At 68.8% G+C, this 57,116-nt stretch carries 51 protein-coding genes (2 of these 51 running past the window's edge); 27 read left to right on the top strand and 24 right to left on the bottom strand.

Features of this window, described 5'->3' with window-relative positions:
- From AC069I_RS28550 to AC069I_RS28510, 9 genes are all read left to right on the top strand, one after another.
- On the top strand, nucleotides 1–1,209 hold the 3' portion of the coding sequence (locus AC069I_RS28550) for a sugar ABC transporter substrate-binding protein (RefSeq protein WP_340682361.1). It extends 120 nt beyond the left edge of the window; 1,209 of the gene's 1,329 nt are visible here — the last part of the coding sequence; its start codon lies off the left edge, out of view; the stop codon is at nucleotides 1,207–1,209.
- The gene (locus tag AC069I_RS28545; RefSeq protein WP_478229900.1) at nucleotides 1,206–2,162 is read left to right on the top strand and encodes a carbohydrate ABC transporter permease; all 957 of its coding nucleotides are present in this window, start codon (nucleotides 1,206–1,208) and stop codon (nucleotides 2,160–2,162) included. The genes AC069I_RS28550 and AC069I_RS28545 overlap by 4 nt, the downstream gene beginning before the upstream one ends.
- Complete coding sequence (locus AC069I_RS28540) at nucleotides 2,159–3,025, top strand: carbohydrate ABC transporter permease (protein ID WP_125690702.1); 867 nt, start codon at nucleotides 2,159–2,161, stop codon at nucleotides 3,023–3,025. Before AC069I_RS28545 ends, AC069I_RS28540 begins: the two co-directional genes overlap by 4 nt.
- Nucleotides 3,026–3,057: 32 nt before the next feature.
- Nucleotides 3,058–4,359: an alpha-L-fucosidase gene (locus tag AC069I_RS28535; RefSeq protein ID WP_478266797.1), complete on the top strand. Its 1,302-nt coding sequence runs from the start codon at nucleotides 3,058–3,060 to the stop codon at nucleotides 4,357–4,359.
- Between the two features lie 13 nt (nucleotides 4,360–4,372).
- The gene (locus AC069I_RS28530) at nucleotides 4,373–5,815 is read left to right on the top strand and encodes a chondroitinase-B domain-containing protein (RefSeq protein ID WP_478229902.1); all 1,443 of its coding nucleotides are present in this window, start codon (nucleotides 4,373–4,375) and stop codon (nucleotides 5,813–5,815) included.
- A 258-nt stretch (nucleotides 5,816–6,073) separates the two neighbouring features.
- Entirely contained in the window at nucleotides 6,074–7,111 is a 1,038-nt protein-coding gene (locus AC069I_RS28525; protein WP_478229903.1) for a LacI family DNA-binding transcriptional regulator, read from the top strand.
- Nucleotides 7,108–7,869, top strand: coding sequence for a sugar phosphate isomerase/epimerase family protein (locus tag AC069I_RS28520; RefSeq protein WP_478229904.1), 762 nt, complete (start codon nucleotides 7,108–7,110; stop codon nucleotides 7,867–7,869). Before AC069I_RS28525 ends, AC069I_RS28520 begins: the two co-directional genes overlap by 4 nt.
- Entirely contained in the window at nucleotides 7,866–8,498 is a 633-nt protein-coding gene (locus tag AC069I_RS28515) for an SGNH/GDSL hydrolase family protein (RefSeq protein ID WP_478266796.1), read from the top strand. The genes AC069I_RS28520 and AC069I_RS28515 overlap by 4 nt, the downstream gene beginning before the upstream one ends.
- A 36-nt stretch (nucleotides 8,499–8,534) precedes the next feature.
- A complete protein-coding gene (locus AC069I_RS28510) occupies nucleotides 8,535–9,836 on the top strand; it encodes a serine/threonine-protein kinase (protein ID WP_478229906.1) in 1,302 nt (433 codons plus the stop codon).
- Here the strand turns inward: AC069I_RS28510 and AC069I_RS28505 are convergent.
- The 3 genes from AC069I_RS28505 to AC069I_RS28495 all read right to left on the bottom strand — a co-directional run bounded on the left by AC069I_RS28505 (nucleotide 9,833) and on the right by AC069I_RS28495 (nucleotide 12,266).
- The gene (locus AC069I_RS28505) at nucleotides 9,833–10,852 is read right to left on the bottom strand and encodes a LacI family DNA-binding transcriptional regulator (RefSeq protein ID WP_478229907.1); all 1,020 of its coding nucleotides are present in this window, start codon (nucleotides 10,850–10,852) and stop codon (nucleotides 9,833–9,835) included. The genes AC069I_RS28510 and AC069I_RS28505 overlap by 4 nt on opposite strands.
- A complete protein-coding gene (locus tag AC069I_RS28500; protein WP_478229908.1) occupies nucleotides 10,853–11,497 on the bottom strand; it encodes a flavodoxin family protein in 645 nt (214 codons plus the stop codon).
- 64 nt (nucleotides 11,498–11,561) lie between these two features.
- A complete protein-coding gene (locus AC069I_RS28495; protein ID WP_478229909.1) occupies nucleotides 11,562–12,266 on the bottom strand; it encodes an alpha/beta fold hydrolase in 705 nt (234 codons plus the stop codon).
- Between the two features lie 125 nt (nucleotides 12,267–12,391).
- On the opposite strand from AC069I_RS28495, the gene AC069I_RS28490 reads away from it, so the two are divergent.
- From AC069I_RS28490 to AC069I_RS28480, 3 genes are all read left to right on the top strand, one after another.
- The gene (locus tag AC069I_RS28490) at nucleotides 12,392–12,952 is read left to right on the top strand and encodes a TetR/AcrR family transcriptional regulator (RefSeq protein ID WP_478229910.1); all 561 of its coding nucleotides are present in this window, start codon (nucleotides 12,392–12,394) and stop codon (nucleotides 12,950–12,952) included.
- An 80-nt stretch (nucleotides 12,953–13,032) separates the two neighbouring features.
- Entirely contained in the window at nucleotides 13,033–14,616 is a 1,584-nt protein-coding gene (locus AC069I_RS28485) for an AMP-binding protein (RefSeq protein ID WP_478266795.1), read from the top strand.
- Between the two features lie 274 nt (nucleotides 14,617–14,890).
- The gene (locus AC069I_RS28480) at nucleotides 14,891–16,135 is read left to right on the top strand and encodes an HNH endonuclease signature motif containing protein (protein ID WP_478266794.1); all 1,245 of its coding nucleotides are present in this window, start codon (nucleotides 14,891–14,893) and stop codon (nucleotides 16,133–16,135) included.
- A gap of 500 nt (nucleotides 16,136–16,635) precedes the next feature.
- Here AC069I_RS28480 and AC069I_RS28475 read toward each other — a convergent pair whose 3' ends face one another.
- Together AC069I_RS28475 and AC069I_RS28470 are read right to left on the bottom strand one after the other, a co-directional pair.
- The gene (locus tag AC069I_RS28475; protein WP_478266793.1) at nucleotides 16,636–17,910 is read right to left on the bottom strand and encodes an MFS transporter; all 1,275 of its coding nucleotides are present in this window, start codon (nucleotides 17,908–17,910) and stop codon (nucleotides 16,636–16,638) included.
- Nucleotides 17,910–19,292 (bottom strand): M20 family metallopeptidase, encoded by a 1,383-nt coding sequence (locus AC069I_RS28470; protein WP_478266792.1) that lies wholly within the window; start codon nucleotides 19,290–19,292, stop codon nucleotides 17,910–17,912. The genes AC069I_RS28475 and AC069I_RS28470 overlap by 1 nt, the downstream gene beginning before the upstream one ends.
- 120 nt (nucleotides 19,293–19,412) lie before the next feature.
- On the opposite strand from AC069I_RS28470, the gene AC069I_RS28465 reads away from it, so the two are divergent.
- Nucleotides 19,413–20,336, top strand: a complete 924-nt coding sequence (locus AC069I_RS28465) for a LysR family transcriptional regulator (RefSeq protein ID WP_478266791.1) — start codon at nucleotides 19,413–19,415, stop codon at nucleotides 20,334–20,336.
- Here the strand turns inward: AC069I_RS28465 and AC069I_RS28460 are convergent.
- The gene (locus AC069I_RS28460) at nucleotides 20,311–21,891 is read right to left on the bottom strand and encodes an FAD-binding oxidoreductase (protein ID WP_478266790.1); all 1,581 of its coding nucleotides are present in this window, start codon (nucleotides 21,889–21,891) and stop codon (nucleotides 20,311–20,313) included. The two genes, AC069I_RS28465 and AC069I_RS28460, sit on opposite strands and share 26 nt — an antisense overlap.
- A 74-nt stretch (nucleotides 21,892–21,965) precedes the next feature.
- Here AC069I_RS28460 and AC069I_RS28455 point away from each other — a divergent pair, with 74 nt between their 5' ends.
- Together AC069I_RS28455 and AC069I_RS28450 are read left to right on the top strand one after the other, a co-directional pair.
- Complete coding sequence (locus AC069I_RS28455) at nucleotides 21,966–22,370, top strand: HAD domain-containing protein (RefSeq protein WP_478266789.1); 405 nt, start codon at nucleotides 21,966–21,968, stop codon at nucleotides 22,368–22,370.
- Between the two features lie 212 nt (nucleotides 22,371–22,582).
- Entirely contained in the window at nucleotides 22,583–25,108 is a 2,526-nt protein-coding gene (locus tag AC069I_RS28450) for a LamG-like jellyroll fold domain-containing protein (protein ID WP_478266788.1), read from the top strand.
- Between the two features lie 22 nt (nucleotides 25,109–25,130).
- Here the strand turns inward: AC069I_RS28450 and AC069I_RS28445 are convergent, their stop codons facing one another.
- Nucleotides 25,131–26,786: a DUF885 domain-containing protein gene (locus tag AC069I_RS28445; RefSeq protein WP_478266787.1), complete on the bottom strand. Its 1,656-nt coding sequence runs from the start codon at nucleotides 26,784–26,786 to the stop codon at nucleotides 25,131–25,133.
- 85 nt (nucleotides 26,787–26,871) lie between these two features.
- On the opposite strand from AC069I_RS28445, the gene AC069I_RS28440 reads away from it, so the two are divergent.
- A complete protein-coding gene (locus AC069I_RS28440) occupies nucleotides 26,872–27,870 on the top strand; it encodes an enoyl-CoA hydratase/isomerase family protein (protein WP_478266786.1) in 999 nt (332 codons plus the stop codon).
- On the opposite strand, the gene AC069I_RS28435 is transcribed toward AC069I_RS28440, so the two are convergent.
- A complete protein-coding gene (locus tag AC069I_RS28435; protein ID WP_478266785.1) occupies nucleotides 27,858–28,562 on the bottom strand; it encodes an SWIM zinc finger family protein in 705 nt (234 codons plus the stop codon). The genes AC069I_RS28440 and AC069I_RS28435 overlap by 13 nt on opposite strands.
- A complete protein-coding gene (locus tag AC069I_RS28430) occupies nucleotides 28,555–31,551 on the bottom strand; it encodes a DEAD/DEAH box helicase (protein WP_478266784.1) in 2,997 nt (998 codons plus the stop codon). The genes AC069I_RS28435 and AC069I_RS28430 overlap by 8 nt, the downstream gene beginning before the upstream one ends.
- A 146-nt stretch (nucleotides 31,552–31,697) precedes the next feature.
- On the opposite strand from AC069I_RS28430, the gene AC069I_RS28425 reads away from it, so the two are divergent.
- Both AC069I_RS28425 and AC069I_RS28420 read left to right on the top strand, forming a co-directional pair.
- Nucleotides 31,698–32,813, top strand: a complete 1,116-nt coding sequence (locus AC069I_RS28425; protein WP_478234397.1) for a sensor domain-containing diguanylate cyclase — start codon at nucleotides 31,698–31,700, stop codon at nucleotides 32,811–32,813.
- Between the two features lie 13 nt (nucleotides 32,814–32,826).
- A complete protein-coding gene (locus tag AC069I_RS28420; protein WP_478234396.1) occupies nucleotides 32,827–33,450 on the top strand; it encodes a YaaA family protein in 624 nt (207 codons plus the stop codon).
- A 6-nt stretch (nucleotides 33,451–33,456) separates the two neighbouring features.
- Here AC069I_RS28420 and AC069I_RS28415 read toward each other — a convergent pair whose 3' ends face one another.
- A complete protein-coding gene (locus tag AC069I_RS28415; RefSeq protein WP_478266783.1) occupies nucleotides 33,457–33,885 on the bottom strand; it encodes a MarR family winged helix-turn-helix transcriptional regulator in 429 nt (142 codons plus the stop codon).
- 70 nt (nucleotides 33,886–33,955) lie between these two features.
- Here AC069I_RS28415 and AC069I_RS28410 point away from each other — a divergent pair, with 70 nt between their 5' ends.
- Complete coding sequence (locus AC069I_RS28410) at nucleotides 33,956–34,564, top strand: TIGR03086 family metal-binding protein (RefSeq protein ID WP_478227102.1); 609 nt, start codon at nucleotides 33,956–33,958, stop codon at nucleotides 34,562–34,564.
- On the opposite strand, the gene AC069I_RS28405 is transcribed toward AC069I_RS28410, so the two are convergent.
- On the bottom strand, nucleotides 34,546–35,418 hold the full coding sequence (locus AC069I_RS28405; protein WP_478227101.1) for an alpha/beta fold hydrolase: 873 nt from the start codon (nucleotides 35,416–35,418) through the stop codon (nucleotides 34,546–34,548). The genes AC069I_RS28410 and AC069I_RS28405 overlap by 19 nt on opposite strands.
- A gap of 90 nt (nucleotides 35,419–35,508) precedes the next feature.
- Between AC069I_RS28405 and AC069I_RS28400 the strand changes: the two genes are divergently transcribed.
- Nucleotides 35,509–36,114 (top strand): TetR/AcrR family transcriptional regulator, encoded by a 606-nt coding sequence (locus tag AC069I_RS28400; protein ID WP_478227100.1) that lies wholly within the window; start codon nucleotides 35,509–35,511, stop codon nucleotides 36,112–36,114.
- Here AC069I_RS28400 and AC069I_RS28395 read toward each other — a convergent pair.
- On the bottom strand, nucleotides 36,098–36,817 hold the full coding sequence (locus AC069I_RS28395; protein ID WP_478266782.1) for a TetR/AcrR family transcriptional regulator: 720 nt from the start codon (nucleotides 36,815–36,817) through the stop codon (nucleotides 36,098–36,100). The genes AC069I_RS28400 and AC069I_RS28395 overlap by 17 nt on opposite strands.
- Nucleotides 36,818–36,900: 83 nt before the next feature.
- Here AC069I_RS28395 and AC069I_RS28390 point away from each other — a divergent pair, with 83 nt between their 5' ends.
- Nucleotides 36,901–38,358: a carotenoid oxygenase family protein gene (locus tag AC069I_RS28390; protein WP_478266781.1), complete on the top strand. Its 1,458-nt coding sequence runs from the start codon at nucleotides 36,901–36,903 to the stop codon at nucleotides 38,356–38,358.
- Nucleotides 38,359–38,402: 44 nt separating this feature from the next.
- Here AC069I_RS28390 and AC069I_RS28385 read toward each other — a convergent pair whose 3' ends face one another.
- From AC069I_RS28385 to AC069I_RS28360, 6 genes are all read right to left on the bottom strand, one after another.
- Entirely contained in the window at nucleotides 38,403–41,156 is a 2,754-nt protein-coding gene (locus AC069I_RS28385) for a DUF5682 family protein (protein ID WP_478266780.1), read from the bottom strand.
- Nucleotides 41,153–42,265, bottom strand: a complete 1,113-nt coding sequence (locus tag AC069I_RS28380; RefSeq protein ID WP_192744695.1) for an ATP-binding protein — start codon at nucleotides 42,263–42,265, stop codon at nucleotides 41,153–41,155. Before AC069I_RS28380 ends, AC069I_RS28385 begins: the two co-directional genes overlap by 4 nt.
- A 19-nt stretch (nucleotides 42,266–42,284) precedes the next feature.
- A complete protein-coding gene (locus AC069I_RS28375; protein ID WP_478227095.1) occupies nucleotides 42,285–43,655 on the bottom strand; it encodes a VWA domain-containing protein in 1,371 nt (456 codons plus the stop codon).
- The gene (locus AC069I_RS28370) at nucleotides 43,652–45,031 is read right to left on the bottom strand and encodes a hypothetical protein (protein ID WP_478227094.1); all 1,380 of its coding nucleotides are present in this window, start codon (nucleotides 45,029–45,031) and stop codon (nucleotides 43,652–43,654) included. The genes AC069I_RS28375 and AC069I_RS28370 overlap by 4 nt, the downstream gene beginning before the upstream one ends.
- Nucleotides 45,031–45,528, bottom strand: coding sequence for a hypothetical protein (locus AC069I_RS28365; RefSeq protein ID WP_051071892.1), 498 nt, complete (start codon nucleotides 45,526–45,528; stop codon nucleotides 45,031–45,033). The genes AC069I_RS28370 and AC069I_RS28365 overlap by 1 nt, the downstream gene beginning before the upstream one ends.
- 71 nt (nucleotides 45,529–45,599) lie before the next feature.
- Nucleotides 45,600–46,238, bottom strand: a complete 639-nt coding sequence (locus AC069I_RS28360; RefSeq protein ID WP_478266779.1) for a haloacid dehalogenase type II — start codon at nucleotides 46,236–46,238, stop codon at nucleotides 45,600–45,602.
- A gap of 64 nt (nucleotides 46,239–46,302) precedes the next feature.
- Between AC069I_RS28360 and AC069I_RS28355 the strand changes: the two genes are divergently transcribed.
- Together AC069I_RS28355 and AC069I_RS28350 are read left to right on the top strand one after the other, a co-directional pair.
- Nucleotides 46,303–46,878: a CGNR zinc finger domain-containing protein gene (locus AC069I_RS28355; RefSeq protein WP_478266778.1), complete on the top strand. Its 576-nt coding sequence runs from the start codon at nucleotides 46,303–46,305 to the stop codon at nucleotides 46,876–46,878.
- 162 nt (nucleotides 46,879–47,040) lie between these two features.
- Nucleotides 47,041–47,826, top strand: a complete 786-nt coding sequence (locus tag AC069I_RS28350) for a dioxygenase family protein (protein ID WP_478234386.1) — start codon at nucleotides 47,041–47,043, stop codon at nucleotides 47,824–47,826.
- 322 nt (nucleotides 47,827–48,148) lie between these two features.
- Here the strand turns inward: AC069I_RS28350 and AC069I_RS28345 are convergent, their stop codons facing one another.
- Nucleotides 48,149–48,868 (bottom strand): S1 family peptidase, encoded by a 720-nt coding sequence (locus tag AC069I_RS28345; RefSeq protein WP_478227090.1) that lies wholly within the window; start codon nucleotides 48,866–48,868, stop codon nucleotides 48,149–48,151.
- 279 nt (nucleotides 48,869–49,147) lie between these two features.
- On the opposite strand from AC069I_RS28345, the gene AC069I_RS28340 reads away from it, so the two are divergent.
- On the top strand, nucleotides 49,148–49,843 hold the full coding sequence (locus AC069I_RS28340) for a nitroreductase family protein (RefSeq protein ID WP_478227089.1): 696 nt from the start codon (nucleotides 49,148–49,150) through the stop codon (nucleotides 49,841–49,843).
- A 174-nt stretch (nucleotides 49,844–50,017) separates the two neighbouring features.
- The gene (locus AC069I_RS28335; RefSeq protein ID WP_478227088.1) at nucleotides 50,018–51,406 is read left to right on the top strand and encodes a Gfo/Idh/MocA family protein; all 1,389 of its coding nucleotides are present in this window, start codon (nucleotides 50,018–50,020) and stop codon (nucleotides 51,404–51,406) included.
- A gap of 245 nt (nucleotides 51,407–51,651) precedes the next feature.
- Here the strand turns inward: AC069I_RS28335 and AC069I_RS28330 are convergent, their stop codons facing one another.
- Entirely contained in the window at nucleotides 51,652–52,434 is a 783-nt protein-coding gene (locus tag AC069I_RS28330) for an adenylate/guanylate cyclase domain-containing protein (RefSeq protein WP_478227087.1), read from the bottom strand.
- Nucleotides 52,435–52,662: 228 nt separating this feature from the next.
- Here AC069I_RS28330 and AC069I_RS28325 point away from each other — a divergent pair, with 228 nt between their 5' ends.
- Nucleotides 52,663–53,259, top strand: a complete 597-nt coding sequence (locus AC069I_RS28325) for a DUF6801 domain-containing protein (protein WP_478227086.1) — start codon at nucleotides 52,663–52,665, stop codon at nucleotides 53,257–53,259.
- A gap of 82 nt (nucleotides 53,260–53,341) precedes the next feature.
- Nucleotides 53,342–54,157 carry an MBL fold metallo-hydrolase gene (locus AC069I_RS28320; RefSeq protein WP_478266777.1) on the top strand — a complete coding sequence of 272 codons (816 nt, stop codon included), beginning with the start codon at nucleotides 53,342–53,344 and terminating at the stop codon, nucleotides 54,155–54,157.
- On the opposite strand, the gene AC069I_RS28315 is transcribed toward AC069I_RS28320, so the two are convergent.
- The 4 genes from AC069I_RS28315 to AC069I_RS28300 all read right to left on the bottom strand — a co-directional run.
- Entirely contained in the window at nucleotides 54,150–55,463 is a 1,314-nt protein-coding gene (locus AC069I_RS28315; protein ID WP_478227084.1) for an MFS transporter, read from the bottom strand. The two genes, AC069I_RS28320 and AC069I_RS28315, sit on opposite strands and share 8 nt — an antisense overlap.
- A 21-nt stretch (nucleotides 55,464–55,484) precedes the next feature.
- Nucleotides 55,485–56,330 (bottom strand): DUF3592 domain-containing protein, encoded by an 846-nt coding sequence (locus tag AC069I_RS28310; RefSeq protein WP_478227083.1) that lies wholly within the window; start codon nucleotides 56,328–56,330, stop codon nucleotides 55,485–55,487.
- A 182-nt stretch (nucleotides 56,331–56,512) separates the two neighbouring features.
- Nucleotides 56,513–57,040 carry a DUF3592 domain-containing protein gene (locus AC069I_RS28305; RefSeq protein ID WP_478227082.1) on the bottom strand — a complete coding sequence of 176 codons (528 nt, stop codon included), beginning with the start codon at nucleotides 57,038–57,040 and terminating at the stop codon, nucleotides 56,513–56,515.
- A 58-nt stretch (nucleotides 57,041–57,098) separates the two neighbouring features.
- Nucleotides 57,099–57,116: the 3' end of a hypothetical protein gene (locus AC069I_RS28300; protein WP_478266776.1), read on the bottom strand. Its footprint extends 3,024 nt past the window's final position; only the last 18 of its 3,042 coding nucleotides appear in the window; its start codon lies off the right edge, out of view — the gene reads right to left on this strand; its stop codon occupies nucleotides 57,099–57,101.

The raw sequence follows: 57,116 nt of genomic DNA, 5'->3' as shown, positions 1-57,116 counted from the left end.
TGGACCCGGACGACCCCCGGCGGCCCCGGTGAACAGGCCACCAAGCGGCTCGCGGAAGCCTTCGAGAAGGCCACGGGATTCAAGGTGCAGGTCACCGCGATCTTCGACGACTTCGAGACGAAGCTCGCCCAGCGGGCCGCCCAGCGCGACCTGCCGGACATCGTGATGAACGACGTCACGCAGCTGGGCACGCTGAAGAGCCAGGGTCTCGTCCGCGAGGTCGAGCCGGGCAAGATCAAGCACACCTCGGAACTCACCGAGCAGGCCCTGAAGTCGAACCAGACCGCGGACGGCAAGCTGTACGGCCTGCCCTACAGCGCGCAGGCCTCGGCGCTGCTCATCCGCAAGGACTGGCGGGAGAAGCTCGGCAAGAGCGTCCCGCAGAGCTGGGCCGAGCTGGCGGACCTCGCCAAGGCCTTCACCACCGGCGACCCCGACGGCAACGGCAAGGCCGACACCGCGGGCCTGAACGCGACGCTGTCGACCAAGCGGGGCTACGCCTCCTGGTACTTCTCGAACTTCCTCTGGGCCGCCGGCGGCGACTTCATCTCCGAGACCGGTGGTGGCAAGTACAAGCCGGCGATGAGCACGCCCGAATCCGTGGCCGCGGTGCAGTGGTTCCGCGACCTCGGCTGCAAGGACAACGTCATCCAGCCCGGTTCGGTCACCATGCCGACCCCGGCGACCAACGAGACCTTCGAAGCGGGCAAGGCCGGGATGTACGTCGTCGGCCCGTACCTGCTGCCGCGGTTCGACAAGTCGCTCGGCAAGGACAAGTACGAGGTCGTCCCGATGCCGAAGGGCGCCAAGAACGCCGACGTCCTCGCCGAGGGGTTGTCGATCTACATGATGGCCGGTTCGCCGAACCAGGCCGGGCAGGACGCCTTCGGTGACTTCGCGATCTCGGTCGACGGCCAGAAGATCGGCATGGAGGGCGAATCGGCCTTCATCGTGCAGCTTCCGGTGAACAAGAACGTCGACATCACCCAGGTCCGCTCCGACCCGCGCTGGAAGACCTACGCCGAGATCTACACCAAGTCCGGTCACTACGCGCCGTCCATCCCGAACTGGACGCCGGTCCGCCAGGACACCGCCGACACGATCAGCGCGCTCGTCGCCGACTGCAAGCTCGATCTCAAGGCAGAACTGTCCAAACTCGACACCAAGCTCACGGCGACCTTGCAGCAACAGGGGATCAGCGCCTCATGACCGTAGATCACGCCAAGCCGGCGGCCGTCGGCGCGGACCGTCCCGCCGTCAAGCGGGCACCCGCGCCGAAGGCCCGCAGGCGCAGCGACCGCGACGGGAAGTGGTGGACGCCGTGGCTGTTCCTGGCCCCCGCCCTGATCCTGTTCGTGTACTTCAAGTTCATCCCGATGTTCACCGCGGTGACGATGTCCTTCCAGGACGTCCAGCCGTACCTGGGCAACCAGTGGGTCGGCGGGCAGAACTACAGCACCGTCCTCGGTGACGAGGCGTTCCACTCCGCGATCTGGCACACCATCGTGATCGCGGTCGGGCAGACCGCGGGGTCGATGATCATCGGCCTCGCGCTCGCCCTGCTGATGGAGGGCCAGAGCAAGCGGCTGAAGTTCCTGCGGTCGGCGGCGTTCCTGCCGGTGGTCGTGCCGATCGCGGTGGTCGCCGAACTGTGGCGCATCATGTACCACCCGACCGAGGACGGGATGCTGAACTCCATCCTCGGCCTGGTCGGGATGGGCCCGTCGGGCTTCATCAACGATCCCGACAGCTCGATGATCTCGGTCATCATCACCGGGATCTGGCGCGGTGCCCCGTACGACATGATGATCTTCCTCGCGGGCCTCGCCGGAATCGACAGGGGACTCTACGAAGCGGCCACTGTGGACGGTGCCTCCCGCTGGCGCAAGATCCTCCACGTGACGCTGCCGGGCCTGCGATCGGTGTTCTCGATCCTGTTCGTACTCGCCGCGATCCGCGGCCTGCGGGTGTTCACCGAGGTGTTCCTGCTGACCAACGGCGGGCCGAACGGCTCGACCGAAGTGGCGATGACCCTGATCTACAAACTCGGCCTGGAACAGAACCGGCTGGGCGTGGGCGCGGCGGGCGCGGTCCTGCTGTTCCTCGCGACGCTCGTGCTGACCCTGTTCGTCCAGGTGCTCCGACGGAGGCGAGACGCATGACCGCGGCCAACGATTCCGCACTCGGCCTCGACGCCGTCAAGTCACCGGCCGGGCGGATCCTCAAGTTCGTCCTGTACGCCCTGTTGCTCCTCGTGTTCGCCGGACCGCTGCTGGCACTGCTGGTCAGCGCGTTCAACGACGTCTCGGATCCGACGGCGCTGAGCGTCGTCCCGTCCAGCCCGACGCTGGACAACTTCGGCATCGCCTTCGACCTTGGCGTGGGGATGTACCTCCTCAACTCGTTCCTGGTGGTGGGCTTCGGCCTGCTGCTCCAGGTCGTGATCTCGGTGCTGGCCGGATACGCGCTGGCGCGCAAGAAATTCCGGTTCATGACCTTCGTGCTGGTCGCGATCCTGGCGACGCTGATGCTCCCGGAGGAGATCCTCGCGATCCCGCTGTCGCTGATCCTGTCGGATCTGCCGGTGGTGCATCTGAACCTGATCGGCAGCCTCGCCGGGATGATCGTGCCGCTGGGCGCGTGGGCCTTCTCGATCCTGGTGATGACCGAGTTCATGAAGGACGTCCCTCGCGAGCTCGAAGAGGCCGCGCGGATCGACGGGGCCGGCGACCTGCGGATCTTCGCCCAGATCATCCTCCCGATGTGCAAGCCCGCGCTCGGCGTGATCGGCGTCTTCGGCTTCACGATGATCTGGGACCAGTACCTGCTGCCGTTGCTGGTGTCGACCGATGCTTCGACCTACACCCTGCCGCTGGCCCTGCGGACCCTGCGGATCGACACGAACGTCACGCCCGGCGTGATCATGGCCGCGTCGCTGCTGGCGCTGCTCCCGTCGGTCGCCGCGTTCCTGTTCTTCCAGCGTTCGTTCGTCCGCGGCCTCGCCTCGGGCGCGCTCAAGGGCTGAGTCACCAAAGACAATCAAGGAGCGATCCTGCAGTGAGTTCCACCGCCTGGTTCACCCACGACCGGTTCGGGATGTTCGTCCACTGGGGACTGTATTCCCTCGCCGCCCGGCACGAATGGGTGCAGAACCGCGAAAAGCTGACCGACGAGCAGTACCGGGTGTACTTCGACCACTTCGAACCGGACAAGTACGACCCGCGTTCCTGGGCGCGCGCCGCGAAGGCCGCGGGCATGACCTACGTCGTGCTGACCACCAAGCACCACGACGGTTTCTGCCTGTGGGACAGCGACCTCACCGACTTCAAGGTGACGAACACGCCGTACGGCAAGGATCTGCTCGGCCCGTTCGTCGACGCCTGCCGCGAAGAGGGCTTGAAGGTCGGCTTCTACCACTCGTTGATCGACTGGCATCACCCCGCGTTCCCCGTCGACGGCACCCATCCCCGCCGTGACGACGCGGAGTACATCGCGGCGCATCAGTACGCCGACATCGCCGAGTACCAGCTCTATCTGCACGGTCAGGTGCGCGAACTGCTCACCCGCTTCGGCACGATCGACTACCTGTTCTTCGACTTCTCCTACAAGGGCCGCAAGGAATGGTGGGGCGGCAAGGGGCCGGACGACTGGGACTCCCCCGGCCTGCTCGCGCTCGTCCGCGAACTCCAGCCCGGCATCCTGGTCAACGACCGCACCGGGATCCCGGGGGACTTCATCACCCCGGAGCAGTACCAGCCGTCCGGCCCGATGGCCCGCGACGGCGTCCCGGTGGTGTGGGAGGCGTGCCAGACGCTGAACGGCAGCTGGGGTTACGACCGCGACAACCTCGACTACAAGAGCCCGGAACTGCTCATCCGGATGCTGGTCGACGGCGTGTCCAAGGACGGCAACCTGCTGCTCAACGTCGGCCCGAACGGCCGGGGTGAGATCGACCCCCGTGCGCACGAAGTCCTCGCCGAGATCGGCCGCTGGATGGACCGGCACGAACGCTCCGTCCGCGGCTGCGGCCCGGCCGAGTTCACCGCGCCCGCCGACGGCCGCTACACCCAGCGCGGCGACCGGCTCTATCTGCACCTGTTCAGCTGGCCGATGAACCACGTCCACCTGCCCGGGCTCGCCGGACGGGTGCGCTACGCCCAGTTGCTCGACGACGCCTCGGAGATCCGGCAGGTGCACACGGATCCCGGGCAGACCGCGCAGAACACCCAGATGGGCGGGCAGCCGGAAGGCACGCTCACCCTGAAACTCCCCATCCGGAAACCGGACACCCCGGTCCCGGTGATCGAACTGTTCCTGAGCAAAGAAAGCCCCGCCGCCGAAACCCTCCCCACCGATTGAGCACGGAGGCATCATGGATCGCAGAAGGTTCCTCAGCGGCGCCACCCTCGGCGCCGCGCTGATCACCGTCCCCTGGGTCACCGCGGGCACGGCGTCGGCCAAACCGAAGGGGCTGTGCGCTCTGAACGTCAGTTCGCTGACCGAACTGCAGAACGCGATCAACCAGGCGGGCCCCGGTGACGTCATCACCGTGAACAACGGGACGTACACCGTGCCGTCGGGCAAGCCGATCAGCGTCAAGGGCAGGCGTGGAACGAAGGACCAGCCGATCACCATCGTCGCCCAGTCCCGAGGCGGGGTGACCCTCAACGGTGAGCAGAGCTTCGTCTTCGACGACTCCACCGGCGTCACGCTCAGCGGATTCAATTTCCGGCAGAGCACCACCCTGGAGATCCCGGCGAACTGTTCGCGGATCCGCCTGACCCGCAACGACTTCCAGCTGGCCGACCTCCCGGACCTGCACTGGGTGATGGTCCGCGCCGACTACAGCAAGATCGACCGCAACCACTTCCACCACAAGACGACGCTCGGCGTCATGCTCTGCATCGAGGGCGCGGACGACGACAAGATGGCGACAGGCGTCCACGTCGTGCGGAACTACTTCTCCGACCACACCTTCGCCGGCGAAAACGGCGGCGAGCCGATCCGGCTCGGCGTCAGCCCGCGCGCGCTGAGCACCGCCGGCGCCACGGTGGAGTACAACCTGTTCGAACGCGCGAACGGCGACCCGGAGGCGATCTCGGTCAAGTCGTCGGGCAACTTCATCCGCAACAACACCATCCGGAACAGCCTGGGCGGCATCGTGCTGCGTCACGGGAACAAGTCCGTCGTCGAATCCAACTTCATCCTCGGCGGCAAGGAAGGCATCCGGATCTACGGCAACGACCACAAGATCCTCAACAACTACATCGCCGGCGTGTCCAGCAGGGCACTGGTCATCGGCAGCGGCACCGTTCGGGACCACTTCCCCGGTGAATCAAAGGAATCACGGCGCAAGAACGACGCGGCGGACCGGGTGCTCATCGCGCACAACACGTTGCTGAACAACGGCAGCACGCTCTCCGGCGAGACCAACCGGACGGTCGAACCGCGCGACTGCACGATCTCGGACAACATCTTCGTCGGCGACAACGAAGACCTGGTCGCGATGAGCACCACGGGCAACTTCACCTGGTCCGGCAACATCCTGTGGGGTTCGGGCGGGAACGGCAACATCCCGGCGGGCACCTTCCGCCGGATCGACCCGAAGCTCGTGCAGGGCAGCGACGGCGTCTCGCGGCTCGCCGCGGGCAGCCCCGCGATCGACGCGGCGACCCTGTCGACCGCACCGGTCACGCTGGACATCGACGGTCAAGCCCGTGGCAGCCTGCGTGACGTCGGCGCCGACGAGTACTCGACGGCCGCCATCGCCAACCGGCCGCTCACCACCGCGGACGTCGGCCCCGGCGCTCCGTAGCCGGGCGGTCGGCATCAGAGCCGGGCTCACGCCGGTGTCAGCCCACACCGGCGTGAGCCCCCCGCACCACCGAGTGCTCGTTGGCGGAGCCGAATAAGTACCCGAGAAGCGACCAAACGCGTGAACCCGCCTCGGCCGAAGGCCCCGCCATGCGGTGGCAGGGCGCCCTGCACGTCCACCGCGACGTGGCAGACCAGCCGGCGGCCTGCCGACGTCGATCGCGGTCGCGGGTTCACCGCCAGACTCCGAGGAGGAACCATGGCGCAGCGCGCCGCGGGTTCGGCCACCCTGGCCGACGTCGCCCGCGAGGCCGGAGTGTCGCTCGCGACGGCGTCGAGGGCGCTCAACGGCGGGACCAGACAGGTCAGCGTGACGCTGCGCGAATCGGTGCTGCGGGCCGCGGAACGGCTGCAGTACACGGCGAACGTGCCCGCGCAGGCGATGGCCCGCGGCCGCGGCAACGTCGTCGGGCTGCTGGTGCACGACATCGTCGACCCGTACTTCTCCTCGATCGCGTCGGGTGTGATGCGCGTGGCGGCGCGACACGGGCTGACGGTCACCATCGCGAGCACCGAGAACCATCCGGAGAAGGAACTCGAGTACGTCACCACGTTGCGAGGGCAACGGGCACGAGCGGTCATCCTCGCCGGGTCGCGTAACGAAGACAGTGCCCTGCAACGGAATCTGACCAAGGAGCTCAAGGCGTTCGAGGCCGCCGACGGTCAGGTCGTGGTGATCGGCCAGCGGAAGCTGCCGTTCGACACCGTCATGCTGGAGAACCGGGCCGGAGCGGCGGATCTGGCGGAGAACCTCGCCGTGCTCGGGCATCGGGACTTCCTCGTGCTCGCCGGGCCGACCGGCCTGCTGACGTCGCGGGATCGTGTTCTCGGTTTCCGTGACGGGCTCGCCCGGCACGGTATCCCGCTGCCCGAGAACCACGTGCTGCGGGCGGAATTCACCCGCGACGGCGGCTACGCGGCGATGGTGCGCGCGATCGAGAACGGCTTCCGCGGCTGCGTTTTCGCGGTCAACGACGTGATGGCCGTCGGCGCGATGGCCGCCTGCCGCGACCGTGGGCTGCTGGTCCCCGCGCAGATCGCGATCGCCGGGTTCGACGACATTATTACGTTGCGCGACATAAGGCCTTCGCTGTCGACTGTGCGTGTGCCGATCGAGCGCATGGGAGAACAAGCACTCGATTTCATCCTCGACGACCGCGCGGCCGCTCCTCGGGTCAAGCCGATCACCGGTGAGGTCGTGCTGCGCGAAAGCACTCAACCGTTGGAGGGAAAATGATCCGCCCGGGACTGTGTTCGGTGACGCTGCGGCGGCTGGACGCCGACGAAGTCGCCAGCCGCGCCGAAAAGGCGGGCCTGCAAGTGATCGAGTGGGGCGCGGACGTCCATGTGCGCCCCGGTGACGACTGGGCGGCCGAGCGCGCGTTCGAGGCCATGGCACGGCACGGGCTGACCTGCGACTCCTACGGTTCCTACTTCCGCGCCACCCCGGTGGAGGCCGGGAAGTTCGGTGACATCGCCGCCACCGCGGTCCGGCTCGGCGCCTCGCGGATCCGGGTGTGGGCGGGCAAAGCGGGCTCCGAGGACGTCGACCCCGACGAACGCGAGCAGGTCGCCGCCGGTCTCCGCGAGGCCGCCGACGTCGCGAACGAACACGGTCTGGAGGTCGCGCTGGAGTTCCACGGCGGGACGCTGACCGACACCGCGGAATCGACCGTCCGGCTGCTCGAAGAGGTCGGCCGCGACAATCTCGGCACCTACTGGCAACCGCCGCAGGACCTGCCGGACGACCAGGCGCTGACCGGCCTGGAACTGGTGCTCGACCACGTGCGCGCGGTGCACGTCTTCTCGTGGTGGCCCAGCAACGAGCGGCATCCGCTGACCTTCCGGGCGGATCTGTGGACGCGGGCGTTCGGCCTGCTCGCCAGGACCGGACGGCCGCTCGACGCGCTGCTGGAGTTCGTCCCGGACAACGATCCGGACCTGCTCCCTGGCGAGGCCGACTCGCTGCGGAAGCTGATCGAGGCGGGCGCGTGAGGTTCACCGAAACCGACAGGTTGCTCTTCGCCGGCGACTCCATCACCGACTCCAGCCGCGATCGCGCCGATCCCGCGTCGCTGGGCAAGGGGTATGTCCGGCAGATCGCGGACTTCGTCGGTGACGGACCGGAGGTGATCAACAGAGGCGTCAACGGAAACCGGATCTACGACCTCGAAGCCCGGTGGGCCATCGACGTCCTCGCGGCGCGCCCGACGGTGCTGACGGTGAAGATCGGCATCAACGACACCTGGCGGACCTTCGATCGCGGCCTGTCGAGCCCGATCGGGAAGTTCCGTGCCGCCTACTCCCGGCTGCTGGCCGGTGCGCGGGAGCACCTCCCGGCCGAGTTGTACGTGATCACGCCGTTCCTGCTGCCGGTGGAGCCGGGACAGCGGGAGTGGCTCGGTGATCTGGCGCCCCGCGTCGAAGCGGCGATCGACGTGGCGACCGAGTTCGGCGCGCGGCTGGTGCGCGCGGACCTGTTCATGCCGCGCGCGGCGGCCGAGCACGGGGCGGCGACGCTCACCCCGGACGGCGTCCACCCCAGCCCGCTGGGTCACCGGTTACTCGCCGAAGCATGGCTCGCGGCGGCCGGTGCACCGGTCGAGGAGGCCAGGCTCACCTAGGCCGTGCCCGGCAAGCCTGGCCGATACAGTTGCCCCGTGAACCGGAACGCCATCATCGCCGGTCGTTACCGGCTGGAGCACAAGGTCGGCCGGGGCGCGATGGGCGTGGTGTGGCAGGCGCGGGACGAGCGGCTCGACCGCACGGTCGCGGTCAAGCAGTTGCTGCCGGACAACTCCCCGGGCGACGCGCCGTTCCGGTCGATCGTGCGCGCGATGCGGGAGGCCCGGGTCGCCGCGCGGATCAAGCATCCGCACGCCGTCACCGTCTACGACGTCGTCGAACAGGACGGAACCCCGTACCTGATCATGGAGTTCCTCTCATCGCGGCCGCTGACGGAACTCCTCGCGGACGGCGGCCCGCTCCCCGCGGGCCGCGTCGCTGAGCTCGGCGCGCAGATCGCCTCCGCGCTGGCCGCCGCCCACGAGGACGGCATCCTGCACCGGGACGTCACACCCAACAACATTCTGATCACCGAGGACGGGCAAGCGAAGATCGCCGACTTCGGCCTGTCCCACGCCACGGGCGAAGGGACGATGACCGGCGACGGTCTCGTCGTCGGCACACCGGCGTACCTCTCCCCCGAGGTCGCCGACGGTGACGAACCCGGGTACCCGTCGGACGTGTTCTCGCTCGGCTCCACGCTCTACACCGTGCTGGAAGGCGCGCCGCCGTTCGGCACCGACGGCAACCAGATCGCCCTCCTCAAACGGGTCGCCCGCGGCGAGATCATCGCACCGCGATCCACCGGCCCGCTCACGGACGTCGTGCTGCGGCTGCTCCGGCGCGATCCGCGGGAACGGCCGGACATGGCCGAAGCCGCGCGGATGTTCGCCGCCGTCGCCGACGGCCGTCCGGCGATCCTGTCCGGCACCAAACGGCTTCCCGCGCCCACCCGCCGTTCGCGGTTGCCGTTCGCCATCGCGGGCGGCGTGGTCGCGGCGGGTGGTGTCCTGGCGGGGATCCTGCTGTTCGACGGCGGTCCGCCCGACGCCGCCGCTCCAGTGGCGGCGCCGTTGCCTTCGGCTGCGAAACCGGTGTGCGAAGCGCGATACGAGGTCGCCAACCGCTGGCCCGGCGGTTCGGAGATCCGCGTCTCCGTCCGGAACGCCCAGGACACCCGGCTCACCGGCTGGGAGGTCAGCTGGACCCTGCCGCCCGGCACCCGCATCGCCAACCTGTGGAACGGTTCCCTGACGCAGGACGGCGATCGCGTACGAGTGTCCGAAGTGGACTGGAACGCGGTACTGCCCGTCGGCGGGACGACCACCTTCGGGTTCATCGCGACCACCGAGGGCGACGGCGGGGCCGCACCGGTCGCGGTGTGCCGGAGTTCTTAGCGAGCGGTCGATTCCCGCGCGTTCAAACGCACGGGGACTTCGATCCGGCGCGGCTCGCCGTCGGCCGTCTTCCCCTCGACGAGGTCCATCAACGCCGTGGCCGCACGGCCGCCCACCTCGCGTGGATGCACGAACATCCCGGTCACCTGCGGCGAAACGAGGCGGAGCGAACCGCTGTCCACCGCACTGCAGATCCCGAGCGCGCCGGGCACCGCGAGCCGTCGGCGGCGGGCCTCGTGGAGGACGCCGAGGGCGAGGTTCTCCGATGTCGTGAAAACGGCGTCCGGGCACACCCGCCGGTCGAGGAGTCTGCCCAGTGCTTCCGCCGTGCCTTCGGTGGTCGGCGGCTCGTCGATCTCGGCCACCACCGGCTCCAGCCCCCGGCCTTCCATCCAGCCGGTGTACCCCGCGACAAGATCGGCCGCGTAGGAGCGGGCGGTGTCGGTGGCGATCATCGACGGCCGCTCGTAACCGTTGTCCGCCAAGTGATCCAGCATCAGCCGGGCGGCCGCGACGAGGTCGTTGTCGACGACGACCGGCACCGGGCACGGCGCCGCCATCGGACGTCCGACGGTCACCAGCGGCCTGTCCTGGCACCAGCCGGTCGCGAAGAAAGGCTCGTCTCCGCGGGGATCCACCAGGATCGCGCCGTCGACGGCGAAGGCGTTCAGCCGGTCGAGGTCGGCGTCCATCGGGGTCAGAAGCAGGGCGTACGAACCTTTCGACGCGGCCTCGGCCGCGCCGTTGAGGACCTCCAGGAAGTAGTCCGAATTGGGCACGAGCGCGCAGGCGCTGCTCGCGTCGACCGAGTTCGCGAGCTGGATCGCCAACGTGCGGCTGCGCCGGGTGACCAGCTGCTGCGCGTGCACGCTGGCCTGGTAACCGAGTTCGGCCGCCGCCCTCGCGACGCGCTGCCGGGTCTCCTCGGAGATCCGGCCTTGCCCGCTGAGCACATGGGAAACGGTGGTGATCGAAACCCCCGCGGCGGCGGCGACGTCACGGATGGTCGGCGACACTCAGGCCTCCACGGGCGGTCCCCAAACGCGGTTCGGCCGGTCGGTGTCCAGCCGATAGTCGGTGACATGGGCGTCGCCCAGCCTACGGCCGAGGTCCGCCGCCGCCGCCAGCGGCCGCGCGGGATCGCGCTCCACCTCGCCCCGGCTGTTGCCGACGCCGACCACGATCCCGGCGAGGTCCTGGCGCAGGTATCGGGTGAGCTCCTGGAACTGGGCCTCCAGGCCGAGTGTCGCGCCGCGGTAGCTCTCCTCGCACGAGATCAGCACCGCGGCGCGTTTGTGCATCAACCCCGGCACGACCTCCGCGGTATGCGGCGAACTGCCGGAGGTGTAACAGAAAAGCCGGTCGAAGAAGGACTTGAGCCGTCCGGTCATGCCGTACCAGTGCAGCGGTGTCGCGTAGACGATCGCGTCCGCCGGGAGCACATGATCGAACAACAGGCGCTCGTAGCCGTCGCCGATGCCGCAGGACCGGTCGCTCAACCGGCAGCCGCGGCAGTCCCCCAGCGGCGACTCGACGAAATCGGAGAGCCGGATGAAGCCGACCGTGTGCCCGGCTTCATCCGCCCCCTTGGCCAGCGCCTGCGCGAGCGCCCAGGAGTTGCCTTCACGGCGTGGGCTCGAATCGAGCACCAAGACCTTCATGCGGTTCTCCCCCGGAGAGACTGCCAAAACGTTTTAGCAGTCTCTCCGGGGAGGGTTTCCCCTGTCAAGCGACCTTGGCCGCCGCGGCGAGGAGGACCTCCGCGACGACGTCCGGCCGCGAGACCGAGACAGCGTGCGAAGCGTCGACCCTGGTGACCTCCGAACCGGCACGCTCGGCCATGAACGCCTGCGCGGCGGCGGGGATCGCGTGGTCCTGCTCGGCGATCAGCGCCCACGAAGGCAGGTTCTTCCACGCCGGCTCACCGTCGAACGGCGTGGCGAGCGCGCGCTCGGTGACCGGACGCTGGGTGACCGCCATGACGTCGGCGGTCTCCGCGGGGACGTCGGCCGCGAACACGTCCGAGAAGTTCTCGGGCTTGATCGACAGCTCACCCTGCGCGGCCAGGACGTTCGTGGTGTCCGGGCCGAGCTTGCCGCCTTCGAACCGGCCGGACAGCTCGAACACGCTCTCCCCCGCCTCCGGCTGGAAAGCGGCGATGTAGACGAGCGCCTCGACGTTCGGCGCGGTGGTGGCCGCACGGCTGATCACCACGCCGCCGTAGGAGTGCCCGGCCAGCACCACGGGACCGTCCACGCCGTTGACGACGTCGGACACGTAGTCCGCGTCGGACTCGATCCCGCGCAGCGGGTTCGCGGCGGCCAGCACGCGATAGCCCTGCTCACGCAGCTTCGGGACGACGCCGTTCCAGCTGGACGAGTCGGCGAAAGCGCCGTGGACCAGGACGATGGTGGGCTTCTGGTTGCTCATGATGACTCCTTCAGTTCAGGGAGAACGATCGGTCTTTCTGCCTGAACAATGCTCGCCGGCGAGGTCTTCCGCAACGTGACGAAGCCGACCTAGTGGAATGACCGTTCTTTCTCTAAGGTTGGGGAATGCCGACTGTCGATCGGGACGTCCACCCGAAGATCCGGCTGCTCGAGACAGCGTCGCGACTCTTCTACGCCGAGGGCATCCATGCCGTCGGCGTGGAGCGCCTGGTCTCCGAAGCGGCCGTGACCAGGGCGACGTTCTACCGCCACTACCCCACCAAGGACGACCTCGTCGCCGCCTACCTGAGCACTACGAGCGAGCGGATCCGCGCGGGCGTCGACGCGGTCACGCAAGGGAAGCCCGCTCGCGAAGCACTGCTCGCCGCACTGGGCATCGTCGGCGACCGGACGCTCGACGACGACTTCCGCGGCTGCCAGTTCCTCAACGCCGCGGCCGAGTACCCCGATCCCGCGCACCAGGTGCGCCAGGTCATCGACGACCACCGGGACTGGTTCTTCGGCGTGCTTCGCGACTTGGCGCGCGACGCGGGTCATGCCGATCCCGAGCACGCCGCCCGCACCCTCGTCCTCCTCCGCGACGGCGCGCTTCACGGCGGGAACCTCGACGACGCCGCGACCGTGCGCACCACTTTGCACCGAGCCGTGGCCGAGCTCGTCCCCTGACGTTCATCGCGTCTTCTCGACGGTCGTAACAAGTGCTACCTTCGCGGAAGGGGGCACGGCCGGACCGAGGAGCGGCGACGATGAGGCTTTCTCCCAGCGCGCACGTCGACCCGTTCTGCCGTGACCGGCTGCCGCCCGCCGATCAGTGGCCGGAGTTCGTGTTCGACCTGCCGGAACTCCGGTACCCGGACAGACTGAACGCCGCGACCGGGCTGCTCGACGACACCGCCGCGCGCCTCGGCCACGACAGGCCATGCCTGCTCTCCCCCGCCGAAACGTGGACATACGGCGAAGTCCTGGCCCGCGCCAACCGCGTCGCCCACGTCCTGGTCACCGAGTTCGGGGTCGTTCCCGGAGACCGGGTGCTGTTGCGGGGCACCAACACTCCGTGGCTCGCGACCGCATGGCTGGCCGTGCTCAAGGCGGGCGCGGTGGCCGTCACTACCATGCCGATGCTGCGGCGCACCGAACTCGACAAGATCGCCGGCCGCGCGAAACCCGCGGTCGCGGTCTGCGACGAACGACTGCTGGACGAACTCCCGCCAGATCTCCCCGTCGTGTCCTACGGAACCGAACTCGCGGCCCGCGCGGAACGGCATCCTGTGACGTTCGCCGATGTCCCGACCGCGGCCGACGACGTCGCCCTGCTGGCCTTCACCTCCGGCACGACAGGATCCCCGAAGGCGACGATGCATTTCCATCGCGACCTGCTCGCGATCGCCGACACCTTCTCCCGCCACGTCGTACGCCCGACGTCCGACGACCTCTTCTGCGGTACACCGCCGCTGGCCTTCACCTTCGGCCTCGGCGGCCTGCTGGTCTTCCCTCTGCGCGCGGGCGCGGCGACACTGCTCGTCGAGCGCGCCACCCCGGCGGAACTCGCCGCCATCGTCGCCACGAAGAACGTCACCGTTCTCTTCACCGCCCCGACCGCGTACCGGGCGATTCTGAACGCAGGCGAGGGCCAGTTGCTGACCGGAGTACGCCGGGCCGTCTCGGCGGGCGAGTCGCTTCCCGCTCCCGTGGCCGAGCAGTACCGGGAGATCGTCGGACGGCCGCTCATCGACGGGCTCGGCAGCACCGAGATGCTGCACGTGTTCATCTCCTCCGCCGACGGCGACGCGCGTCCTGGCGCCACCGGCAAAGTCGTGCCCGGCTACCAAGCGGCCGTTCTCGATGCCGACGGTTCGCCCGTTCCCGACGGCACTCCCGGTTTCCTGGCGGTTCGAGGGCCCACCGGTTGCCGCTACCTCGAAGACCCGCGCCAGCAGGACTACGTCCGCGGCGGCTGGAACCTCACCGGCGACACCTACGTCCGCGACACCGACGGCTACTTCCGGTTCGTCGCGCGCAGCGACGACATGATCATCTCGTCGGGGTACAACATCGCCGCCCCCGAGGTCGAGGAGGTCCTGCTCACCCATCCGGACGTGGACGAATGCGCCGTGATCGGCACGCCGGATCCCGATCGCGGCTCGGTCGTGACGGCGTTCGTCGTTCCCCGGCCCGGTATCGAGCCGGGCGTGGATCTGGTGCGGGCATTGCAGGACCACGCCAAGGCGACCGCGGCGCCGTACAAGTATCCGCGGCGGGTGCGGTTCATCGAGGCATTGCCGCGCAATGCGAGCGGGAAGCTGCAGCGATATCTGCTTCGGGAGCTGTGAGCTCTGTCCACATCGGACCTCGTCTGAGGTCTTTCGATCTCCCGCAAGTCATTGAGGGCAAGGCGGATGTGTCGGACGCGGCGGGTGGTCACCAAGGGGCACGTCGGCAAGTAGACCTTCGCAAGATTTAACTTTGCGAAGGTGACTTTGCGACCTGCCTCGTTTGTCTTATGACCCACTCAGGTCGAAATCCCCGCCTTCGCCAGAATGCGAAACAAATTCCGGAGCGCTTTTCATATTCGCACACCTGTTCGAACGCTGGTATTCTTGCGGGGTGTCCAGCCAACGAATCCTCGAACCGCCGCAGGAGCTGTGGCGTGCCGGTGCGCGCGAACTCGCGCACGGCGTGGTCGAGCGGTTGTCGGTGGCACGACAGGCTTTGGCCGAGGTCGGGCAGTTCCTGGCCGAGATCGAGTCCCGCGGTCCGATGGAGTTGTTCGGGCACGGTTCGACCGCGGGCTGGTTCGCCGAGACCGCCCGGATCAGCCCGAAAGAAGCTCGCGACACCGTGGCCCGCGCGCTGGCGGTGAACGAAAGCCGGAACCTGGACGGCACCCCCGCCCCCGCTTTCGCCCCCATCGCCGGAGCCGCCGCGGCCGACGGGGACCTCGGGCACCAGCAACTCGACCCACTCCTGGCGGTACTGAAGAAAATCCCCTCCGAGGCCTCGGAGGAAGACCGGTCCGAGGCGGAACGGATCCTGGTGAACCTGGCCCGCCACGCCGGGCCGCAGCAGATCGTCAACGGCGGCGCCGAACTCTTGGCGCACCTGGATCCCGACGGCAACGAGCCCAAAGACGAAGACCTGAAGCCGCCGTCGCGTGAGGTCCATCTCCGGAAACGCGACGACGGCTGGTGGCGACTCAACGGCCTCCTCGACCCCGAATTCGGCGCCCGCGCCAACGCGTTGTTCGAAACCTGGGGACAACGAAGACCCGCCGACGAAGACGGCAACCGCGACCCCCGCACCCCCGGCGAACGCCACGGCGACGCCCTGTTCGACGCCATCCACTACGCCATGACCAACGACAAAGCACCCACCCTCTCCGGAGACCGCACCACCATCGTGGTCACCATCCCCCTGGAGACCCTGACCTCCGGACTGGGATCCGCCTGCGTGGACGAGGTCTCCCAGATCACCGCCCGCCACGCCCGCCTGCTCGCCTGCGACGCCAAAATCATCCCCGCCGTCCTCGGCACCGAAAGCGAACCCCTCGACATCGGCCGCGCCACCCGCAGCGTCACCCCCGCCCAACGCCGGGCACTGAACCTCCGCGACCACGGCTGTGCCTTCCCCGGATGCCACCGACGGCCCAAACACTGCGAAGCCCACCACATTCTCCCCTGGGGCCAACTCGGCGACACCGACCTCGACAACCTCTGCCTACTCTGCCGATATCACCACATGGTCATCCACGGACAATCCGGCTGGAAAGTCCAGATCACCGGCGGCCGACCCGAATTCATCCCACCCCAATACCTCGACCCGTTACAAACCCCACGCCGCAACCACCGCTGAACCCGAAGAGCCCGCCAGCCCCACCGGCGACGGGCCCCTCGGCATGCCCGGAGCACGGAGCGGCCGACCCGGGTGATGTCTGTCGAGACATAGGCAGCGGCGACTAGTGCCGAGGCATGTCGCGAAAGCCACTCGTTTCCTTTGATGATCAGCTTGACGTCGGGTCCCCACCAGAACCAGGTCGGGCAGCAGTAAGGACAAGCCAGAAGTCCCAGTATTTCAGCCTGGGTGGCATGACGGCCTCGGCAAGCACGATCGGGGCGAGCAGGAGAAGCCACAGTGCTACGACGCCGGGCGGGGCAGCCGTGCGGCGCGAGCTGGGCTGCCCCCGGGCTGATCGAAGACTGCGGGACTCAACACCGCTTGGCTGACGCGACACGCTCGCCACCAGGCAGAGCACTGCACCTTTACCTTACGCCTCAAGAATTCCGCCGGGATCACCACGCCGTCGATCCGCCGTCCGCTCTGGACACTGAGCTACCCCGCGACTTCCCCGGACTTCAGCGAATCCCGCGCCGCCGATTCGCCGCGACCAGCGCGACAATGCTCAGCGAGGCCGTCGCCAAAAGATAGTAACCAGGCGAAACAGGTGATCCGGTGGCCGCGATCATCGCGGTCGCGATGGTCGGCGTGAACCCGCCGACCATCCCGACGGTGGCGTTGTAGGCGAACGAAAGTCCCGTCGCCCTGGTGTGCGCCGGGAACACGTCCGCCATCACCGACGGAAGCGCACCGAAGTAGGTGGCCTTCAGCAGCCCCAGGATCGTCATCGTGATCGTGAGGGTCAGGAACGACGGCGAGGTGGTGACCCACAGGTACAGCGGCACCACGCCGGCCCCGATCACCGCCGCGGCACCGATCATGATCCTGATGCGGCCGTGCCGGTCGGTGAGCAGCCCGACGATCGGTGTCACGACGGTCAGGATGGCGGCGGTGATCATCAGGGCGACGAACGAAAGCGAGTCGTCCAGGCCGAGATTCTTGATCGCGAAGGTCGGCAGTGACTGAAGGATGAAGTTCAGCGAGGTCGAGACGACCAGCGCTCCCCCGGCGATCAGCAGGCCGCCCCACTGGAAGCGGAACAGCGTCCGGACCGGTGCGGACTTCGGCTGATTCTCCTTCGTGGCCTCGGGTTCGTCGACGTGGCGCCGGATGTAGTAGCCGACCGGGCCGACGAGCAGCCCGAAGACGAACGGGATCCGCCAGCCCCAGGAGGTCATCGCGTCGGCGCTGAGGGAAGCGGTCAGCCCGGCGGCGAACCCGGCGGACATCAGTGTCGCGAAACCCTGGCTGGCGAACTGAAAACTGCCGAGGAAGCCTTTGCGGCGGCCGTCCTGTTCAATCAGGAACGACGTGGCCGCCCCGAATTCCCCGCCCGCGGCGAAGCCCTGGATCAGCCGCGCGACGATCACGCCGACCGGCGCGAGGAAACCGATCGTCGCGTAGCTCGGCATCACCGCCAGCAGGAACGTCCCGGCGACCATCAGCCAGATGGTCAGCACCAGCGCCTTCTTTCGGCCGAACCGGTCGGCGTAGGCGCCGAGCACGAGACCGCCGAGCGGACGCACGAGGAACGTGATGCCGAAGACCGCGTACGCCTGCACGAGCTGGACGGCGGCGTTCCCGCCGGGGAAGAAGGTCTTGCCGATATAGGCCGCCATCAGCGCGTATACGCCGAGGTCGAACCATTCGAGCGCGTTGCCGATGGTCGCGGCGGCGATCGCGCGCCGGGTGGACGACGGCGTGCGCTGCCTGGCCACCGTCCGCTCGCCCATCATGCGTCCCCGCCGCGCCGTCCGAGCGCGTGGAACAGTGCCGCGGCGAGGACGATTCCCTCGCGGGCGATCGGCGCGAGCAGGTGTTCGTCGGGCGCGTGCTGCAGGCATCCGGGATAGGAGTGCGGCAGCCACAGCGTCGGGAGGCCGAGGATGTCGGTGAACACATGGTTCGGCAGCCCTCCGCCGAAGCTCGGCAGGACCGCCACGCGCCGATCGGAAACCTCGTCGAGGACACTCTTCGCCCAGCCGACCCACGGGTCGTCGACAGGCGTGCGGCTGGCGCGGAAACTGCCCTCGGCGGTGACGTCGACCATGGAAAACCCTTGGGCGGCAAGGTGTTTCTTGATCGCCTCGCCCACTCCGTCGACGTCGGTTCCCGCGACGTAGCGCAGTTGCAGCATCGCTCGTGCGCGACCGGGGATGGCGTTGACCGGCCGGTCGATGTCCGCGGCGCCGAGCGAGAGGACTTCGAGGGTGTTCCAGCCGTACAGCCGCTCCGCCGCGGTCAACCCGGTGTCGCCCCAACTCGCGTCCAGCGCCGGATCGCCCGGTTTGTTCCCGATCTCGAGTCCGGCAAGCGCCGCGCGGACGCTGTCCGGGAGCTCGGGCGGCAGGAGTTCCGGCACCTGGACGCGGCCGTGCCCGTCGACGAGACAGGCGATCGCCCCGGCGAGGGTGGTGGCGGGGTTGCGCAGCACGCCACCCCAGTTCCCCGAGTGGTAGGCGTCGGGGCGGAGGTCGATGTCGAGGGCGATCCGGACACTGCCTCGCGCGCCGAGGAACAGCGTCGGCGTCGCCGCGTCCAGGCGCGGGCCGTCGGACGCGATGAGGACGTCGGCGCTCAGTGCCTCCCGGTGCACCGAGACGAACTCGTCGAGCCCCGGCGAGCCGATCTCCTCCCCTGTCTCGACCAGGAACTTGAGGTTGAACCCGAGCGAACCCGTCTCGGCGAGGAGCAGCCTGAGCGCGGTCAGGTTGATCAGGTGTTGCCCCTTGTTGTCCGCCGAACCTCGGCCGTACCAGCGTTCACCGTCGGCGGTCAGCGTCCACGGGTCCCGGCCGTCACTCCACCGGCCCACGTGCCCATCGACGACATCCGCGTGGCCGTAGCACAGGAGTGTCGGCAGCTGTGGCGACTCGATCCGGGTGCCGATCAGGAACGGGCCGCCGCCGGGATCCGGATTGGGATGGATCGCCACGGAACAGCCGAGCGCGGTCAGTGCCGGGGTCAGCACCTCATCCAGGTATGCCTTGATGGCAACGCGGCCGCTCGGATGATCACTCACGGTCGGATACCCGACGAGCTCGGCGAGTTCGGCGAAGAACGCTCCCGAGTCAACGTGCTCGTGGGCCTTCGCGACCAGTTCTGCAAGGATCACCGTGTTGTCTCCCGATTCGCTCGTCGAGTGTCGCAGAGGAGCGTAAGTCGGTTTGCGTATCCGGACCATTGCCGTTTACCGTGCTCCGCGTTCTCATTGCGGCAAACCTGCGGAGATCTGATGCGACTACTGCCGATCGCGTTGACGTACTTCCTCGAAGTCGCCCGCACCGGCTCGGTGTCCGAGGCGGCGGCGGAACTGACGGTGGCGCCGTCCGCGATCAGCCGCCAGATCGCCAAACTCGAAGCGGGTCTCGGGGTGTCGTTGTTCGTCCGGCATCCGCGCGGCATGGTGCCGACCGAGGCCGGGACCCGGCTGCTCGACCACGTCCGGCGCAGCGAGGCCGAATCGGCCGTTCTCGTCGACGAACTCCGCACCGGCCGCGGCCTGCACGCCCGGTCCCTGACGGTCGCCTGCTCCGAGGGATTCGCCCGCCGCGTGGTCCCGCAGGCGATCGCCGCCTTCCGGCGCGTGCACGACGTCACGTTCCACATCGACGTCGTCACCAGGGACGAAGCGACTCGACGGGTACTCGAAGGCGCGGCCGACGTCGCCGTCACGTTCGCGACCGGGCCTCAGCACGGGGTGCGGGTCGAGAGCGCGGTCGTCGTCCCGGTGTACGCGATCGTCCCGCTCGATCATCCGCTGACCAGCGGCGACTCCGTCGAACTCGCCGAACTGTGCCGTCATCCGCTCGCGCTCCCGGCGCCGGGCCAGAGTCTGCGCGACCTGTTCGACATCGCCGCCCGGATCGAGAATCTCGCGGCCCATCCGGTGCTGGAGTGCAACGAACTGAGCCCGAAGTACGAGTTCGTCCGCTGCGGTGGCGGGATCGCGCTCGTCGGCGGTCTGGGTGACATCGAGCAGGACGCGGCCACCGAAGGCGTCGCCTACGTGCTCCTCGACAACGCCGTGTTCCGCAAACGCGAGGCCCAGGTGCAGACCATGGCGGGACGGACGTTGTCGTTGGCTGCCATGCGGTTCACCGCGCTGCTGACCTCGTTCGTCCGCCCGCCGGTCAGCCGATCAGCACCCCGGGATTGAGGATCCCGGCCGGGTCGAGCGCGGCTTTGGCGGCGGCGAAGGCGGCGGCGAAGGGGCCGGGAAGCTGCCGGTCGTACCAGGGCCGGTGATCGCGGCCGACGGCGTGGTGATGGGTGATCGTGCCGCCGTGGCCCGCGATCGCCTCGGAAACCGCGGCCTTGATCTCGTCCCACTGGGCGACCGTGCTCCCCCAGCGCCCGGCGGCGTAGATCCCGTAGTAGGGCGCGGGGCCGTCCGGGTAGACGTGGCTGAACCGGCATGTGACGACACCGGCGCCGCCGCACACCTCGTCGATCGCGATGCGCGCCGCCGAGGTGATCGCGTCGTGGAACTCCGGGAAACCGTCCCAAGTGCACGCGGTCTCGAAGGTCTCCACGATCAGCGACCGGCGGGCGAGCGCGTCACGTTGATAGGGCATCCGCAGGAAGGACGACCGCCACGTCGAAGCGCTGTCCTGGCCGGCGGAATCCTTGCTGCGCCTGGCTTTCACGACACCGCCGTGGCCAGCGGTCACTTCGAGCGCGCGGTCGAGCCAGGTGTCGACCGGGTGGTCGGCGGATTCGAACGCGACCAGCAGGAGACCACCGCCCACACTCGCGCCCGCGTTGATGAGAGCCTCAGCCGGGTCGAGGAGCCGGCAGTTCGACGGATAGAGCCCGGACTGCGCGATCGCGCGGGTGGCGGCGACCGCGTCCTCCTGCCGTTCGAAGGCGACCGACGCGGTCACCTGCCACACCGGCCGGTCCTGCAGGCGCATCCAGGCTTCGGTGATCACGCCGAGCGTGCCCTCGGAGCCGAGGAACATGCGGTCCGGCGAGGGACCGGCGCCCGAGCCCGGCAGACGTCGCGATTCACTGATCCCGGCGGGCGTGACGACGCGCAGAGCTTCGGTGAGATCGTCGATATGCGTAGCGAGAGTGGCGAAATGCCCACCCGCGCGGGTGGCGAGCCAGCCGCCGAGCGTCGAATGGGCGAACGACTGCGGGAAATGCCGCAAGGTCAGCCCAAGCGGGCGAAGGCGGTCTTCCAGAGCCGGTCCGAAGATCCCGGCCTGGATCCGCGCCGCGCGACTGACCGTGTCCACTTCGAGCACGTCGCCGAGGCCGGCCAGGTCCATCGAGACCGCCGGGCCGTCGAACCGCGGTTCGACCCCACCGACCACGGAACTGCCGCCGCCGTAAGGAATCAGCGGGGTACCGGAAGCGGCACACCAGTCGAGGAGGTCGACGACGTCCTGTTCCGTCCGCGGCCGGGCGACCAGATCCGGGACATGGTCGACCCGCCCGAGCAGATTGCGGACGACGTCGCGGAACGCCTTGCCGCGGGCGTGGGACAACCGGTCGGCCGGTGCGTCACCGCACAACGCGGCGAGCGCCGCGGGCGGGCGGATTCGCGATGCCGGGACGCCGAGCTCCGCCGGGTCGGGCGGGGCGTGGTCGGTGAAGTCGTGGCCGGGCAGCACACCCGCGGTGCGGGCCACCAGCGCGTCGGACTCCTCTCGGGACAGTTCGCCGTCGAGGGTGCCCCAACCCCACCAAGACCGTTCTTCGGGCATCGTCGCCTCCGTTCGATCTGACTGACCAGTAAGTTACTTATCGGTCAGTTACCGTGTCAACGAACACCGATAGCGTGTGCCGTCGTGGCACCAGGTCCTCTGATCTACCTCGACCACGACTGAAGGCACTCCCCGGAGAACTCGTCTGGGCCACGACGTGGCTGCACGACGCCAACGACGCGCTCGCCCCAAGACTCGGCCTGCCCCGCTTGCCGGTGGTGGACTGGCCCGAGCCATCCGACACCGACGAGGCCGACGCTCGCATCGGCCTGCACTGGAAGACGCGGCCTCTGCTGGAACATGCCCAGAACCGCCCGTTCGTCTGGGTCGACGACGAGATCTCCGAGATCGATCGCGACTGGGCGTCCGGCCACCACGCCGGGCATGCCCTGCTGCACCGCGTCGATCCCCGGCACGGCCTGACCGGCGCCGACTACCGCGCGCTCGGCGAGTGGCTGCGGGAAACCCGCCGCTCCTGACACACAGGACAGCTCTCCCACCCAGGACCGATTCGAGGCCTTCGACGCTTTACAACGTTGTATCAACGATGTAAAAACATCCTGACGGCCAGCCGTGGCCCGGCTCACACCGGTTCTCCCCGGCCACGGGGTCGTGGTTTCACGCCTGCACAGGTCCAGTGGGAGGCGCACCTCCGCCGAGGCGGCCGCCCCCGGAGAAGGGTGTCGAGCAGATGTTGCCAACGTTGTCACCACACCGTCCCCGAAAGACGAGACGCTTCCGGAAGTCACTGGCGGCCGCGGTCGCGGTGGTCTCCGCGGTGGCGTTGACGCCGGGGGCCGCGACGGCCGCGGAGAGCGGCTGGAAGATGGGCAAGCCACGCCTGACCACCCCGTGGACGAACCAGGTGTCGCCCACCAACGCGTTGCCCGAGTACCCCCGGCCGCAACTGGTGCGCGAGAACTGGCAGAACCTCAACGGGGTCTGGGAGTTCGCCGGCGCCGCGCCCGGTGAGATCCCGCCCTTCGGGGAGAAGCTCGCCGAGAAGATCCTGGTCCCCTACCCCACCGAATCGGCGCTTTCCGGGATCCAGCGGCACGAGGACCACATGTGGTACCGGCGGACGTTCACCGTGCCGAGGCACTGGAACGTCGGCAGGGACAACACGCTGCGGATCAACTTCGGCGCCGTCGACTACAAGACGAAGGTCTACGTCAACGGCAAGGAGGTGGCCGCGCACCAAGGCGGCTACGGCGCGTTCTCCGCGGACGTGACCTCGGCGCTGAAACCCCAGGGAGAGCAGGAGATCATCGTCGGTGTCGAAGACCGCGCCGACGCGACATGGCAGCCCGTCGGCAAGCAGCGGCTGGTCCCCGATCGCGGCATCTTCTACGAGGGCGCCTCGGGCATCTGGCAGACGGTCTGGATGGAACCGGTCGCGGCGAAGCACATCGGCACGCTCGGCATGGTCCCCGACCTCAAGTCCTCCACGCTCAAGCTCACCGTGGACACGGGCGGGAACTCCGGGCTCACCGTCGAGGCCGTGGTCCGCGACGGCAGGAAGGTGGTCAGCCGCAGCAAGGCGGCATCCAGTTCGGCGACGATCTCCCTGCCGGTGCCCAAGGCGAAGCTCTGGTCGCCGGATTCGCCGTTCCTCTACGACCTCGACGTCGAACTGAAGGACGGCCGCCGCACCGTGGACAAGGTTTCGTCCTACTTCGGCATGCGCGAATTCGGCACCGCCAAGGGCGCTGACGGCAAACTCCGGTTCACCCTCAACGGCAAGATCCTCTTCCTTCAGTCCACTTTGGACCAGGGCTACTGGCCGGACGGCATCTACACCGCGCCGACCGACCAGGCGCTGCGCTTCGACCTCGAACAGCACAAGGTCCTCGGCTTCAACACGGTCCGCAAGCACATCAAGACCGAACCCGACCGCTGGTACCACCACGCCGACAAACTCGGTCTGCTCGTCTGGCAGGACATGCCGTCGATGCGCACCGGTGGACGTCCGCCCGCCGACGCCCAGCGGCAGTTCCAGGTGGAGCTGAAGGAACTGGTGGAGCAGAAGAAGAACTGGACCTCGATCGTCGGCTACGTGCCGTTCAACGAGGGCTGGGGCGAGTGGTCGCGCGAGACCACCGGCAAGATCGCCGACGACGTCAAGGCCCAGGATCCGACCCGGCTGGTCAACGCGCACAGCGGCGTCAACTGCTGCGACTCCCTCGGTGACTCCGGCAAGGGCGACGTCATCGACTGGCACGCCTACCCTGGCCCAGCCAAGCCGATGCCCGACGGCAAGCGGATCTCGATCGACGGCGAACACGGCGGCTACGGCCTCGAGGTCGAGAACCACATGTGGTTCGGCGAAGGCCACGCCTACGAGATGGTCAAGGACCAGGCGACCCTGAACAGCCGCTACGTCCAGAACCAGCGCGACGTGCTCGCGTCGGCGCAGAGCTGCGGCATCAGCGGCTCGATCTACACGCAGATCACCGACGTCGAGCACGAGGTCAACGGCTTCTTCACCTACGACAGGCAAGTGAAGAAGATGGACTTCGCCCAGGTGCGGGCGGTCAACCAGGCGATCATCCGCAACGCCGACGGCAGCGGCTCCGGCGCTCCCGACCCGGGCCCCGGCACTCCGGGGATCGACGGGGTGCACGCCTACAAGTTCGATGAGGGCACCGGATCCAGCGCCAAGGACTCGGTCGGCACCGCGCACGCCACCCTGACCAACACGCAGTGGGCAGGCGGTGTCCAGGGTGGTGCGCTGGCTTTCGCGGGCAATGGGCAGGCCGACACCGGGGCGAACCTTGTGAACACGGCAGGCAGCTACTCGGTCTCGGCGTGGGCCAAGCTGGATGAGGCGAGCGGCGCGTTCCAGACCGTCGTCAGCCAGGACACCGGCCGCGACAGCGCGTTCTTCCTGCAGTACTCCGGGCAGGATCAGCGGTGGGCGATGAGCTTCGTCGGCCTCCGTGCCCTCTCGCCGAAGAAGCCGGAAGTCGGCCGCTGGTATCACCTGACCGGCGTCCGCGACGCCAAGGCGGGCACGTTGTCGCTCTACGTCGACGGCCAGAAGGTCGGTGCGCGGAACGCCTGCTCCGCCGCACCGAGCACCGGGCACACGGTGATCGGGCGCGGCCAGTACGGCGGTCAGCAGGTCGACTTCCTGCGCGGCGCGGTGGACGACGTCCGGCTCTACGACCGGCCGCTGACCGACGCCGAAGTCGCGACGCTCGCGAAGCGCGACTGAGCCCGGGCACGCGGCGCCGGGGTCACTCCCGGCGCCGCGTGCCGTCCACCCATTCCCGCACGATGTCGCCGAGCACGGGCAGCGGCACCTGCCCGTTCCTCAGCATGACGTCATGGAAAGCCCGGATGTCGAAAGACTCGCCCAGGTGTTCCTCGGCGAAGGCCCGTAATCGCTGGATTTCCAGCCTGCCCGTCATGTACGACAGTGCCTGACCGGGCCATTCGATGTACCGGTCGGTCTCGGATTGCACTTCGACGTCGCTCAGCACGCAATGCTCGGCGAGGTAGTCCACGCATTGCTGCCGGGTCCAGCCCAACGCGTGCAGCCCGGTGTCGACGACGAGCCGCGCCGCGCGCAAAGAGTCCTCGGCGACCATGCCCAGCCGCATGACGTCGTCGGAGTACAGGCCCATCTCGTCGGCGAGCCGCTCGGTGTAGAGCGCCCAGCCCTCGTCGAACGCCGAGAGCGGGACGAGCTTGCGCAGCCGGGGCACGTCCTCCAGCTCGTAGGACACGCAAGCCTGGAAATGGTGCCCTGGAACCGCTTCGTGGAAAGCGACCGACTCGGCGATGAACCGGAACCGTTCGGTCACCCGGTAGGTGTTCGTGGAGTAGACCCCGGGACGGGTACCGTCCGCCGACGGCACCATGTAGTACGCCGGCGCCGCCGAGGGGCCATCGGCTTCCGGAACAGCGCGCACCACGCATTCGGCCGACGGCACCCGGCGGAACCAGTCCGGTGCCGCGGCCGTGGCCCGCGCGATCGCTTCCGTCGCGGTCGCGATCATCTCGTCCGCGTCCCGCCAGCACAGCGACGGATCGGTGCGCATCCGCCGCCGGACCGCGACGGGGTCGTCCGCGCCGAACACGGCCGCACCGAGCCGCCGGTACTCCTCGTCCAGCTCCCGGCCGAGTTCGAGGCCGGTCTGGTGCAGTTCCTCCGGCGAGATCCCGGTGGTGGTGTGCGTCCTGACCAGACCCGCGTAGCTCTCCTTGCCGCCGTCCAGCCGGCAGAGACCCGGCCGATCGTCGGAACGGCCACGTCCGGCGATCTCGCGGGCGAGCACTTCGCGATAGGCGACGAGCGCCGGGCGGACCTTCTCGGTGAACAGCCGCCGTCGTCGTTCCGCGCGGTCACCGGTCAGCGGCGGGACGAGCAGCGGATTGGGTTCGGCGGCCAGGAACCGGTCGACGTGGTCGATCGCGCCGCGCACCGCCCGTTCCACCGGGGTCCGGCCCGCCGCGACCCCGGCGCGGTGACGGTCGGCCAGGGCCGCGAAGAACTCCGGGAACGCCGCCAGCCTGGCCAGATAGTCCTCCTCCGCCTGCTCCCCCGACGGCTCCAGCTGCGGAAGCCAGGACAGCACCCCGGTGCCCTCGGCCGCCATCTGATCGGCGAGGGTGAACTCGACACTCCGCGAGTCGAGCCTGGTCAGCAGCGATTCCGCGTGATGGGCGACGACACCGAGGGTGATCCGGTCCGGATCCGTGGAGCGGGCGGCGTGCCCGGCGATGCGGACGGCCCGCTCCCTCAGCCGGTCGTCACCCGCCTCCGAGACGTCCCGCAACTCGTGGTCGTGTCCGGGGATGTTGTCGAAGGTCGCCATCAAGGGCATCTCGGTCGCGAGGACGTCGAGGAGTTCGTCGGCAAGCTCCGCCGCCGTCGGCTGTTCGCTCATATCCGATGACTACCAGAATTTCCGCGCGCTGAGGCGTGCGCCACAAGCGCCACATAGTCGGACGTCCTACTTTTAGGGTGGCTTCGTGAATGACGTCCAGTTCCTCGTCGAGAGTGGAATCGGCCGGATCACGCTGAACCGGCCGCGTGCGCTGAACTCGCTGAACCACGGCATGGTCCTCGCCATGCTCGACCACCTCGAAGCGTGGCGCACCGACCCGGGTGTCCGCGCCGTGCTGATCGACGGCGCCGGCGATCGCGGGCTCTGCGCGGGCGGCGACATCCGCGCCATCTACGAGGACGCCCGCGCCTGCGGCACCGCGTCCCTGCGGTTCTGGGCCGACGAGTACCGCCTCAACACCGTGATCTCGCGCTATCCGAAGCCCTACCTCGCGCTGATGGACGGGCTCGTCATGGGTGGTGGCGTCGGCGTCTCCGCGCACGGCAGCCACCGGATCGTCACCGAACGCTCCCGGGTCGGCATGCCCGAGACCGGGATCGGCTTCGTCCCGGACGTCGGCGGCACGTACCTGTTGTCCCGCACGCCCGGCGAACTCGGGACGCATATCGCGCTCACCGCCGGGGCGATCTCCGGGCCCGACGCCATCCACTGTGGACTCGCCGACCATTTCGTGCCCAGCGAGCGGATCCCGGACCTGCTCGGCGCGCTGGCGGCCCGTACACCGGACGACGCGCTGGAGCTGATCGCCGAACCCGCGCCGCCGAGCACGCTGGCCGGGGACGCCCCCTGGATCGACCGGTGCTACGCGGCGGACACCGTCGAGGAGATCCTGGGCAGGCTCCACGCCGAGGGGGACGCCGCGGCCACCGCGGCCAAGGAGATCGAGGCGAAGTCGCCGACCGCGCTGAAGGTGACCCTGCGGGCACTCCGGTCGGCCGCCGCGATGCCCGATCTGGAAACCGCGCTGGCGCAGGAGCTCCGGATCTCGACCCACGCGCTCTCGTCCGCCGAGTTCGCCGAGGGGATCCGAGCACAGATCATCGACAAGGACCGCTCCCCGAAGTGGTCCCCCGCCACACTGTCCGAAGTGGACGACGAGCTCGTCGACGCCTACTTCGCCTGACCGGTGATCACCCGGTAGAGCGGCAGCAGCAGGGCGGTGACCGAGGTTCCGTCCACTGTGGCCGTGAGCGGCGGGACCTCGTCGAGCAGTCCCAACGGGTCCCCGGCCCGCGGCCGTCGCGTGTTCGTGACGTCGCCGGCCGGGCCCCAGCCGAAGAAGTCGTCCATCACCTCGTCGAGACCAAGGGGCTCGGCCTCCGCTGACGGGGCGGTCACCCGGGCACCCGCCTGCCGTCCGATCTCTTCGAGCAAGGCCGTGCGGTCGCGGCCGCGGAGCGTGAAGATGGCGAACGGGTCCGCCTCCTCTTCGAGCGCGATCAGCCCGGCGACGAGGTGATCGCAGGGAACGCGGGTGCCGGGGCAGGTGCAGTCCAGCGACAGTTCCCACGCCGCCTCGGGGAACAACGGCACCTGCTCGGCGGCGAAGAAGCGATCGATGTCGTCCGGGATCCGGCCGTCGAGCAAGGCCGTCTTCGCGGTCTCGTCCGCGGCGACGGCGGCGATGACCGCCGTCCACACCTGCTTGCCGAACGTCGGCAAGCCGATGCGGACCTCGTAGAACCGCTGCCGGGTCACCCGGACGCCGGCGACCGCGGCGCCGGGCCCGATTGTGAGCGTGTCGACCCGGCAGGGCGGCACGAGTCCTTTGCGGACACCCAATTCGTCGAGTGTCCGGCGGAATCGGTCAGTCATCGCCCGCCTCCCGTCCGAGCGCGAAGACCTCGCGCAGCGAATCGGTGGACAGCTCCGTGAGCCAGTCCTCCCCGTCGGTGACGACGAGATCGGCCAGCGCTTCCTTCTTGGTGATGACGGCGTCGATCCGCTCCTCGATGGTGCCGGGGCAGACGAACTTCCGCACCTGGACGCTGCGCCGCTGGCCGATGCGGAAGGCGCGGTCGGTGGCCTGCTCCTCGACCGCCGGATTCCACCACCGGTCGAGATGCAGGACGTGGGTGGCCGCGGTGAGCGTCAGCCCCGCTCCCCCGGTCTTCAGTGACGCGAGCAGGATCGACGGACCCTCGCCCGACTGGAAGTGCTCGACGATCGAGTCGCGGCGCCGCTGCGAAAGGCCACCGTGCAGGAAGGCGATCTTCGCGTTCATCCGATGCGAAAGATGCGGTACGAGCAGGTGCCCGAATTCCGCGAACTGGGTGAAGCACAACGCGCGATCACCGGCGTCCAGGATCTCCGCCAGGAGCTCTTCGAGCCGGTTGACCTTGCCGGAACGGTGCCCGATCGGCGAGCCGTCGTGCAGCAGATGCGCGGGGTGGTTGCAGATCTGCTTGAGCTTGGTGATCGCGGCGAGGATGTTGCCACGCCGTTTGACCCCGGCGCTGTCGGCGATCTTGGTCATCATCTCGTCCACGGTGGCGCGGTACAGGGTCACCTGTTCGCGGGTGAGGCGGTACTCCTGGAGGATTTCGATCTTCTCGGGAAGGTCGGCGAGTACGGTGGGATCGGTTTTGAGGCGCCGCAACAGGAACGGCCGGGTCAGCCGACGCAGCTCGGTGGCCGCGGGAAGATCGCCGCGCCGTTCGATGGGCACCTCGAACCGCTCGCGGAACTCCTGCCTGCCACCGAGCACACCGGGGTTGAGCAGATCCGAAAGCGACCACAGGTCGGCGAGCCGGTTCTCCACCGGCGTCCCGGTCAGCGCGATCCGGTGCCCGGCGGTAATCCGGCGCAAGGCCTGCGCGGGCCCGGTGTTCTGGTTCTTGACCGCCTGCGCCTCGTCGAGCACGAGCCGGTGCCACCGGATGGCCGCGAGCTCGTCGGCGTCGCGGGCGGCGGTCGAGTAGGTGGTGACGACCAGGTCCGCGCCCTCGGTCCGGACGCGGCCGCGATCGGCGCCGTGATGGAGGTGGACGCGCAGTTCGGGTGCGAACTTCGCCGCCTCCCGCTGCCACGTCCCGAGGAGCGACATCGGACAGACGAGCAGCGTCGGCCGCCTGTCCCCCTGTGCCCGCTCGATCGCTTCGAGCGCGAGCAGCTGGACGGTCTTGCCCAGCCCCATGTCGTCGGCGAGGCAGGCCCCGAGCCCGATCGACGCCATGAACGAAAGCCACGCGACACCGCGGCTCTGGTAAGGCCGCAGGGTCGCCAGGAACGTCGACGGGGGCTCGACCGGCTCGATCGTGCGCTGGACACGACCGGCGAGGAAGTCGTCGATCCAGCCGTCGGTCGTGACCTCGGTGACCGGGAGCGGCGTGTCGTCGAACCCGTGGAGCAGGGCCAGCAGGTCCGCGGAGGTGGGCAGCGGCGGTTTCTCGCGGTCCGGGTCGCGGCGGAGGTATTCGAGACCGGAGCGCAGCAGTTCGGGGTCCACGCTCACCCAGCGGCCGCGCAGCCGGACCAGTGACGACTTCGCGGCCGCCAGCCCGGCGAGTTCTTCGTCGGTCAGGGCGTCCTCCCCGACGGCGAGCGCCCAGCGGTAGGAGGCGAGCTGGTGACGGCCGAGCCGATGCACGGCGGCCTGGTCGACCGGCGCGCCGCGCACGGACAGCTTGAGCGCCAGCTTGCGCCTGCCGCCCCAGCTCGCCGGGAGCTGGACGTCGAATCCGGCCGCCACCAGCCGTTCCGCGCCGCCGTCGAGGAACTCCACGGTTTCGGCGACAGTGAGGTCGTAGATACCCGGCTTCTCGGCCTCGACCGCGGGGCCGAGCAGCGGCAGCACACCGGCGGCGCGCTCCAGCTCGGCGGTGAACAGGCCCTCGGGGTCGGTGAACTTGGCGCCGGCCTCACCGGACCAGACGTCTTCCGCCGGAAGCAGGAGGCTCGGATCGGCCGTGGAGCGCAGGAGGAACCGCAACTGCCACTTGGTCCCGTCGCCGGTCTGGTCGTCGGGGTCGTCGGCCGGGCCGTGCAGCGTGGGGACCTCGTCGAGCCGGAAGCAGACGGTGCCCTCGGTCAGGTCGGTGTCGCCGACCGCGTCCCAGGCGGCGATGCCCTCGGCGACGATCCCCATGCGGCCCGGCGCCTGGCCGATCCGGTCGTCGGCGCTCTTCAGCGCGTGGAGCCACGACCCGAACGGGCCCTCACGGCCATCGCTTTCCGTGGCATGTCCGGCGGCGGCCAGGCGATCGCGGACCGCCGCGTCGACCAGGGTGTGGAGCGCGTCGGTGACGAGCGCCGCCGGATCCGGCCCGGGATGTTCGGCCCGGCCGACCGGCGGGGTGGCCGCGATCAGCGCCCGGACCGCGACCGCGTCACCTCCCCGGGCCACGGGCCGCCAGCGTGCCCGCGCCACGATCTCGTTCCGCACGAGCGTGGGCAGCACGCGGCCGCGGCGCACCAGATCGTCCGCCAGCCGGACGACGGCGCGGAGATGGCGGACCGAGGTGCCGTAGCCGACCGTCTCGGCCAGGTCCTCCAGCTCCGATGGGTCGATCAGGAGCGCGGGCACCGACCAGGGTTCCAGCGTCAGCTCCTGCTGCGGGCGGCCGCGGGAGCCCAGTGCGGGCGAGGCGACCGGACCGCCGCGACGCGACGGAAGCAGAAGAACGGCCGACGCCGGTTTGCCGGGGTGCAAGGCGGTCAGATCCGCGACCGACGCGGCGAACGGGTGCGGCCGGGCCGCGCTCGACGGCCGCATCGACGTCGTCGCCGGGCGGTCGCCGTGCTCGCCCCAGAGCACGATCCCGCGGCCCCGGGACCACAGGCCGTGCACGACGAGTGGCGACATGGTCCTCCTTCCGCGGTCTGGTCCGTCCAGCATGCCCGGGACCGATCAGCGTCCGGTCAGCGAGGGTCACACCATCGTGTGGCTAGGCGGCGGCCGACCGCTCTTCTAACCTGATCAGTTCATCCCCACACGGAAGCGATCCTTCGATGACCGACGGAGAAGCACGCGCCGGCGTGCTTTCGAAACGCGCGCTCGTGATCGCGTCGCACGCCGTGGAGCGAGCCGCGCTCGCCGAAGGCACCGACGAAGACATGGTCGTCCTCGCGCTCTTCCAGCGACTGCCCTACTTCGAACGGGAACGGGAGGTCTACGCCAGGATCGCGCGCCGCGCGGCCGTCACTGTCGTCGGGATGGTCGATTCGGGCCGTCCGGACCTGCCGCACGGCGTGACCCCTGTCCTGTTGCGTGCCGACGAGAGCCTCGCCCGCGAGTGGTCGGTCGCGGTGCTCACCCCGACCTTCGGCGGCTCGGTCGTCGCCCAGGACCTCGACGATGTCGACCCGTCGGCGTCCACGGTGGAAGCCGCACGGCGGTTCCAGGGCCGCTGGGGTTTCCGCCGCGACGAGGCCTACGCCGAGGTCGTCCGCCTGCGCGACGCGCTCGGTGATCGCCTGCCGCCCACCGCGCGGATCAAGATCGACGAAGTGCTGAACAGCGTGACGACTCCCGCGGCGGCTCCCGTGGAGAACCGGGCGGAAGCGGCGCTGCGTCACCTCGCCGGGCGACTGGAACGGCGCGCGCCGTCGAAACCGGAGGAACCGGCGCTCGCGATCGATCCCGACACCGGGCTGGCGACCATGGCCGGGATCTCCGGCTGGCTGGGCGCGTCGACCGACACCGTCCCCCTCGGGCTGATCATGATCACCGTCGACGATCTCGCCGAGGTCGGCAGACGCCACGGCGACCGGGTCAGGATGCACACCGAACAGAACATCGCGGACCTGATCCGCGAGGATCTGCGCCCTCTTGACAGAGCCGTGCGGCTCGGAACCGACGAATTCCTCCTCGTTCAGCCCGCTTTGGACGCCGCCGACCTCACCGAACACAGCCTCCGTCTCGAACGGCGGCTCGGCGCGCTCCACGCGACCTACCCGTTCGTGGATCTACATCCGCGGACGACCACCATGCTCACCCGGAAGCGGCCACTTCCCGTGCACTCCCTGCGCGGACAGCTGAAACAGGTGCGGTCGACGGCGTTGTGGCCGCCCAGCCAGGGCATGCTCCCGACACCGAACGGCACTGGTTCGACCTGGTTCCACTGATACGGTCACTCTGGTGGATACCGTCCTGGACACGATCGATCCGCGCGAGGCGCTGACGATCCTCGGCCCCTCGAAAGCCAAGATCCGCGGCGGTGACGCGTCCGGGGAGACCGGCGAGGTGTGGCCCGAACCGCTGCTACGCGCGCGGGCCGACGTCCTGGAGCGGTCCAAGGTGGACAACGGTGGGTTGCGGCAGGCCTGGCTGCGCTACACCGGGAACTTCTACCGGAACGTCGGCGGCGCGCTGGCCGAGGCCGCCGGAAGCGGTCGGTTGCTGCTCCTCAGCGGCGGCTACGGCATCTTGCGCGCCGACGAGCCGATCGCCTACTACGACCGGAAACTCAAACTCGGCGACTGGCCGTCCGGAGTGCTGGAAAGCGCCGTACTCGGGGAGGCGCGCCGGATCGGGGCGACGAAGGTGGTCACGTTCGTGTCCGCCAGCGCCGACTACGCGAAACTGATCCGGCGAATCCCTTGGGACACCTCGGAAATCGGCGGCGTGCTGGTCACGATCGACTTTCATGGCGGCGGCGCGCAGGTCGAGGTGCCACGGCGGCTGGCTCACGCCTTCGGCGCATGGTGGCGCCGGTCGCCGTCGGACTACCCGCCGGGCATGGTCACCGAAGAACTCGGGTGAACCCGGTCACGGCCACTCGGCTTCGGACAGCAGGCGCGCGGCGCGGAGGAACGCCGCCCGGTCACCGGCGGAAAGCCGTCCGAGCAACCGTTCCTCCTGCTCCTGGATCTTCGACTGAGCCGACCTTCGCGCGGTGCGGCCGGCTTCGGTGATCCCCAGCAGCCGGACCCGGCGATCCTTCGGGTCCGGCTCGCGGGTGATCAGCCCGTCCTCTTGAAGGTTGTCGAGGGTGCCGATGATCCGGGTCTTGTCCGCGCCGATCGCCTTCGCGAGGGCGGCCTGCGTGCGGACGGGCCCGTCGTCGAGCGCGCTCAGCACCACGTAGCCCCACATGGTCAACCCGTGCTCGGCCAGCACCGGCGTCTCGGCGTTCATCAGCCGTCGCATCAGCCCGCCGAGCATCGCCGCGAGATCCGGCCTCCCCTGCTCCGCCATGCGCAGACCATACCGACCTGGTCGGCGGAACCTGTTGACGAACTCGTACGCATGCGTAGATGATACGCGCATGCCTATCGATGAACTTCGCATCCTCGACGCCCTTGTGACCCGGGCCAGCCTCGACCTCGTCAGCGAGATCGCCCCCGCGGATCTGACCAAGCCGACCCCGTGCAGCGCATGGACCTTGCACGGCCTGCTGGCGCATATGACCACCCAGCACCACGGTTTCGCCGCCGCGGCCGAGAGCGAGAGCCACCTCGACCATTGGCGGCTGCTCCCGCTGGACGACGACCCCGTCGCCACCTACCGCGCCTCGGTGAACCGGGTCCTGAACGCTTTCGCCCCCCACGACCTCGCCGACCGGAAGTTCGCTCTTCCCGAGTTCTCCACCGAAATCACCTTCACCGCGGAGCAGGCACTGGGCTTCCATTTCGTCGACTACCTGGTGCACTCCTGGGACGTGGCCAAAACCCTCGGCCTGCCGCTCGAGTTCCAGCGCGAGGTGCTCGACGCCGGACTGGGCTTCGCAAAGGCGATCCCGGACGGGAAGAACCGGAAGGCTCCGGGCGCCGCCTTCGGCCCGGCCGTCGACACACCAGGGCAGTCCGATCTGGACACGATCGTCGCCCTGCTCGGCCGATCGCCGTCGTGGCCGGATCAGGTGGTCGCGGCGTGATGCGCGGCCTCGAGGATCCGGGCGGTGACCAGCTCCGGTTTCTCCAGGGACAGCCCATGAGTCGTCTTGGGAACGACTTCGACCTCGATGCGCGGATTCAGCGAGTCGAGCCGGGCCGCCACCTCGCGGGCACACTGGATGACACTGCGTTCGGCGACGATGATCCGGGTGGGCACATCGATCGCCGACAACTCGTCATCGCTGAACAGGTGCATCTCCGGTAGTCGCTGTTTGTACTTGAGCGCGGCGAACAACAGGGGCCGCACGGTGTGCCGCACGTCCGGATCGCCGGAAGCCACCAGCCGGAGAAGCCACTTGGGCAGGAACCAGAGGAAGATCTCCCGGAAGCTCCACCAGATGAAGCTCCGGTCGATCACACCGAACCCCGCGGCTTCGATGGCGACGACACCGGCGATCCGGTCGGTCGTCCGGGTGGCGAGGTTCAAGGCGAGCCAGCCACCTCGCGATACGCCGGCGAGGTGGACCTTTTCGTGGCCGGTTCCCGCGAGCACCCCGTCGACGACCTCGGCGAGCCAGTCCGCGCAGTCCTCCACGGACTCCATGGGAGCGGCCTGGATCGATCGCCCCGGCTCGCCGATGCTGTCGACCGCGTGGATCCGGTGCCGGGCGGCGAGTTCGGCGATATGCGGATACCAGGACAGCGAGGTGCCCATTCCCCCGGAAAGCAGCACGATCGGCGGACCGTCTTCCGGCCCGCAACTCCGGACACGGGTCGGACCGAACCTCGTCTCGATGTCCAGTTCCTCGGCGGGAACCGGCCACTTCCGCAGGATCGCGTCATAAGTGGCGAAGAAGCGCTCCTCGGCCTTCTTGTCGGTGAACTCCCCCAGCATCGGACCTCCTCGAAGTTTTTATAGTGCACTTGCACCATAACAGTGGGTGGCCGTTCCCGCCAGCCCTCGCCGGCATGGCAGAGTGATCGCGTGCCGAAACGTGTCGACCACCAAGAGCGCAGGCGCGAAATCGCGGAGGCCCTTTTCCGGATCGCCGCCGCCCAAGGCCTGCAGGCGGTCACCCTGCGCGCGGTGGCCGCGGAGGCGGGCATCTCGATGAACCTGGTCCAGTACTACTTCCCGACCAAGGAAGAGATGCTGCGGTTCGCCTGGCAGCGGGTCGTCGAACTGACCGGCGAGATCGCCGGGAAGAGCATCGGCGAGGCGATGAAGACGGGGGACGAACGCACCATCGTGCGCGCCTACCTGACCGCCGTCCTGCCGGACGGCGAACGCCGCCGCATGCTGGCCGCGGTCCAGATCGCGTACTTCGCCGTCGACGTCACGCGCGGGAGCCAGGATCCCGATCAGGAACCCCTTCTGCCCCACTTGGTCCACGCGATCGCCGGCCTGCTCCGGGCGGCGCAGGAGAAGGGTGCCGTCCCCGTCCGCCTCGACCCCCTGCTCGAGGCGGACGCGCTCGCGACGATGTCCGCCGGTCTGGTCACGGGGATCATGGTCGACGCCCACACGGCCGAACGCGCGTCGGAGATCGTCGACTATCGGCTCGACGGAGTGTTCACCGGCGTTCGATGAGCGCCTCGATACCGTCCAGGATGCGACCGAGGCCGAACTCGACGTCGGCCTCCTCAATACCCTCCTCGCCGTACGCCTCACCGGAAATCACGGCGGCGACGCGCGTATAGCCCCGCCCTCCGAGGCGCGGGCCGAGGAACGCGCTCAGCGCCCGGACCTGATCAGGCGGGCTCGCGTTCACGTCCCGGAGCAAGGAAGCGGTACTGCGGACCCATCCGTCGACCAGGACGGCGCAGCCGGTCACGTCCTGGACGCTCAGGCCCGAGTCCGCCATCCCCTCGAGGAAGTTCTCCAGCCACCCCAGCAGATTCGGCGTACTCGGCGCCCTCCGCACCGGCAGGTCGATCAGCCACGGATGGCGGCGACAGCGTTCGAGGAGCGTGCGCGCCCAGGCGGTGACCGCGGCGCGCCAATCGCCGGACACCGGCTCCGGTGGCGGCCCCCACGCCGCCTCGGCCACCAGGACGAGTAGCTCCTCTTTGGAGCTCAGATATCGGTAGAGGGCGTTCGCGGTGATGCCGAGACGTTTGGCGATCGACGGCATGGACAGCGCCGCGTAACCCTCCGCGTCCGCCTGCGCGATGGCCGCGTCGACGATCTGCTCGAGGCTGTATCCCGGCTTCGGCCCGCGCCGGGGCGCCGGCGCGGGCCCCCACGCTAGTGCGGTGCCCGGCGGCAGCAACTCGATCTCCACGTCGTCCATGGCCGCATTGTTGCACCTAAAACAGGTAATGCCACACACTGTTCATGGCGTACACAGTTACCTGCTTAGTTGGGGGATCGACCATGACCGAACCGACCAGGCGGAACGTGCTTCGCGGGGCGGCGGCGCTGGCCATCGGCGGAGCCGCCGCGACCTTCGGGAGCAGCGGATCCGCCTTCGCCGAGCAGAATCCGCGCTACCCGTTCGTCGAAGGTGCGTTCGCGCCGGTGAAAGAGGAGGTGACGGCGTTCGGTCTGCCGGTCACCGGCCGCATTCCCCAGGACCTCCGCGGTCGATATCTGCGCACCGGGCCGAACGTGCTCGGGCTCGAAGACCCGCGCGCCCACCACTGGATGCTGGGCGAGGGGATGGTGCACGGCGTCCGGCTGCGCGACGGGAAGGCCGAGTGGTACCGCAACCGGTGGGTGCGTTCGTCCGGTGTCGCGGCGAAACTCGGCGAGCGGTACCCGTGGCCGGTGCCCGCCGAGGATTTCGCGCCGAACACGCACGTGATCGGCCACCACGGCCGCATCCTCACCCTTCAGGAGTCCGGCGCTCCGCCGTACGAACTCGACGGCGAGCTGAACACGTTGGGGCCGTTCGACTTCGCCGGTTCACTGGCAGGCTCCTACACCGCGCACACCAAGTTCGACGCCCGCGCCGACGAGCTGCACGCGGTGACCTATCACCCGACGTGGGATCACGTACGGCACCTGATGGTCGACCGGACCGGCCGGGTCGTGCGCACCACCAGGATCCCGGTCACCGACAGCCCGATGATGCACGACTTCGGGCTCACCGAGAACTACGTGGTCGTCTTCGACGTGCCGGTCACGTTCGATCCGCAGCCGGGCAAGGTCGTGCCCTACAAGTGGAACACGGGCCATCCGGCCAGGGTGGGGGTGATGAACCGCGACGGTGGCCCGGTCCGCTGGTTCGGGGTGGATCCGGTGTTCTATTCGCATACGCTCAACGCCTACGAACAGGGCTCCACGGTGGTGGTCGACCTGACCACGATGCCGGGTCCGTTCGAGGTGGCCGGCAAGCAGGGCTTCGGCGGCCCGTCGGCGTCGGGACCGCCGGTGCTGGAGCGCTGGACGATCGATCTCGCGCAAGGACGGGTCCGGCGCCGAGTTCTCGACGACCGGCCGCAGGAGTTCCCGCGGGTCAACGAAAGCCTCGTATCGCGGCGGCACAGGTACGGGTACTCGGCCTCTCCCGGCGAACTGTTCGACGTCTACTTGGACAAGCCCTCCGGCTCCTTCGGCAACGCGCTGATCAAGCACGACCTGCGGAACGGGCGTTCGGAGGTGCACCGCTTCGGCCGGGGCGCCGACGCGAGCGAAGCGGTGTTCGTGCCGTCGTCCCGCAGCAAGTCCGAAGACGACGGCTACGCCCTCGCCTACGTGAACAATCCCGACCGCAACGCCTCGGATCTGGTGATCCTCGCGGCGCAGGACTTCACCGCGAAGCCACTGGCCCGCATCCATCTGCCGAGGCCGGTGCCGCTGGGCTTCCACGGCAGCTGGGTCGCCGACTGACGGATCGGGGCGGTCGCCGGACGTCCGGCGACCGCCCCTCGGGTTCACCCGCCGGTGAGCACCTCCTCCAACGCGGCTGCGGAGTCCGGATACCGCTCGAGCAGCGCCAAGCCGGTGCGCGCGGTGCTCGCCCACGGCTCCTCACAGCCCAGCAGGCCCGCCACGGCGTCGCAGCTCGCCGGATGCGCCGCCAGCAACGCGAGGCCGCCTCCCCCGGTTTTCCTTGTCACCGCAAGGGGTTCCGGCTGGTCCTTCCAGGGCGGAACCCAGGCGTCGAGAGCTGTGAGCCTGCCGGGGAAGATCCGCCCTGCCTCACGCACGAGCAGCGGCACCAGCTCCGCGCCCCGGGACCGCAACGTGGTGATCAACGTCGGCAACCACGGCAGCAGCAGCCTGTCCGGCAGCTCGGCGAAAGCGTTCGACACCGCCTCGACGACGAAGTCGGCCAATCCCGGCGCCGGCTCCAACGCGTGGACGAAACCGCTGAGGTAGCGCGGATAAGCCGGCAGCACCATCGGGTTCGCCAGCAGTCCGGCGCAGCGCTCACGCAGTTCCGCACGCGTGAGACGGCCGAGCTGGACCTGCGCCGCCCACAACAGCGCCACCTTCGACGGCTCCTCCGGATGCGATCCGGCGATCGCCAGCTCCAGCTGCGTACGGTCGCACCCCAGGGACAACGCGAGCGCCTCCATGCTGAACAGGAAGCCCAGCATCGCGGCGACCTGCTCGACACCGGCCTCCTCGTCGGCGAAGGCCGCCGGGAGCAGCGTGCAGTAGTGCGCGTACCCCGTCCGGACGAAGTCCTCGATCCACCGGGGCAGCACCGGCTCGCTGGTCCGGTAGTGCGCCAGCAGCCTCCGCACCCGCCGCAGCACTTCCGGGGCGCCGTCGACGGTGCGTTCGGTGGCCAGTACCTCCAGGGCACGTGTGCCCAGCTCTCCCGCCAGCCGCGCGCTGCGAAGGTAGAGCGTCGCGTCTTCGACCGCCCCGAGCACCTTCGCCGCGGTGGCCTGCGGATGGTAAGCGGCACGCCGAAGCCGTTGCTCCAGCACCTGTTCGACGCTGACGCCCTCGTAGCCCAGCTCGATGAGGGCCCGCTGATGGGTGCCCAGCGCCAGATCCCACGACTCCTGGATCGGCCGTTCACCGAGCCGCCGCTCCCCCATGATCGGCCGCGCCGCACCGTGGGGCATCAGGTAGCGCAGCATCCAGAGCAGATCGGAACAGGGCTCCAGCTCCGGCCTCGACGCGATGTCGAGCAGCGCCCGTTGCACACCTCGTTGCTGCAGCTTGAGGTTCAGGGGTTCGAGCCGGTCGTGCACGTCACGCGCCAGCGGCGGCAACGCGTCGTAGCCGACCTGGCCGATCCGGTCCCCGCCCATCATGATCTCGACGAGGCGGCGCACGTCACGCCTGCCGGGCACGACGTCCTTTTCGATACAGGTGACCGCCGCGTCCTGGAAGTCGTACGGCGTCGGCTTGGCCCGGTCGCGCAGACCCGCCAGCAGGATCGAGGTCTCGAACACCGCGATGGCGTCTGCGGTCGAGGCCAGGTACCCGTTGCGCCGCGCCGCGCGGACGATCTCGACCGACCACCCCAGCAGTTCCGCCTCGTCCAGCCGGTCGAGCACCGGAGGTCGTTGCAGGAAACCCGAAAGCTGGTCCGACGCCACCGGATCCGGCGCCGGCGCGGGCAACTCCGCGGCCTTCCGCTTCGGCCCTCCTACCTGTCCTTCCAGCTGGAACTGCTTCACCTTGGTGCGCTTCAGGTTCTTCGCCCACTCGGTCGCGGCGATCGACACCGATCCCCCGGCGAGCCCGAACTGCGCCTCGATCGAGGCGTGGCTCGACGGGATGAGCCCGTACTGCCACGTGCTCTCGCTGCGCTGGCTGATCACGAACCCGTCCGTACCCTCGACGCCGAACTCCGCGACCCGGCTGGCCGCGTGGAAGGCACCGCAGATGTAGAGACAGTCCGCGGGATCCGCACCCGAGGCGGCGAGGTGCTCGCGCATCCGGGTCCACATGTAGCGCTCGCGGTCTTCGTCCACCCGGACACGCCGGGTGTCGCCCGGCGCGAGACGACGGAACAGGCTGCCGATCAGGAACATCACCTGCCGGTAGGTGTCGTGGTCGCTGTCGCCGAGTGGCAGCTCGACGTACTGGTGCCACCACTCCGACCAGTGCCGCACCCGCCCGTGCCGCAGCAGGTGTTCCTCGAGTTCGGCGAACCGGGGCCGGAGATCACCGATCTCGACGCCGACCGCGTCACCGTGCAGCGCCGCCTCTTCCTCGGCGGGCGGCGTGTCCGGCTCCGGGGACGGTTCGCGTTCGTTCCACTGGAAGACGTGGTCCGCCGACCGGTCGACGAGGACGAGCTCGACTCCCGGGGTGTCGAGGGCGTACGCGATCGCCTGGTACTCGGCCGAAGCCTCGGTGATCGGCGCGACCACGGACAGGGGCGCCCACTCCGCGGGGAATCCCTTCACCTCCGTCGCGAACGCCTGGACCGCCACCGGGAGACGGCAGTTGCGCAGCTCGGTCAGCAATGGCGCCATGTCTTCGCACAGCTCGAGGTAGACCACCTTCGGCTGTTTCTCCCGCAACCGCCGTGCCATCGCCACGGCCGAAGCCGGGGAATGATGGCAGACCGGGAAGATCTCCAAAGGCTCGCGCACCGCGCGGTCGACGTCGTCGACGAGCCCGAGCAGGATGCCCTCCAGTGCGCCGGGCCCGTCGGCGAAGGCGGCCGCGGCCTCCTGCAACTGGCCGCGCAACGCCTCGAAGGCGCCGCTCACGAGAGGGAGGCGATCGCGTCGCGGCCGCCGTCGAGGAACTCGGGCCAGTCCCCGCCCTCGTCCTTGCTGCGCGGCTCGACGACGCCGTGCAGGTACTTGTTGAGGATCGCCAGATCCTCCGGCTCGCGACGGGCGAGCGAACCGACCAGCGAAGACGCCAGCGTGCGGGCGGTCAGCTCGCGTTCGCCGAAGAAGTTGCTGTGCAGCACCGCGTCTTCGAGCACGCCGATCTGTTCGGCGGTGGACAACGCGGACTCCAGCTTCTCGTCGTCGCTGCCCGCCGACGCCGCCGCGGCACGCAGGTCGCCGAAGCTGCGCAGCAGCACGTCGAGCAGCGTGGGCGGCACGTCCAGCTCGATCTGGTGGCGGCGCAGGAGTTCCTCGGTGCGGAAGCGGACGATCTCGGCCTCGCTCTTCTTGTTGGTCACCACCGGGATGCGGACGAAGTTGAAGCGACGCTTGAGCGCGGACGACAGGTCGTTGACCCCGCGGTCGCGGCTGTTGGCGGTGGCGATCACGGAGAAACCGGGCTTGGCGAAGACGATGCCGTCGCTGTCCAGTTCCGGTACCGAGATGTACTTCTCCGACAGGATCGAGATCAGCGCGTCCTGCACGTCGCTGGTGGAGCGGGTCAGCTCCTCGAAACGGCCGATCGAACCCGCCTCCATCGCGGTCATGATCGGCGACGGGATCATCGACTCGCGGGACTGGCCCTTGGCGATGACCATGGAGACGTTCCACGAGTACTTGATGTGGTCCTCGGTGGTGCCGGCGGTGCCCTGCACGACGAGCGTGGAGTTGCGGGAGATGGCCGCGGCCAGCAGTTCGGCGAGCCAGCTCTTGCCGGTGCCGGGGTCGCCGATCAGCAGAAGGCCGCGGTCGGAGGCGAGGGTGACGATGGCCCGCTCGACGATGTTCCGGTCGCCGAACCATTTCTGCGAGATCTCGCGGTCGAGGCCGTCGGCGCGTTCGGAACCGAGGATGAACAGGCGCAGCATCTTCGGGGACAGACGCCAGGCGAACGGCTTGGGGTTGTCGTCGACCGACTCCAGCCAGTCCAGCTCTTCGGCGTACTTGATCTCGGCGGGGGCGCGCAACAGGTCGGACATGTCTTGCCTTTCGGGAGGTTCAGGAGGTGAGGAAAGTCTTGAGTTCGTGGACGAGCTTGGTGATGTGGCCGGAGATCACCGGCGTGCCGAGATCCTTGAAGCGCTCGCGGAACCAGGGGTTCACGCTGCCCCGGCCGGCGCTGGTGACCGAGCCGACCGGGATGAACTTCGCCCCGGACCGGTGGATCGCGGCCATGCTTTCGAAGAGCTGCTCGACGCGGGTCTCGTAGAAGTCCGAGATCCACACCACTACGGTGTTCGCGGGTTCGGCGATCTTCGGCTGGGTCAGCGCCATCGCGACCATGCCGTCGTTGCCGCCGCCGAGGTTGGTGCGCAACAGCGTTTCGAAGGGATCGTGCACCCACGGTGTGAGGTCGAGCGCCTGGGTGTCGTAGGCGATCAGGTGAACGTCCACTTTGGGCAGCCCGGCGAAGATCGAAGCCAGCACCGCGCAGTTGACCATCGAGTCCACCATGGAGCCCGACTGGTCGACGACCGCGATGAGCCGCTGCGGCGTGGTCTTCTTCGCGGTCTGCTTGTAGTAGAGGCGATCGACGTAGAGCCGCTCCTCGTCGGGGCTCCAGTTGGTGAGGTTCTTCCAGATGGTGCGATCGAGGTCGAGGTTGCGGAACACGCGCTTCGGCGGGACCGAACGGTCCACCTTGCCCGTCGAGGCCTTCTCGACCTGGGTCCGCAGGACCTCCGCGATCTCGTCGACGTAGCGGCGGATGAGCGATTTGGCGTTGGCCAACGCCACTCCGGACAGGTTGTCCTTGTCCCGCAACAACTGTTCGATGAGCGACATGCTCGGGCTCAGCTTCGCCGCGAGCGCCGGGTCGGCGAGGACCTCACGCAGATGCATCCGTTTGACCAGGTCCGCCTCGATGCCGCCGAGCTCCGGGCCGATGGCCGGGAGCAGGGTGCTCAGGTCGGGCGCGCCACCACCGCCGGTGCCGCCGAGGCCGGTCGGGGCGCCGCCGCGACGACCTCCGCGCAACTCGCCCGGACGGCAGCCCAACGCGCGCTCCAGCCAGCCCGCGTCGGCCTGCCAGCGGGACAGCTGCCCCGCCGTCACCGTGGGCGGCGCCGGAGCGAAGACGTTGAGCAGCACCTTCGACACGAGCGCCGCGCGCCGCACTTCCGCGGCCTTGTCCCGGCTCTCCTCGGCTTCGGGGACCATCAGCCCGTCGAACTCGGCCGCCAGCTCCGGATGACGCTGGACGATCGAGTCGACCGCGACGTTCGGATCCAGCACGGCGGACGGCAGGCCGACGTCCTCGACCACGGCCACACTCGCCGATTCGAGCGCGGCCTGCTCCTCGGTGTCGAAGAGCCGGGCGAGCAGCCGCCAGTACAGGACCTGGCGGCGGTTGTCCTCGGGTTCGGTCATTTCCGCAACAGCCTTCCGGCGCGTTCGCGCAGTACGGCCGCGGCGTCGGTGGCCGCCTTCTCGGCTTTCACCCCGGCCTTGTCCGTGGTGCCGCCTGCCCAGGCTCCGGCGTGCACGGCGGTGGTCTTCTTGCGCACGATGGTTTCGACGGCGAGCGGCTGGAGGCGGAATCCGCCGTCCCACCGGATCAGGCCGATGCACGCGCTGGAACCCGCGACCGCCTTGGGTGTCAGCGGGCCGGCGGCCGGGATGCGATCGGTCTCGACGGAAAGCCGATTCCCGGCGAAGGTGAACGTGAGCGCGTCTTCGTCTCCCTCGATCCCGTACCCCTCGAGGAAGACGGGAACGGCGAGTCGCACCGGGTGCCGATCCAGCGGCTCGACCGTCGGCGTGACGGCCTTCGGCAGAGCGACGCGCGCGGTCGAGAACGCGTCCGCGGGCTCTCCGAGACGGGCAAGTTCGTCTCGCCAGAGGACGTCGCCCTCCGCGGTGACCGGCATGTCGGCGAGGTCCATCGAGCGGCCCTCGCTGATCGCCGTGAGCAGGGAAAGATGCGGGCGCAGCAACTGCCAGATCCCGGCGCCGATGATCGTGTCCGGCTTCGGCGCGGTCACGTTCGCGCGCACGAGCCGCGGCGGGGTGCCGTCTTCGGGTTCGAACACCGCGTGGACCTGGGCCTGCGCGGCCGTCGCATGTTCCAGCAGGTCGACCCCGAGAGGCAACAGGCGGCCGGTGACCGTGCCGATCACCGGCGTCGCCGCCGCCCCGGGCAGGGTCAGCAGCATTCCGCGCGACCACAGGTCGCCCCAGCGCCGGGCGGGGATCCGCTCCAGCGCCGCTCCAGGACAGGACGCCGCGAGTTCCGCGGCGAAACCGTCGAGCAGGACGGCCAGCCGACGGAGGCTCGGTTCCGCGAGCAGCGCGGAGATCACCTGCGCCGAAGCCGAGATCAGGTCGTGGTCGATACCCTGCCAGCCCGCGCGGGCCAGATCGGACAGCCAGGACCGTGCGGCGACCAGGAGATTGAGCGGTTCCGGCTCGGCGGCTTGCCCGGCGGAGTCCTCGCCCAGCGGCCGGCCGGTCGCTTCGACCAGGCGCGCGAGAACCGCGTCGTGCACGGAGCCGAACACCGCGATCCGTGCCGCCGCAAGGGAAACGAAATGTTCCTCCCCTGCGGCACCAGCTGCGGTCTTCTCGGCCGCCTCGGCGACTCTGGACGCCAATGGCGACCCCGCGACGGCGTCAGCCAGCTCCGTCAAGCCCGCGATCTTCTGGGGACGCAGCAAGCCGGCGACGAGCACGTCGTCGAAGGCATCGACAACCGCCAGCGCCTCGTCGAGACCGGCGATGGGATCGGTGAGCAGATCGACACGCATCAGACCACCGCCCTCGTCGGCGGGAACCACTGCAGCTCCGGTACCGGCGCCGTCGACGGCTCGAATTCGAGGTAGGCCAAGTGCCGCAAGAACTGGCTGAACACGGAAGCGGCGGCGGTGTTGTCACCCTGCGACGGCCGCGTCGCGCTCATGGTCTGCGAAATGGCCTGCGCGGTCGGCTCCGGAACCTCGACGCGCAAGTACCGCGCGACCCGCTCCGCACCGTACTGAAGGGTGGATTCGTTGATCAGGGCGAGAATGTGGTTGCAGAACATGCCCCGGGCTCCGCCGCAGGGCCGGTTGTTGTTGGTACTGCAGGCAAACTCGTACGTGCTCGCCGCGACCGACGAGACGTACACCCGGCCGATGTCCGATCCGCTGGACACCACGCCCTGCACCCGTCCGTCGGCCAGTTCGACGAACGGGACCTTCGCGAGCTTGCGCGGGCGGGCGGGTGGCAACACCCTGGCCGTGCTTGCTCTTTCCCAGTCTGACAACGCATCTTCTCCTTGCGGGGTGTCTCGGTGGGGACTGGGATGAACCTAGCGGGAGGCACCGACAGTTTTGATCACATCCGGCTTTTCGCGAGCTGATCGGCCAGATCGGCGAGGCCGTCTGCGTGGAAGTCGAAGCGATCCATGGCCTTCGGCGGGTCCCCGACGGGCCTGGCGACGTAGGCGGTCCGGAGACCGACGCTCTGTGCTCCCCTCAGGTCCCATGCGTGGGCGGCGACCATCAGCAGCCGCTCCGGCCTCGTCTTGCTCAGCTCGACGGCCAGCTCGTAGACGGCCGGGTCCGGTTTGTAGGTCCGCGCCTCCTCGGCGGAGAGCGCTTGATGCCACCGGAGACCCGCATGGGCGTTGATCCGAAGCAGGCTCGTCCGGCCGGCGTTGGAGAGACCGATCAGCGGGTATCGCTCCGCGAGGCGAGCCAGCCCTTCGACGGTGTCGGGCCAGGGCGGAAGCCTCGGCACCACGTCGGTCTTAGTGACCAACTGGGCCGCTTCGCGGTCGAGAACGTCGCTCGGGGCGAACGGCCGTTCCCCCGCGACGATGCGCCGCTGCTCGGTCTCGATGTGGCCCAGCCACTGGCCGACCAGGTCATCCGCATCGGTGCCCGGCGCCGCTTGCCGGACCGCCTCGCGGATCCCGGCCGGTTCGTCGACGAGCGTGCCGAGTATGTCGAACACCAGGGCGTCGATCTCCACGGACAACCTCCAGGTAAGGGTTAAACTAGCAGTTAACCGCGAAGATACGAGAGGTCGGTAAGGGATGCAAGTAGCGTTAGACGATTACGTCCGGGCGGCGGGCGTCGCTACCGACCTGGTCAACACCGCCCCGAAGGTCTGGCACGGCGAAGACAAGCTTTCCGACCTGGAGCCTCTCGCCGCCTTCGCCGAGCTTCACGCACTGCCTGAGCCCACCCGGCCTGGTGATCTGCGTGCCGTTCATCGGTTACGCGTCACGGTGCGGGATCTGATCGACCACCCGGATCAGGCACGCCTCATCACCGGAGCCACCGCGCTCACCTCTTCGATCGGTGACGTCACTCTTCTGACCGACAGCGCACGATGGGCCGTTTCGGCCCGGCCTGACGCGACGGTCGCGGACTCCCTGGCCCTGGTCTGCGGCGTCGGGATACTCGGCGTCGTCCGGTCTCTCGGCGTGGAACGGTTCCGCGCCTGCGGCGCACCTACTTGCGGAGGTGCGTTCATCGACACAACACGTCCGGGGCGGCGTCGCTATTGCATGCCGGGATTATGCGGGAATCGCGTCAACGTCGCGAACCACCGGGCACGCAAGCTTTCTCAAGATGGATTTCGAGGCGCCGTAGGCGAAATGCCGTAGCAGCGGTTCGAGAATTCGGCCCATCAAATAATACTGCTCGCTTCGAAGTATGATGCACGAGAGTGAACCGTCTCGACAGCGAGCGAATCATGGCGGACAATCGGATGCGCGCGGCACCCTGCGACAATCCATTGTTGCGCTCAGTTCCCTTACTCCCATCATTTGGCGAAAAGGAACCCCATGCATGACGATGATGAGCCAGTAGGCCGAGTTCTCGGCAGGCGGCAGGCGTTGATCCTTCTCGGCGCCGCCGGCGCGACACTCACGGTCGCCGGATCCGCCACCGCGAGCGCCACCACCTTCAACGCGGGCACACCCGAGGTCTGCACGCTGGATTGCGTGGTCAAACCAGAGCAGATGGAGGGCCCGTACTTCGTCGACGAACGACTCAACCGCTCCGACATCCGCAGTGAGCCCTCCACCGGGCAACTGGTTCCCGGCACCGCGCTGGTGATCAACTTCACCGTTCAGCAAATCCGTCAGCAGCAGTGCACGCCACTACCGGGAGCCATGGTCGACCTCTGGCAGTGCGACGCGTTCGGGCTGTACTCCGACATTCCGTCCCAGGGAAGTCGCGGCCGCCGTTTCCTGCGCGGTTACCAGAACACCGACCAATCGGGAGCGGCCCGGTTCACCACCATTCTGCCAGGCTGGTACACGGGACGCACGCTGCATATCCACATCAAAATACGCACCGTCGGAACCAACGGCAGGCCGTACGAGTTCACCTCGCAGCTTTATTTCACGCCCGAGTTCGGCGCGGCCTATCTGCGGACCGAACCGTACCGGCGGAAAGGTCCGGCCGACACGACCAACAGCCGGGACTCGATCTACCGCAACGGCGGTGCCCAGATGCTGCTGCGTCCACAACAGACCGGCAGCGGCTACACGGCGGACTTCGCGATCGGTCTCGACCTGTCGAACACCCAAGTCGGCCGTCCCGACTAGAGCAAGCACAGGGCCCTCCCCGGCAAGCGCCGGGGAGGGCCCTGTGCACGCCGAGGTTGAAGACGGGCGCGGCCCCTCAAAAGACCTGGCACCCCTCATGACCGTCCACAAGGGACACCGCTCGGAGAAGTACGCCCGTTTCGGATGGTTTGCCCGATTTCACCAGGGGGTCGTGAGTGGTAATGAGCGTTCTAACCCTCATTACCACTCACGACCCCACTCGGAACCGTACATTTGGACATCGATCGGGCACGCGGGGCATGGTCAGCTTACGTCAGCCAGTTCGGCCCCGTGCTGGACCACGCCACGTCCGCCATACCCCTCAGACGCCGGCGATCTGCTGGATCCAGGGCCGGTACCGCGTGATGTTCGTGTAGGCGGTGGTCGTCTGCCGGTCGCTCGTCGAGGCGACGCCGACCTGACGGCCGGAGGCGAACATCGGGCCACCCGAGTCCCCACCGGCGGTGATGCCGTCGCCGCGGCGCGCGCACACCGCGATGCCGCCGTTGTAGTCACGGCAGGACACCGACGTGACCGACACGTTGGCGACCTTCAGGTAGCGGGACTGGCAGTTGATCTCCGAGCCGCACTGGCTGGTCGCGCCCCAGCCGTAGACCTGGACAGTCTGCCCCACGGAGACGTTGGCGGTGGTGCCCAGCGGCGAGTACGTCGCGTTCACCGGCGCGGTGAGCCGCACGATCGCGAGGTCGGCGCTCGGGTGCCGGGTGACGGTGGAGCCGGTGGCCATGGTGCCGCCGCTCTGCTGGTCGAGGCTGCCGATCCGGAAGGTGAACGTACCGCTACTGGCCACGCAGTGCTTCGCGGTCAAGATGTACTGAGGCGCGATGATCGTCGAGGTACAGGTTTGCCTGCCGTTGGCGAAGAGCCTGGCCGCCCACGGGCCGCTCGACGCGTTCTGGCCGCCGATGATCATCGGCTGGACGTCGGAGGACGGTTCCGCGGCGGACGCCACGGGGGCGGTGACGCCGAGCAGCGCCGCGAAGGCGGTGCCGGCGATCAGGGCGAAGGAGCGCAGTCGCATGATTCCGACTCATTTCTGCGGCCCGGGTTCGGCCGCGCGATGGGGACGGGTGTGCTGATTCTGGTGCGCGGCAAGAGAAACCTGACACCGACGAAAGTCGTGCAGTGGATACCTATCTCTACGCCGCGACACCGCTGAGTGGCGCTCTAGGTAGCGGAACCGCCCGCCGGTTAGGACGACCGGCTTCCGTCCACTTGAGACAGATGGCGGCATAACTCCAGGGACATAACCCGGCTCCGGGGCTTCCCGAAAACCGGGTCCGCCGCCAGAATCGCCATCATGACCACAGCACAGTGGACCCCGACCTACGGCGACCCCTTCGAGCCGGTTCCCTACCGTCCGGCGCGCGTGCCCGCGGAAGAATCGCTGGCCACCGCCGCCGATCTGCGCCGCCGCATGGACACCCGCCGCACCGTGCGGATGTTCTCGACGGACCCCGTGCCCGAACAGGTGGTGGTGGACGCCATCGCGGTGGCGGCCACGGCGCCCAGCGGCGCGCATCAGCAGCCATGGACGTTCGTGCTCATCAAGGACGCCGAGACCAAACAGCGGATCCGTGAGGCCGCCGAAGAGGAAGAACGCGTTTCGTACGAGGGCAGGCTCGGCGAGGAGTGGCTGTCCGCCTTGCGCCCGCTGGGCACCGACGCCGTCAAAACCCATCTCACCGACGCCCCGTACCTCATCGTGGTCTTCCAGCAGCGCTATTTCCTCGACGAGGACGGCACCAAGCACAAGCACTACTACGTCGACGAGTCGGTGGGCATCGCGGTCGGCATGCTGCTCACGGCGTTGCATCTGTCGGGGCTGGCCGCCTTGACGCATACGCCGTCGCCGATGCGGTTCCTCGGCGAACTACTCGAGCGGCCACTGAACGAGAAGGCGTTCGCCGTCATCCCGGTCGGCTATCCAGCCGACGACTGCGTGGTGCCGAACCTGGTGCGCAAGTCGATCGACCAGGTGCTGATCCGTCGATGACCATCCGCGCGGCCCGGATGTGTACGCGCACCCGGGCTGCGCGAAACACCGGCAAACAAGCATCCAAATTGCGCAATAGTGCAGTTTACTGCACACTTTGGCACATCTCTTGACATATCCGGCGGCGATTGGACAAAGTCTGGGCACCGAAGGCGACACGAAGGAGTGTTCTTCATGGCCGACCTGCCCTCAGTCTCCCGGCGGACACTGTTCGGCGGCGCGCTCGCCGCCGGAGCGCTCGCCGCGATCCCGACGAGCGCGACCGCGGCGGAAGAGGCGGAAAGCGCACCCCGCCGTCCTGGTCAGCGCAGCATGATCGGGGTCCCGTTCGAGCGGCACCAGACCGTCCGGATCGCGCTGATCGGTCTCGGCAATCGCGGTATGTCCATGATCGGCGGGTGGAGCGCCGTCCCGGGCGCCGTGGTCACCGCGGTCTGCGACATCCGCGCCGAGCGCGCGAAGGCCGCCGCGGACAAACTCGCCGCCGGCGGGCGTCCTCGCCCGGCTGAGTACGGCGGATCCGCCGACGCCTACCAGAAGATGCTCTCCCGCGACGACATCGACCTCGTTTACATCGCCACCCCGTGGGAGTTCCACTACCCCCAGGGCAAGGCGGCGCTGCTGGCAGGCAAGCACGTCGGCGTCGAACTCCCCATCGCCACCGAGCTCGACCAGTTGTGGGACCTCGTCAACACCAGCGAGCAGACCCGCAAACACCTGTTCCTGGCCGAGAACTGCAGCTACGGCCGCAACGAGCTGGCCATCCTCAAGATGGCGCACGAAGGCGTCTTCGGCGAGGTCACCAACGGACACGGCGGCTATTTGCACGACCTGCGCGAACTGCTGTTCTCCGACACGTATTACACCGACGCGTGGCGCCGGAAGTGGCACACTCGCAGCACCGCGAGTTTCTACCCGATGCACGGCCTCGCGCCGATCGCCGCCTGCATGGACGTCAACCGCGGCGACCGGTTCGCCACATTGCGCGCCACGGCGACCGAGCCGAAGGGGCTCGCCGACTACCGGAAGCGCCACATGCCGCCGGGCCACCCGTCGTGGAAAGAGACCTATATCAACGGCGACCTGGTGACCTGCCTGATCGAGACCGAGCAGGGCCGGATCATCCGCGCCGAGCACGACGTCAGCTCGCCGCGTCCGTACAGCCGCATCAACAGCCTCGCCGGCAGCCGCGGCATCGTGGAGGACTACCCCGCCCGGATCTACGTCGAGCCCGACCACAGCGGCCACGCGTGGAAGGACTTCGGGCCGTACCGCGACCGTCACGACCACTGGCTGTGGAAGAAGCTCAAGGACGACCCGAACCTCGGCGGGCACGGCGGCATGGACTACGTGCTGCAGTGGCGGATCGTGCAGCAGATGCGCGCCGGGCTGGTGCCGGACATCGACGTCTACGACTCGGCGGCCTGGTGCTCCCCCGTGCCCTTGAGCGTGGTCTCCCTCGCTCGCGGCGGGAAACCGGTCGCGGTGCCGGACTTCACGCGCGGTGGCTGGACGAAACGCCGGGCGGGGCTGGACTCGCAGCCTTCGGAGATGCCCGGCTAGGACTCCGGCCCGTGAGCGGCAAAGCGAACGCGGCGAGTCCGTGAAGGCCTCCTTCCCTACATTCAGGGTAGGGAAGGAGGCCTTCACGGACTTTCCCGACTCCTGGCGTCCGATGAACGCGCCCACGGAGGTGGTCACGAGCGGCGATTCGGGTACACCTCCGCTGCGCGCATCCCGAAGACGGTGCCCGGTACTCATGCCGCGAAAGCCACCGTTGACCTACCCCTCGATAGCGTCCTCACCACTCACGAGGAGTAGCGAGGTACGACACGGTAGACACGGAGGTCCTTCGGGGTCCCCTTGGCGCGGAAACTCCGGCGCGGTCGCACGATCACCGCGCCGGGGTCCAGCTCGTCGACGACACTTCCGCTGGCCAGCACCTCGTCGCCGTCGGCGGCGGCCATGACGCGGGCGGCGATGTTCACGTCGACGCCGAGGTAGTCGTTACCGACCCGCCGCGGATTCCCTCGATGAAGCCCCGCGCGCAGGTGCGGGAGATAGCCCTCGGCCTTGATCACACTCACGGCGGAGCACGTCTCGTAAGCGGCGTTCACCGCCTCGCCCGGGTCGGCGAACACGGCCATCACGCCGTCGCCGAGGCCCTTCACGATGCTGCCGCGATGCCCGGTGACGACCGATTCGGTCACTTCGCCGACCGAACGCAGCAGCTCCAGCACGCGTTCGTCGCCCGCCTGCAACGCCCATGTCGAGAAGCCGACCAGATCGGTGAACAGCACCGTGATCCCGTCCGCGGACACCGGCGGCGCGCCGGACCGGCGGACGGCCTGCCAGGCCTGCACGGCGGCCAGCCCCAGCTCGCGGGTGGCGCTGGGCCGGTCCGCACCCGCCTCGGCGAGCAGCCGGGCGAGCCGGTCGGACGAGCGGCCCGTCGACGGCGCGAGCGGGTCACCCGGGACCAGCCTGCGGAGGAACCGCGCCCCGCGCACCAGTTCGCCGCGCTGATCCGTCGCGCGCAGGAACCTGCGGGTCCGGAGGTGCCACGGCTCGGGTCGTTCGGTCACGATCAAGACCCTAGCCCGCTCACCTCGCGTCCGTCGCACCTGTCACCGAGGTGACAAGAATGCGGATACCATTTCCCCTTTCCTCCCCCGCATGACAATTCACGAACTCGCCATTCCACATACACGTGACAAGATCGAAGCGCAAAGAAAACGCGAGAGATCTTTTCCTTTCCTCGTTGGTGACTTTCCACCTACATTCGCTTTCGAGCCCATTCAACGATGAAAGGACCTGACATGACGGAAACCCTCGTACGGAAGGGTGTTCGGCGGTTCTGCGCGGCCGGGATCGCGGCCGCCGTCGCCGGGACGGTCATGCTCGCCGCGGCGGGAACCGCTGCCGCCGTCGAAAAGAATCTCACGTACAAGGGCGGCTTCCCCATCATCGGCGACCAGAAGGTCGCGGTGGTCGTGAAGGCGGAAATCCCGGCGGCGGCGAAGGCCGGGGAGCCGGTTTCGGTGCCGTTCACCCTCGACGTCGACGCCGGTCAGGCCGCGGGCGACGGGCTCCGGCTCGTCGGTGCCAAGAAGCTCTCCGGCACGATCGGCTCGAAGGTGAACATCGCGCTCGGCGAGCAGAAGATCTCGATTCCCATCGAGCTGCCGATCCCGGACACCGAGGTACCCGCCGAAGGGCCGCTGAAGTTCACCGCGCAGGGCAAGGTCGACTTCACCATCCCCGCGGGCACCCCCGCCGGCGAGGCGACCAGCAGCGTGGACGCCGCGGCGACCTCGCATATCGTCACCGACAGCTCGCTCGGCGAGTTCGACGTCCAGCTCGCGCTCGACCCGCCCGACCAGGACGCCGTCCTCGGCAAGACGACCATCAGCTGAACCCCCGTCTTCCCCCGGCTCGGCGAGCCGGGGGAAGACGCGTCTTGACCTCCAGCGCACTGGAGGTCGCAAGCTGTCGATCATGTGGATCTGCGACAGGTGCGGTATCGAACATCCCGCCACTCCCGAGCCTCCCCGGTGCGTTCTCGACCGAGGCGAGGTCGGCATCGAGGAAGCCGGTGACCTCGGCGCGCACACCGGACGCTGGTGGACGCACGAGGAACTGATCTCCGTGCCGCACAAGACCTCGCACCGCGATCACGGACGTGGCCTGCACAGCATCAAACGGGAGCCGAACCTCGCGATCGGGCACTGGTCGTTCATCGCGGTGACCCCGGCGGGCACCCTGCTCTGGGATCCGCCGTCCTGGTTGGACACCGAGGTGCTCGACGTCGTGCGCGGGCTCGGCGACGTCGCCGTGATCGCCACCAGCCACCCGCACATGTTCGGCGCCCAGCTCGGCTGGAGCCGCGCGCTGGGCGGGGTTCCGGTGCTGGTCAACGAACGCAACCGCGAATGGCTGCCCGCCCCCGATCCGGCGTTCGAGTTCTGGGACGAGCGCGTGCAACCCCTGCCGGGCCTCGAACTCGTCCGGCTCGGCGGGCATATGCGCGGCAGCGCCGTGGCCAGGACGCCGGACGGCAGCATCCTGGCCGGGGACACGATCTCGGGCGGGCTCGCGCCGGACTGGGTTTCGTTCCAGCGCAACTTCCCCAAGCACATCCCGCTGTCGGGAGCCGTGGTCCGCCGCATCGTCGACCGGCTCGACGAGTTCTCCTACGACCGCCTCTACACCCTCGGTGGTGACACCATCGACCGGGATGCCCGCGCGGTGGTGCGCCGAAGCGCCGAAACCCATATCCGGTGGGTGAACGGCGACTTCGACCACTTCACTTGATCGCGCGTTTGTCCTTGCCGCGGAAGGTCAACGCGATGGCCCCCGCCATCGCCATGAAGAAGGCGACGGCCCACATCCCGGCGCGGAAGCTCCCGGTCAAACCCTGCAACCAGCCGGTGAGGTAGGGGCCGACGAAGCCCGACAGGTTACCGAAGGAGTTGATCAGGCCGATCCCGGCGGCGGCGCCGACTCCGGACAGGAAGGCGTTGGGCAGCTGCCAGAACACCGGGATCGCGGTGAACACGCCGACCGCGCAGAGGGTCACCGCGATCATCACCCACAGCGGCGAGCCGAGATACAGCGCGGCGGCGATCGCGACCGCGCCGACGAACGCGGCGATGGCGACGTGCCCCGCCCGTTCGCCGGTGCGGTCGGAATGCCGTGCCCACAACACCATGGCGACGGCGGCCACGGCGTACGGGATCGCCGTGATGAGCCCGATCTCCACGATGCTGTAGTTGGTCTGGAACTGCTCCTGGAAGCCCTTGATCACCTGCGGGAGGAAGAACGCGAGCACGTAGAGGCCGAAGATGATGCCGAAGTAGACGGCGCTCAGCGCGAGCACACGCGGATCGGTCAGCGCCGATCGGGTGCTCACCTCCTTGCCGACCTCACGGATGTCTTCCGCGTCGATCGCCGACTGCAACGCCGTGCGCTCGCCGGGGGTCAGCCACTTCGCGTCCTTCGGCTTGCTCGGCAGCAGGAAGAACACCGCCACCCCGAGCAGGATCGACGGCACCCCTTCGGCGAAGAACATGAACCGCCACCCGGCGTCGAAACCCAGGACGCCGTCGCCGTGCTTGATGAGCAGGGAGGAGACCGGGCTGCCGATGACCGACGAGAGCGGCACCGCGAGGAAGAACAGCGCGACGATCTTGGCCCGCTGCTTTCGCGGGAACCAGTAGGTCAGGTACAGGATGATGCCGGGGAAGAACCCGGCCTCGGCGATCCCGAGCAGTACCCGGACGATGTAGAAGCTGACCTCGCCCTGGATGAACGCGGTGGCCGAGGCGACGATGCCCCAGGTGATCATGATCCGCGCGATCCAGATCCGGGCGCCGACCTTGTGCAGGATGACGTTGCTGGGCACTTCGAAGAAGAAGTACCCGACGAAGAACAGGCCCGCGCCGAGCCCGTAGGCGGCCGAGCTGATGCCGAGGTCGGCGTTCATGGTGAGCGCCGCGAACCCGACGTTGACCCGGTCGAGATAGTTGAGCAGATAGAGCAGCCCGAGTAACGGGACCAGCCGGATCATCGCCTTGCGCACCGCTGGCGCGGTGGACACCTCTGCCGTCTGTTCGTCCATCCGCGCGAGTGTAGAGGGCGATCAGAACAGCGGAGGCAGGAACGCACCGAAGTTTCCGCCGGCGGCCCGATCGGCGGGATCCGGGTCCACTTGGACCGAGTCGGGGTTCCGCGGGTCGTAGGTGACCTTCACCGTCGAGCCGCGGGCAGGGGCCTGAAGCGGCGGGGTGATCATCGTCGTGACGACGGTCCGCTCGCCGTCGTCCGTGGGGAACCGGACCTGCACGGTGAACCTGGGATTCCCCATCACCCAGACGTTCGTGAACTCGACGCCGAGTACCTGGCCCATCACCTGACGGCCCGTTTGAGCCAGCGCCTGCGCGCGGTCGTCCGCCTCGGCCTTGGTGACGAACGCCCGTCCCAGCACCATGATCATGACCAGCGCGGTCACCCCGGCCACGGCCGGAACGAGGTACGGCTCGTAGTAGACGATCCAGTCCACCTCGGTCCACGGTTCGGACGGCAGCCGCTTCCCCACCGCCTCGGGCGGCGTCCAGGAAGGGATCGCGACGCCGCTGCCCAGCGCGATGCCGAGGGACGCGGCGAGGCTGCTCGCCCGGAAGCCGATGCCCATCCCGCGCAACGACATCCCGCCGCCCCACAGCATCGCGAACCCGAGCGACGAAGCCACCGTGATCGAGACGCTGAAGAACAGGACGAGCGAAACCGCCGGGCCCGCGTCGGGCCCCCACGCGTCGACGCGGTTCAGCGACATCAACCGGAAGCCGTCCAGCAGCCCGAGGGCGCCCGACCAGCCCGCCGCCGCCCAGGCGAGCGTCGTCGGCACGCCGAGCAGCCAGAGCCGCAGGCCGGGGCGGTGGGCCTGCCGGGGATCTCCCGGCAGGCCGAACTCGAAGGTCCCGAACATCGCCGCCGCCTAACTGTTGTGGGTGAACCCGCGACCGCGATCGACGTCGGCAGGGCGCGGTATGGCAAAAGGTCATGTCGAGCGAGCAAGGCGCCCTGCCACCGCGATAGCGGGGCCTTCGGCCGGGCGGGTTCACGCGTATGGTCACTTCTCCGGACCTCTCGCAGCTCCGCCTACCAGCGCTAAGAGATCGGCCCGAACACGGCGACCTTCGCCGGGTCGGCGGGGTCGACGCGGGCTTCGTGGCGGGTGCCCGGCGCGTACTGCTGGATCGTCGCCAGCGGCGCGATCAGCTGCGTCACCGTCCGGTAGGTGGTGCCGTCAGTGCGGGTGACTTCGAGCGTCGCGGTGTACTGCGCCTGCCCGGCGATCTTCCGGCCGGTCGGCTCCAGCTCGCGGACCACCAGGGTGGCGGGCTCGCAGGTGTCGTAGAGCCGCCGCAGTTCGGTGCCGTAGGCCTGAAGCTCCTGCTGCTGACGCAGTTGCTCGTCCATCGGCAGCGCCATGAACGCCGCCATGTCCGGGTCGGCGTTGAGGCTCCGGAACGCCTGCGCGGCCAGCTGCGGCGTCGGCAGCTGCGGGGTGATGTCGTGACCCTGCGCGGCGGCGGCCTGCCGGAACTGCTCCGCGTGACGCTGGAAGTCCTGCTCGCCCCGCGTCATGCCCTGCTGCGTCGCTTCGTTGATCTTGTCGCGGATCTTCTTGAACATCGGGTGCCGCCTTTCGCCGTGTCGTTCGTGCTGGACACAGCTTCGGGCGGCCGTCCCGCTACCGAACCCAGGTTTT

The organism is Amycolatopsis sp. NPDC043885, assembly GCF_056435685.1.
Note: the sequence above shows the minus strand (reverse complement) of the source record. Positions and strands in the feature narration are given on the sequence as shown.

Excerpts from the sequence above, each read along its gene's own strand:
- AC069I_RS28335 (WP_478227088.1), top strand. The coding sequence starts at position 50,018 with ATGGCCGACCTGCCCTCAGTCTCCCGGCGGACACTGTTCGGCGGCGCG.
- AC069I_RS28435 (WP_478266785.1), bottom strand. The coding sequence starts at position 28,562 with ATGACTGACCGATTCCGCCGGACACTCGACGAATTGGGTGTCCGCAAA.
- AC069I_RS28540 (WP_125690702.1), top strand. The coding sequence starts at position 2,159 with ATGACCGCGGCCAACGATTCCGCACTCGGCCTCGACGCCGTCAAGTCA.
- AC069I_RS28530 (WP_478229902.1), top strand. The coding sequence starts at position 4,373 with ATGGATCGCAGAAGGTTCCTCAGCGGCGCCACCCTCGGCGCCGCGCTG.
- AC069I_RS28450 (WP_478266788.1), top strand. The coding sequence starts at position 22,583 with ATGTTGCCAACGTTGTCACCACACCGTCCCCGAAAGACGAGACGCTTC.
- AC069I_RS28345 (WP_478227090.1), bottom strand. The coding sequence starts at position 48,868 with ATGCGACTGCGCTCCTTCGCCCTGATCGCCGGCACCGCCTTCGCGGCG.
- AC069I_RS28340 (WP_478227089.1), top strand. The coding sequence starts at position 49,148 with ATGACCACAGCACAGTGGACCCCGACCTACGGCGACCCCTTCGAGCCG.
- AC069I_RS28525 (WP_478229903.1), top strand. The coding sequence starts at position 6,074 with ATGGCGCAGCGCGCCGCGGGTTCGGCCACCCTGGCCGACGTCGCCCGC.
- AC069I_RS28320 (WP_478266777.1), top strand. The coding sequence starts at position 53,342 with ATGTGGATCTGCGACAGGTGCGGTATCGAACATCCCGCCACTCCCGAG.
- AC069I_RS28485 (WP_478266795.1), top strand. The coding sequence starts at position 13,033 with ATGAGGCTTTCTCCCAGCGCGCACGTCGACCCGTTCTGCCGTGACCGG.
- AC069I_RS28425 (WP_478234397.1), top strand. The coding sequence starts at position 31,698 with ATGACCGACGGAGAAGCACGCGCCGGCGTGCTTTCGAAACGCGCGCTC.
- AC069I_RS28500 (WP_478229908.1), bottom strand. The coding sequence starts at position 11,497 with ATGAAGGTCTTGGTGCTCGATTCGAGCCCACGCCGTGAAGGCAACTCC.
- AC069I_RS28415 (WP_478266783.1), bottom strand. The coding sequence starts at position 33,885 with ATGGCGGAGCAGGGGAGGCCGGATCTCGCGGCGATGCTCGGCGGGCTG.
- AC069I_RS28325 (WP_478227086.1), top strand. The coding sequence starts at position 52,663 with ATGACGGAAACCCTCGTACGGAAGGGTGTTCGGCGGTTCTGCGCGGCC.
- AC069I_RS28460 (WP_478266790.1), bottom strand. The coding sequence starts at position 21,891 with ATGCCCGAAGAACGGTCTTGGTGGGGTTGGGGCACCCTCGACGGCGAA.
- AC069I_RS28315 (WP_478227084.1), bottom strand. The coding sequence starts at position 55,463 with ATGGACGAACAGACGGCAGAGGTGTCCACCGCGCCAGCGGTGCGCAAG.
- AC069I_RS28430 (WP_478266784.1), bottom strand. The coding sequence starts at position 31,551 with ATGTCGCCACTCGTCGTGCACGGCCTGTGGTCCCGGGGCCGCGGGATC.
- AC069I_RS28355 (WP_478266778.1), top strand. The coding sequence starts at position 46,303 with ATGCAAGTAGCGTTAGACGATTACGTCCGGGCGGCGGGCGTCGCTACC.
- AC069I_RS28305 (WP_478227082.1), bottom strand. The coding sequence starts at position 57,040 with ATGTTCAAGAAGATCCGCGACAAGATCAACGAAGCGACGCAGCAGGGC.
- AC069I_RS28310 (WP_478227083.1), bottom strand. The coding sequence starts at position 56,330 with ATGTTCGGGACCTTCGAGTTCGGCCTGCCGGGAGATCCCCGGCAGGCC.
- AC069I_RS28490 (WP_478229910.1), top strand. The coding sequence starts at position 12,392 with ATGCCGACTGTCGATCGGGACGTCCACCCGAAGATCCGGCTGCTCGAG.
- AC069I_RS28465 (WP_478266791.1), top strand. The coding sequence starts at position 19,413 with ATGCGACTACTGCCGATCGCGTTGACGTACTTCCTCGAAGTCGCCCGC.
- AC069I_RS28390 (WP_478266781.1), top strand. The coding sequence starts at position 36,901 with ATGACCGAACCGACCAGGCGGAACGTGCTTCGCGGGGCGGCGGCGCTG.
- AC069I_RS28495 (WP_478229909.1), bottom strand. The coding sequence starts at position 12,266 with ATGAGCAACCAGAAGCCCACCATCGTCCTGGTCCACGGCGCTTTCGCC.
- AC069I_RS28445 (WP_478266787.1), bottom strand. The coding sequence starts at position 26,786 with ATGAGCGAACAGCCGACGGCGGCGGAGCTTGCCGACGAACTCCTCGAC.
- AC069I_RS28395 (WP_478266782.1), bottom strand. The coding sequence starts at position 36,817 with ATGGACGACGTGGAGATCGAGTTGCTGCCGCCGGGCACCGCACTAGCG.
- AC069I_RS28375 (WP_478227095.1), bottom strand. The coding sequence starts at position 43,655 with ATGACCGAACCCGAGGACAACCGCCGCCAGGTCCTGTACTGGCGGCTG.
- AC069I_RS28545 (WP_478229900.1), top strand. The coding sequence starts at position 1,206 with ATGACCGTAGATCACGCCAAGCCGGCGGCCGTCGGCGCGGACCGTCCC.
- AC069I_RS28475 (WP_478266793.1), bottom strand. The coding sequence starts at position 17,910 with ATGGGCGAGCGGACGGTGGCCAGGCAGCGCACGCCGTCGTCCACCCGG.
- AC069I_RS28520 (WP_478229904.1), top strand. The coding sequence starts at position 7,108 with ATGATCCGCCCGGGACTGTGTTCGGTGACGCTGCGGCGGCTGGACGCC.
- AC069I_RS28410 (WP_478227102.1), top strand. The coding sequence starts at position 33,956 with ATGCCTATCGATGAACTTCGCATCCTCGACGCCCTTGTGACCCGGGCC.
- AC069I_RS28380 (WP_192744695.1), bottom strand. The coding sequence starts at position 42,265 with ATGTCCGACCTGTTGCGCGCCCCCGCCGAGATCAAGTACGCCGAAGAG.
- AC069I_RS28370 (WP_478227094.1), bottom strand. The coding sequence starts at position 45,031 with ATGCGTGTCGATCTGCTCACCGATCCCATCGCCGGTCTCGACGAGGCG.
- AC069I_RS28405 (WP_478227101.1), bottom strand. The coding sequence starts at position 35,418 with ATGCTGGGGGAGTTCACCGACAAGAAGGCCGAGGAGCGCTTCTTCGCC.